Origin of the sequence: Dermabacter sp., from assembly GCF_032550575.1 — a bacterium.
Taxonomy (GTDB): domain Bacteria; phylum Actinomycetota; class Actinomycetes; order Actinomycetales; family Dermabacteraceae; genus Dermabacter; species Dermabacter hominis.
In genome coordinates this window covers 1-57,353 of record NZ_JAWFZC010000002.1, presented here as the reverse complement: position 1 = coordinate 57,353, position 57,353 = coordinate 1, and the positions used below count along the sequence as shown (strand labels likewise).

Below are 57,353 nucleotides of genomic sequence, written 5' to 3'. Positions count from 1 at the left end.
GTGCTCAAGGGTGCAGTCATGGTCGTGGCGGATCTCGCGCGCGCCATCACGCTTGACGTGGACATGGATTGGATGGCCGTGAGTTCTTACGGCAGCGGCACGAAATCTTCGGGTGTCGTGCGTATTCTCAAGGACCTGAGCGCTGATATCACCGATCGCCATGTGCTCATCGTCGAGGACATCATCGACTCCGGCCTGACCCTGAGCTGGCTTCGCACCAACCTCCGCTCGCGCGGGCCAAAGAGCGTCGAAATCTGCACCCTCCTGCGCAAGCCGGAGGCGGTCAAGGTCGATATCGACGTGAAATACGTGGGTTTCGACATCCCGAACGAGTTCGTGATCGGTTACGGCCTCGACTATGCCGAGAAGTACCGCAACCTTCCCTACATTGGGATTCTCAAGCCAAGCGTCTACGCCGATTGAGAACATTGGGGCCTCTGACAGCCCCTGTCCAGCGATTCGGGGTAGATTCGCGCTCATTCACCATACGCGCGCGGGGCGTTTGCTCCGCCCTTAAGAGAACGTAAGAATTAGCACCTCACATGGCAGAAAAAAAGAAATCCCCCGCCCGTAATCTGTGGCTGTGGAGCCTCGCGACTCTCGCGATCGTTCTTCTCGCGCTGAACTTTTTTGGACGCGGCGGTTTCCAGGACATCGACACAGAGCAGGGGCTTGAGCTCCTCAAAGGCAACACCGTTGAGCAAGCCGAGATCATCGACGGCAATCAACAGCGAGTCAACCTCGTGTTGACGAAAGACTTTGAGGATAAAGGGAAGCGGGTAGCGTTTTCGTACGTCACCGACCGCGGCGATGACGTCGTCAAGGCCGTGAGTGACGCGAAGCCGGCGAAGGGCTACACGGATAAGATCGCAACACCGTCGTGGTGGAGCCAGCTTCTGCTCACCTTCTTCCCGCTCCTCGTGATCCTTGGCCTCTTCTGGTTCTGGATGATGAATGCCCAGGGTGGCGGGCGCGCCATGCAGTTCGGCAAGTCGAAGGCGAAGCTCTTCAACAAGGACATGCCGAAAGTGACGTTCGCGGATGTTGCGGGTGCTGACGAAGCGGTCGAGGAACTCGATGAGATTAAGCAGTTCCTCGTGAGCCCCGAGCGCTATCACGCCGTAGGCGCGAAGATTCCGAAGGGCGTCCTCCTCTACGGCCCTCCGGGCACAGGTAAGACCCTCCTCGCGAAGGCCGTTGCCGGTGAGGCAGGGGTCCCGTTCTACTCCATTTCGGGCTCCGACTTCGTGGAGATGTTCGTGGGCGTTGGTGCGAGCCGCGTGCGCGATTTGTTCAATACGGCGAAGGAAAACGCGCCGGCGATCATCTTCATCGACGAGATCGACGCCGTGGGGCGCCACCGCGGAGCCGGCATGGGCGGCGGCCACGACGAGCGCGAGCAGACCCTCAACCAGATGCTCGTCGAGATGGACGGTTTCGAGGAGCATCAAAACGTCATCCTGATCGCCGCGACCAACCGCGTCGACATCCTCGATCCGGCGCTACTTCGCCCGGGTCGTTTCGACCGCCAGATTGCGGTGGAAACTCCGGACCTCAAGGGGCGCCGTAAGATCCTCGAGGTGCACGCGAAAGGCAAGCCTCTCGCTGCCGACGTCGATCTTGATAACATCGCGCGCCGTTCGATCGGCATGAGCGGTGCCGATCTCGCCAACGTTCTCAATGAGGCTGCGCTTCTCACGGCTCGTTCGGGCAATCAGATCATCGACATGCGTGCACTCGACGAGGCGATCGACCGAGTATCGATGGGCCCGCAGCGCTACTCGAAAGTCATGACCGAGCGCGAGCGCCAGATGACGGCCTACCACGAGGGCGGGCACGCACTCGTCGCCGCGGCACTCAACAACTCGGCACCCGTCACGAAGGTGACGATCCTGCCGCGCGGTCGCGCGGGCGGCTACACGATGGTGGTGCCGACGGCCGACCGCAACTATCAAAGCCGCAACGAGCTACTCGACCGCCTCGCCTACGCGATGGGTGGCTACGCGGTCGAAGAGGGCATCTTCCACGACGTGACGACCGGACCGAGCTCCGACCTTAAGAACGCCACGAGCATCGCTCGAGCCATGGTCACCGAGCTTGGCATGAGCGCCACCGTGGGGCAGGTCGCCCTCGGCAAAGGCCAGGACGAGGTTTTCGTCGGCATGCAGCAAGGCCAGGGGCCCGGCTACAGCGAGGACACCGCGCGTCTCATCGATGAGGAGGTGCGCCGCCTTCTCGATAACGCCCTCGATGAAGCGTGGAGCGTTATCAAGACCAACCGTCCTGTACTCGATCATCTCGTCGAGGAACTCCTCGAGAAGGAGACCCTCGGCGAGAAGGAGCTCGCTGAAATCTTCAAGGACGTCAACAAGCGCCCGCCGCGCGAGGTGTGGCAGTCGAGCGAGGACCGCCCCGTGTTCAACGAACCGCTCGCGGGTAGCGACCGTCCCGGCACGATCGGCAGCACCATTCCTGACGGGACCGAGAACCACGAGGCCGGTGAGGAACTTGGCGGCACCCCTCCCGAGCTACCGCAGCCGGGCGATGGTTCACCGCACATCCCCGGTGCCGAGTAGCGCGCCCGGGGAATGAAAGTAGAGATGATGAGCGAGAGTCACAACGCGGTGGGTAGCGTCGACCACGCGCGAATCGAACGCGCCGTGCGTGAGATCCTCGAGGCGATTGGCGAGGACCCAAGCCGCGACGGACTTGTGGATACGCCTAGTCGCGTCGCCCGTATGTACGCGGAGGTTTTTCGCGGCCTCCACGAGGATCCCCGCGTCCACATGCAGACGAAGTTTGAGGTCGAGCACCGCGAGCTCGTTCTTGTCCGCGATATTCGCTTCTACTCCATGTGCGAGCACCACCTCGTGCCGTTCTTCGGCCGCGCCCACGTGGGGTACGTTCCTGGCAAGGATGGAACTGTTGCGGGGCTGTCCAAGTTCGCAAGGCTCGTCGAAGGGTACGCGGCGCGGCCCCAGGTGCAGGAGCGGCTCACCAGCCAGATCGCCGATGCGATCCACGAGGAGCTCCAGGCACACGGCACGATTGTCGTTCTTCAGGCCGAGCACCTGTGCATGGCGATGCGTGGCGTGAAGTCTCCGAATGCGGAGACCGTGACGAGTGCCGTGCGCGGCTCCCTGCAATCGAACGCGGCCACGCGTTCGGAGGCGATGAGCCTCATTCTCACGGGCCTGCACCACTGAAATATGCGACACCGCCCACCGAGGCGAGAAAGGTCATCTCATGAGCGCGACGCGATCGGTTCTGGACTTCTCTAGCGCCCCCGCGTGGCGGCGTGTGGAGGGCCTGCCCTCTTCGCTCACGTGCGAGCGGACGCTCGTCATGGGGGTGCTGAACGTGACCCCGGATTCGTTTTCCGACGGTGGCCGGCACAACGAGCACGAGGATGCGATCGCACATGCCGAGCGCCTGGTGAGCGAGGGCGCCGACATCATCGATGTCGGGGGTGAATCGACGCGTCCGGGCGGAATCCGCGTGAGTGAAGAAGAGGAGCTTCGCCGCACGGTGCGCGTTGTTGAGGCCCTTGCACAGCGCGGCATGTGCGTGAGCATCGATACGATGCGTGCTTCGGTCGCGCGTGCCGCGGTCGACGCCGGTGCGCTCATCGTCAACGACGTGTCGGCTGGACTCGCTGATCCCGCCATGTTCTCCACGGTCGCCGGCCTCACCACCCATCTCGGTACCGCCCCCGTCTATATCGCGATGCATTGGCGCGGCCACTCTGAGGAGGCAATGTCACGCACGGGCTACGAGGCCATCGGCACAGATGTCGCGCGTGAATTAGGCGAGCAAATCGACAAGGCGGTGAGCGCGGGCATTGCCCGTGACAGTATCGTCGCCGATCCCGGCTTCGGGTTTTCCAAGACCGGCGAGGACAACTGGGATCTCTATGACCAGATCGGTGACGTCGAGGCGCTCGAGCTCCCACTCCTCATCGGGGTGAGCCGCAAGCGCTTCGTGAGCGCTCTCGATGTTGATCGGGACGCCGGCACGGCGGCGTTGAGCGGCCTCGCGCAGCTTCGCCGCTCGTGGGCGGTGCGCGTCCACGACGTCGCCTCGAGCGTCGCGAACATCCGCGTCATGCAGCGACTAATGGCAGGTCCTGATGGGCGCGATATGGGGCTCGGCGCAAGCGTCGCGGACCGCAACTATGAAAGCGGTGCTCGAGCATGACGTGGAATGATATTGCCTTTTCTGTACCCGCTCCGCTATCCCACGTCGCTGTCGACGGCGTGCGCGTGCACGGTAAGCACGGCGTTTTCGAGAGTGAAAAAGCGCAGGGACACGACTTTCTCGTTGATGTCGATATGCGCGTGGACACGCGCTCGGCGGGGCGGGATGACGCGCTCGAGCGCAGCGTGAGCTACGCGGACGCCGCGGCCATCGTCGAGGAAGTCGTTGCGGGGCGAAGCGTCGACCTGATCGAAACTCTCGCCGAGCGCATCGCTCAGTGCGTACTTGAGCGGCATGTCCTCGTGCGCGAAGTGAGCGTGAACGTCCACAAGCCCACCGCGCCGATTCCGCAGCCCTTCACCGACGCACGCGTTCGTCTCACGAGGCGCGCGGCACCCGTGAGGGCTTTCATCGCGCTTGGCTCAAATCTTGGCGATAGCGAGGACTTCCTCGCCGGTGCTCTCGCGGCACTTGCGCGGATCCCCGAGACCCGTCTCATCGCCGCGAGCCGCGTTTTTGAAACCGATCCCGTCAGCGATATTGATCAGGACGTGTACCTCAACGCCGCCGCGCTCCTTGAGACGTCGCTCAGCCCGTGGCAGCTTCTCGACTCACTCCATGAGATCGAGAATGCTGCAAGGCGCACCCGCACCCTTCGGTGGGGGCCGCGCACCCTCGACCTCGACCTCATTTCCTGGGGACAGCTCACGTGCGACGATGAGCGACTCACGCTTCCGCATCCGCGAGCTCACGAACGCGCCTTTGTTCTCGCGCCGATGCTTGACATCAACCCCGAGTGGAGCTTCCCCGATGGCCGGCAAGCGTCGGACCTCGTGAAGGTCGCCCCTGACCGTGCGGGGCTGCGCCCCGGTCCCCGCGTTGCAGGTTTCGCAAGCGAGGCTCGCCCACGCAAGGGTGTGAGATGACAAAAACTCCTGCGCTCCGACTTGTAGGAATTGCCCTCGTGGCAGGCCTTGCGGGCCACGGGCTGTCTCTCGCGTTCGCCTCACGAGGTGCCCCGGTCCCCGTTGCCGGCATCATGCCGGGAATTGTGTTCCTGGTTCTTTCCGCCGTCGTTCTTGCCCTTGGGCTCCGCGTGAAGAGATATCTCGACGAATCCCGTGAGCGAGCGCGAACTCACCCGCTCACGCCGCGCAAGCACCAGCTTGACATGGTTGTTGCCTACCGAATTCTCATCGCCGCGCGTGCCGCGGCCTATACGGGAGCAATTGGTGCAGGCTTTTACGCGGGTATGTGCGCGTTTCTCGCGACATCCGGGGGCGGGACGCTTTCCGGCGCGATTCTTCCACTCGGATTCGACGCGCTCTGCGCGCTCATCCTCGCGGTGATCGGGCTTATCGTAGAACGGTGGGGGACTCTGCCGCCTACTGACTCCGGATCTGTGGGGCGCGCGGGTGAGAGCGCAGGCTCCCTTTGAAGCCCCCGCAGTCGCTGTGTTAGAAAGATTCTCATGAGTAACTCAGTAGTCCCGATGCCGACCCTCGAGGCGGCCGACATCGAGCGCAGGATGCTCGACGAGCCCTTTTCCGCGACCGATCCGCGTACGGCGCGCGTGTCGCCGAAGCTCGTGAAGGCGCGCTTTCTCGGCAACCTCGCGTGGTGGACGATATTTCTTCTCGCGTGCATCGCGCTTCACGTTGTCACGGCCGTATTTTCGTGGCCGTGGTGGGTCCACCTGTGCGCGATTCCCGTCTATGTCCTCGTTGCACAATCGATTCTTTTCACTCCTCGGCGTGCCCGCGCACTTGGTTATCTCACGCGTGAGAACGACATTGTGTTCCGCCAAGGAATTCTTTTTCGCTACGTGACAATCGTTCCCTACGGGCGCATTCAGAACATTAACATCAACGAGGGCCCGATCGAGCGCGCGTTTGGGCTTTCGACGATTTCGCTCGACACCGCAGGGGGTTCGCTCTCCGACGTTTCGATCCCGGGGCTAGAACGCACAGAGGCCGAGCGGATACGCGATCTCGTGACCCGCGAAGCCCACGAAAAGATGGCGGCGCTATGACCGAGCAATCCGGGACACTCGAAACCGAACCGCACGAGTCGGCTTATTCGAGATTCCACCCTCTCACGCCGCTCGTCATGGGCTGGAAATTCGTCACGGCGATCGTGGCGATCGTCGGTTTTCAAAACTACGAGGTCATCGAAGACCTCGTGAAACACGGGGTCGTGAGCACCGATAATTTTCTGTTCATCGGGCTCGGCGCCCTTGGCATCATCCTCGTGGCGATTGTTACCGGCGCGCTCCCGTGGTGGATCACGACGTATGCGGTGACGGAACACGGCGTTTTCGTGCGTGAAAGATTCTTGAGCACGAAACGCAGAATTGCCCCGCGTGAGCGCATCGACTCGGTATCTGTTGAACGGCCTTTCATGGCGCGGCTTGTGGGGCTCTCCAAGGTGCGCATCGAGCTTGCAGGCGCGGGCGAGTCCCACGTGGACCTTCAGTACCTTGGCAGGGCGAAGGCCGAAGAAATTCACTCGACGATACTCGAGCTCGCCCGCGGGGATGTGCCGCCTCATGGGCGTGTGGCGGCGAACCCCGCACCCGGTGAGACCGCGCCTGAGGCTTCCGAAAACGCGGTGCCAGGCGAAGTGGACGAAGGCGCACCGAGCATCGTAGAACGCGCCGAGTCTATTGCCTATGACTCGGATTCCGACGGCGAACTGCTGGCGCGGATCCCCACCTCGCGGATCCTGCACTCGCTCGTGCTTGACGTTGGACTCATGATCGGCATGGTCTTCACGATCATCATGACGGCCATCTGGCTCGTCACATCATTCGCGAGTGGCGAGTTCACATTTTCGGCAGCGTCGCTCTTTGCGCTTGTTCCCGCTCTTCTGGCGGGCCCGCGCATGATTTTCTCGCGCGTCGACTCCGGCTGGGGCTTCACCTCACGCGCGACCGAGACGGGTCTGCGTGCGCGGCGAGGACTTTTGAACTCGCGCAGCGATAACCTCACAGCCTCGAAGCTTCAAGAGGTAGAGATTTCGCAGCCGCTCCTGTGGCGTTCACGCGGTTGGTGCGACGTGACCGCGAAAACCGCGGGCATGGAGGAACTCGAGTCCGTGACGGAAGGCTCCGGTCGTATTCTTCCCGTGGGAACCGCCTCCGAACTCGAAGCGACGCTCTCGCATCTCATGCCGCCGACGGGCGATCTCATCGTGCACCCCGCGATGCATGACGGGGCTGAGGCGCCGAGCCCCGCTGTGCTGGGCACGAGCGACACGGCCCTGCTCCAGGGTTTTCTCGCGGCGCCGCAATCGCAGCTGCCCGGCGCGCGGCCCTTCCACTGGTCGAACCCGATCAGCCGGCGCACCCACGTGTACGCGCTCACCCGTCACGCGCTTCTTGGGCGCAAGGGGTGGCTTACTCGCACCGTCGCCGTGATCCCTCGCGACCGCATCCAGGGGGTTGAACTTTCGCAAGGACCAATCTCTCGGCGCATAGGCTGCGCTGATCTGTCAATCGCCTATGCGGGCGGGTCTTTCGAGATTCACGATATCCCCGTTGCTGATGCGGCAGCTCTGTGCGCGACCCTCGGCGCGGACGCAGGACTGTCACGCCGCTTTAGCGCGCGTGAAAGCTGGCTTCAGCCGCGATTGTTGGGCGGAACGGCGTGAGCCCTGCGGAGCCTGCACGCATGGGCGTCGGCATCGTTTCCGCGGGGCGCGTGGGTGCGGTGCTCGGGAACGCGCTTCGTGCAGCGGGACACCAGATCACGGGGGTGGCGGCGAAGTCCGACGCTTCCCGAGAGCGCGCCGATGTTCTGCTGCCCGGCGCCCCCATCCTCAGTCCCGAAGAGATTGTCGAGCGCAGTGAACTCGTGCTGCTCGCCGTTCCCGATGACGAGCTTGCGCCCCTCGCGGCGAGCCTCGCGCAGCGCGGGGTTGTTCCGGGAGCGCAGATCATCGCGCATACCTCCGGCCGCTACGGGATTGACGTGCTTCGGCCGCTCGAGGAGGCGGGGGCGATCACGCTCGCGCTCCATCCGGCGATGACGTTCACGGGAACCTCGCTTGATCTTGGCAGGCTCGTGGGCTGCCCGTGGGCGATTACGGCCCGGCCGATGTTCGCGCCAATTGCGAAAGCGCTTGTGCTTGAACTTGACGGCATAAGCGTCGATATCGCGGAGGGTGATCGCACGGCCTACCACGCGGCACTCGCGCACGGCTCGAATCACCTCGTCGTGCTCGTGAGTCAGGTGCTTGCGATCCTCGATTCGATCGGCGTCGAAGACCCTTCCCAGCTCGTGAGTCCCCTTCTCCAGGCGAGTCTCGAGGAGGTGCTTCGTCGTGGGCCGGGAGCGCTCACGGGGCCTGTGCAGCGCGGTGATGCGGGAACCGTCGGAAACCACCTCGCAGCACTTACTGAGCTGGACCTAGGCTCCACCCTGCCCACGTACCGGGCCCTCGCGCGTGCCGCGCTCGACATCGCGCCGATCGGTGATGCGGATAGAGCGGCATTAGAATTGCTTCTTGCACGCGATAACGAGACGAGGCAGGAGACATGACCACGCTCATCCGCACAGTTAAGGAACTGCAGGCATACCGGGCTGGCATCAAGGGCAAGGGGAGCGTCGCGCTCGTACCCACGATGGGGGCGCTCCACGAGGGACACCTCAGTCTCATTCGCGAGGCACGCTCGCGCGCCGACCACGTGATCGTGTCGAACTTCGTGAACCCTCTTCAGTTCGGCCCCGGCGAGGACTATGAGCGCTACCCGCGTACGCTCGAAGCAGACCTCGAACTCGTCGGCACGCTCGCCGATGCGATGTTCGCCCCCGAGGCTAGCGACATGTACCCGTACCCGGAACCGTTCCAGGTTGATGTGGGGCCGATTGGGCGCATGCTCGAGGGCGAGATTCGCCCCGGCCACTTTAATGGCGTGGCGACCGTCGTACTTAAGCTTTTCCTTCTTGCCCAGCCTCATGTCGCGATCTTTGGCCAAAAGGACGCGCAACAGCTCGCGGTAATCCGTCGGCTCGTCCACGACTTTAATCTGGGCATCGAAATTGTAGGGGTGCCGATCGTGCGCGAAGAATCGGGTCTCGCACGCAGCTCGCGCAATAGCTATTTGAGTGAAAGCGGACGGGCGGATGCCCTCGCGCTTTCGGGTCTCCTTTCTCAGGCGCTTGAGTGCCCGACGGCGGCTGAGCTTCTCGCGCTTCTTCGCACGCATGAGGAATCCTCGCGAGTGACGTGGGATTACCGGCTCGCGGTGAACCCGGCGACTTTCGAGGAGATTGACCAGGCTTTCGTAGGCGAGGCGCTCGTCGTGCTCGCCGCGAGGGTGGAGGGTGTACGTCTGATCGACAATGCACTCGTGAACCTTGCTCCTGCCGAGGCACAGCAAACATCGAAGGAGGCGCACAGTGGGAAATATTGATTGGGCATTCGAGCTTGGAGCACTCGTGCCATCGATCGGGATTGGACTCCTTTTCTGGCTCGTTCTGCGCTCGATTGTACGCGCTGATAAGCATCAGCGTGAGGCAGAAAGGCAAGCCGAGCGCGAGTACATTGCCGCTCATCCCGAGGCGTCGCGCTTTGTAAGAACGGGGCAAACCGCCAACGCGGAAAAACGTAAAGACGCAACGACGTTGAAATAAAATCGCGCTTTCTAATCGCGCTAAAGTGGTTGCCACCTTTGTTGTGAGCGATTATCCTGCTTTTAACCGTTGACGCGCTTTGCCGCTGAATCGGTCGACCAATGTTCTAAAACTTCAAGAGGATGGCCTCGATGGCAACCAAGACTTTTACCGAACTCGTCGATGATCTTGACGGCTCTAAGGCGGATCTCACCGTCTCATTCTCCCTCGAAGGTGTCGACTACGAGATCGACCTCTCGAACGCTCACGTCGAGGAACTTCACGCAGACATGACCAAGTGGATCGTCGCCGCCCGCCGCGTGGGTGGTCGTGCGCGTCGCAGCTCGCGCACGCCTAGCAGCGCGAAGGAAACCGCGAAGATCCGCAAGTGGGCGCTCGAGAACAACTACAACGTTTCGGATCGCGGCCGCATCGCCGCTGAGGTTCGCGAGGCTTACTACGCCGCTCACGAAGGCTGAGCGCTCCCGCACCTAAAAAGCGCCGCGCCGGGAATTACTTCGGGGCGGCGCTTTTTCTCTGCCTTGAGTAGCGACTAATCGAGTGCGGTGCCGCCGATGGTCCACGACGCAGTGTGTGAGGCCCCGGGGGCAAGATGTACAAGGTTCGTGCCTGAGCGGAAAGCATCGGGAGGGCACGTCATGGGTTCGACGGCGAGGCCGGCGCGATTCTTGCTCGGGTCAGGGTGGTCGGCCGTGTGGATTTGCGTCCAGGGGAGTTCCTTCGGATCGAACTGGACCCACACTTCGCCGCTCGCGCTGCGCACGCTAATGCGTCCTTCAGAAAAGCCCGTGTAGGCGTGATCGATGGTGCGCTCGCCGATGGGGGTGCCGTCGAGGTCGAGGTCGGGGTGGTTCTCGACGGGAGAAAGGGCGACGGGAAGGAGGCGGTCGTCGACTTCGAGAACGTGGGAGGCTGGCACGAGCGTGCTCCATTCGGCCATGTCTTCGGGCCCCGGCACAACATAGGGATGCGGGCACACGCCGTACGGGGCGGTGCGCTCACCGAGATTGGTTGCCGTTACTGCAGTCGCGATTGAGCGGTCGTGAAGTGCGTAGCGTACGCGAATCTCGAGCGGGAAGGGATACCCGGGCACGGGGACGATACGGTGTGCGAATTCGACCGAGTTTTCCGTGCGGTTTTCTACGGAGAAATCGCTCCAGCATACGAGCCCGTGAAGCGCGTTTCGCCTTTCGTGTTCGTTAAGCGGAAGTTCGTATTCAAATCCGTCATACGTATAGACGCCGTCGCCGATGCGGTTTGGCCACGGCGCGATGATTCCGCCGCGATAGCCGAATTGCACCTCGTCGAGGGGGCTCGGCACGAGAAACTCCCGGCCGTTGATGCTGAAGCGATTCAGGGAGGCACCGACGCTCGTGAGCTCTGCACGTGCGTCACCGTTTGCGAGGGTAATGATCGTGCCCCTGAAAGGGGAATTGGTGATGCTCATGAGTGTCCTTTCATCGAGGTGGTTGCGTGAGGCCAAGAATGCGGCTCGTGCGGTCGAGATTGTCACGCGGGCTCTCGCCGTCGGGGAACATCACCCTCAGCCGCGGTGCCCACGCGCTGCTGTGCTCGGGGAAAGCGCGTGTAAGCAGGCCGAGCATGATGGAGGTAGCGGTCGAGGCACCGGGGGAGGCGCCAAGAAGTCCGCTCATGGTGCCATCGGCCGACGTGATGAGCTCGGTGCCGAATTGCAGCGTTCCACGCGTGCGCGATGTGGGCGCGATCACCTGCACGCGCTGACCTGCGGTGAGCAGCTCCCAATCCTGAGCTTCGGCGCGCGGCAAGTATTCCTTCAGAGCTGAAAGGCGATCCTCGAAGCTCTGCGTGAGCTGGCTCATGAGGTACGCCAAGAGGTCAAGGTTTCCTGGGGCCACGGATGCCATGGGAAGAGCGTTCGAGGGGCGAACGGAACGGAATAGATCCGTGACGGATCCAGACTTGAGGAACTTGGGACTCCAGCCGGCGTAGGGGCCGAACATGAGCTCGCGAGTCCCATTGATGATGCGCGTATCAAGATGGGGAACGCTCATCGGGGGCGCTCCGACGGCTGCCTTCCCATACACCTTCGCCTCGTGTCGCGCGGCGAGCTCGGGATTCGTGCACCGCAGCCACTGCCCCGAGATGGGAAAACCGCCGTAGCCGCGAATCTCATCGATACCGGAGCGTTGGAGGAGGGGGAGCGCCGCGCCGCCTGCGCCCACGAAAACGAATGGGGCTCGAACGACGTGCGTGCCGCTGCTCGTGCGGGCCATGACGCCCCACTCGCGCCCCATGCGCCGCAGATCCACGACATCGGCGCCGTAGTGAACGCTGGTGTGAACGCTTTCGGCTGCGGCGAGGAGAGAACGGGTGAGCTCACCAAAGTCGACGTCGGTCCCCGCAAGGGAGCGGGTCGCCGTGAGAGTCTCGCGCGTGGATCGGCCCTCCATGACGAGCGGAGCCCACTCAGCGAGCGTAGCTGGGTCTTCGGAGTAGTCGAGCGAGGCAAAGAGCGGATGCGCGGCAAGGGCTTCGTGCCGGGCCTTGAGAAACCGTCGATTCTCCTGCCCGAGGACGAGGCTCATGTGGGGGACGGTTCGGATGAACTCGTGCGGAGCCTCGAGGTGGCCGGCGTCGACGAGATGGGCCCACCACGACCTCGAGATCTGAAATTTCTCGTTGATCGCGACCGCTTTCTCAATCGCGATACGGCCGTGCGCATCCACGGGCGTGTAGTTGAGCTCGCACAGTGCGCTGTGGCCGGTGCCCGCGTTGTTCCACGCGTGCGAGGACTCGAGCGCCGCCCCGTCAAGTCGCTCTAGCACGACAATCGTCCACGACGGTTCAAGCTCGCTTAGGAGCATTGCGAGCGTCGCCGACGCGATGCCCGCGCCGACGAGCACCGCATCGGCGCGCTCGACGGTGAGGGACGCCTGATCGCGCGAAACAGTCGCGAAGTGGCTCATAAGTGGCGTTGCTCCTTCGATGTGTGAGGCGGGCACCGTACGTACGGCTCGCCGGCCGCGTCTCAGCTGTGAATGCGGCACCGGCGATGACTCGTCATTCAATCCTAGGCGCTTGTGCGCGAGCCTTTCACGCCGCTGGCGAACAACCGCCCCTCGAAAGTAGGCAGGCAGTAGGCTCGTAGGCAACGCCGAAACACCAAGGGAGATTCATGTTCGAGAGGTTTACCGATCGCGCCCGCCGAGTCATTGTGCTCGCGCAGGATGAGGCGCGTCTTCTCAACCACAACTACATCGGCACCGAGCACATCCTCCTGGGCCTCATCCACGAGGGTGAGGGCGTGGGAGCCAAGGCCCTCGAATCACTCGGAATCACACTCGAGGGCGTGCGCGAACAGGTGCGTGAAATCATCACTGAGGGCACCCAGGCCCCCACGGGGCACATCCCGTTCACGCCCCGCGCCAAGAAGGTCCTCGAGCTGAGCCTTCGCGAGGCGCTTCAGCTCGGCCACGGCTACATCGGCACCGAGCACATCCTCCTCGGCCTTCTGCGCGAGGGCGATGGCGTGGCCGTCAAGGTCCTCACGCGCATGGACGCCCAGCCCGCTGCCGTGCGCCAGGAGGTCATCGAGCGCCTCTCCGGCTACCAGGGCAAGGAAACCGTGAACGCCGGTGGCGGCAACCAAGAGGGGACACCGTCGGGCTCCCTCGTGCTCGACCAGTTCGGGCGCAACCTCACGCAGGCAGCTCGCGACCAGGAGCTCGACCCCGTCATCGGCCGCGAGCGCGAAGCCGAACGCGTCATGCAGGTGCTCAGCCGCCGCACGAAGAACAACCCCGTTCTGATCGGCGAACCGGGCGTCGGCAAGAGCGCCGTCGTCGAGGGGCTCGCCCAATCGATCGTCGCGGGTGACGTCCCCGAAACGCTCAAGGACAAGCAGCTGTACACGCTGGATCTTGGTTCGCTCGTGGCGGGCTCGCGCTACAGGGGCGATTTCGAGGAACGCCTGAAGAAGGTGCTCAAGGAAATTAAGACTCGCGGCGACATCGTGCTGTTCATCGACGAGATTCACACGCTCGTGGGTGCCGGCGCAGCCGAAGGCGCGATTGATGCGGCGAACATCCTCAAGCCGATGCTTGCCCGCGGTGAGCTCCAGACCATCGGCGCCACCACGCTTGAGGAATACCGCAAGCACATCGAAAAGGATGCCGCGCTTGAGCGCCGCTTCCAACCGATCCAGGTCGAGGAGCCGAGTGTCGAGGAGACGATCGACATTCTGCGGGGCCTTCGTGATCGCTACGAGTCCTTCCACAAGGTGACGATCACGGACGATGCACTCGATGCGGCGGCTCAGCTCGCGGCGCGCTACGTGAATGATCGCTTCCTTCCGGATAAGGCCATCGACCTGATCGACGAGGCTGGTGCGCGCTTGCGCATTCGCCGGCTCTCGGCCCCGCCCGAGCTCAAGGAATACGATCAGAAGATCGAGGAAGCGAAGCGTGCGAAGGAATCCGCAATTGATGCGCAGGACTTCGAAAAGGCCGCGAGTCTCCGTGATGACGAGCAGAAGCTCACGGCCGAGCGCAAGGCCAAGGAAGACGCGTGGCGCAACGGCGAATCCGATTCGATCAGCGTCGTGAACGATGACGTGATCGCCGAGGTGCTCGCTGCTGCGACTGGCATCCCGATCGTCAAGCTCAACGAGGCCGAGTCCACGCGCCTGCTCAATATGGAAAACGAGCTCCACAAGCGAGTCGTTGGCCAGAACGAAGCGATCAAGGCTCTTTCGCAGTCGATCCGCAGGACCCGAGCGGGCCTCAAGGATCCGAAGCGTCCGGGCGGATCGTTCATCTTCGCTGGCCCCACTGGCGTTGGCAAGACCGAGCTCGCGAAGGCACTCGCCGAGTTCCTGTTCGGTGACGAGGACGCGCTCATCACGCTCGATATGTCGGAATTCGGCGAGAAGCACACGGCCTCGCGCCTGTTCGGCTCGCCCCCCGGCTACGTGGGTTACGACGAGGGCGGCCAGCTCACCGAGAAAGTACGTCGCAAGCCGTTCTCCGTCGTGCTGTTCGACGAAATCGAAAAGGCACACGTCGATATCTTCAACTCGCTCTTGCAGATCCTTGAGGACGGCCGCCTGACCGACTCACAGGGGCGCGTCGTGGACTTCAAGAACACGGTCATCATTATGACGACCAACCTCGGCACGCGCGACATCGCGAAGGGCGTCTCGATTGGCTTCCAGGCCGGCGGCGACCTCTCGACGAGCTATGAGCGTATGAAGGCAAAGGTCAATGAGGAGCTCAAGCAGCACTTCCGCCCCGAGTTCCTTAACCGCGTTGACGACATCGTTGTGTTCCCGCAGCTCTCGCGCGAAGAGATCAAGCAGATTGTCGACCTCATGGTTGGCCGCCTCGACGCTCGCCTTTCGGAGCGCGGTATGTCGATCACGCTCACGCCTGAGGCTCGCACGCTTCTGGCGGAGAAGGGCTACGACCCGGTTCTCGGCGCTCGCCCGCTTCGCCGCGCCATTCAGCGCGACATCGAGGATTCGCTCAGTGAGAAGATCCTGTTCGGTCAGGTGAAGGACGGCGACGAGATCGTGATCGACGCCGAGGGCGAGGGCCCGCTCGGGGTCTTCACCTTTGCCACGAAGAAGGAAGACGGCTCGCTCGAGCCGATTTCCGAGGACATCTCGGTTGAGGACATCGCCGGATAAAACCGTGGCGTTAGCTGCGACATGCACGTTGTCGAAGAGATAGTCGTCCACGCGGGAGAAGCGTGGTGGATCCACCTCGTGGTCGCTGCCTTCTCCCTCGTGGACGCGTTCTTTCCCACGGTTCCGAGCGAATCTTTGCTTGTTGCGCTTGGATCCCTGTGGGCGACGTCGGGCAAGCCTTCGCTGCTCCTGCTCATCCTCTCCGGTTGGGGCGGAGCCGCAATTGGTGACCACGTGACGTATCAGATCGGTCGCGTTCTCCCGTGGCGCAAGCTCGCCTTCTTCAATGAGGGGCGCCGCGGCCACCGTGCGATTGAAGCCGCCGAACGTGGCCTTGAGAAGCACGCTTTCACGTATCTCATGACGGCCCGTTTCATTCCGCTCGGGCGCACGGCGGTCAACCTCGTCGCGGGTGGGGTGCGGTATCCGCGTTCCCTTTTCACTCCGAAAATTCTCCTCGCGACCTTTCTGTGGGCCGTGTATTCGTGCCTCGTGGGGGCGGTTGCGGGCCAGTGGTTCGAGGCGCACCCAATCCTCGGGATTCTCGCTGCCCTCGCGTTGGCGTTCGCTGTTTCGCTCCTCGTGGAGCGCCTCGTGCGAAGACTTCACGCGCTCAAGGCGAAGCGAGCGTCGGAAAGCGCTTAGCTCACCGCCCCCCACGTGCGCGCCTTCTTACGCGTTCGTGGCTGTTCCTCCAGCACGAGTTCCTGCACCAAGCGTGATGAGCCCGCCCGCGGTGTGTGAAACGAAGCCCTCCGCGAGGAGGTCCGTGAGGAGCCGCGTGAAGCGCTCCGGTTCGGCCCCGCTTGCGCGCTCGAGAAATCCGACGGTGGCCTCCCCGCCTTCGCGCAGAGTTTTGAGGATCCTGCCCCGAATTTGGCGATCGGTTCCCTCGTAGCCTTGCGGGCGCGTCGTGCGCTCGCCGAGCCCGGGCCGACCTGCTTTGAGCCATGCGCACTGCTCCGCGAGTGGGCAGGCCTCGCACCGAGGATTTCGGGCGCGGCATACGAGCGCGCCGAGTTCCATGATGCCCTCGTTCCAGATTCGGGAGCTTTCGGCGCTCGCTGGCACGAGCGTTTCAAACCGGGCGCGGTCACGTTTCGTGACGTGCGCGGTAGGAGAGGGCTTTGCGTCGAGGACGCGCGTGAGCACGCGTCTGATGTTGGTGTCGAGAACGCATGCCTTCTGCCCCTGCGCGAAATTCGCGACCGCTGCCGCTGTGTAGTCGCCAATACCCGGAAGTTCTCTGAGGGCATCGACACCCACGGGAAGCTCCCCGGAGTGCTCGTGATCAATCGTGCGGGCGCATTCGAGGAGCCGGAGAGCTCTGCGCGGGTAACCGAGGGAACCCCATGCTCGCAGGACCTCTGCCGAGTCAGCGAGCGCGAGTGAGCGCGGGGTCGGCCACCGCGTCATCCACGCGCGCCATGGTTCCACGACGCGGGAAACGGGGGTCTGTTGGCTCATGATTTCGCTGACGAGGACTCCCCACGCACTTGTGCCTTCCTCGCGCCATGGGAGGGGTCGGCGTTGGCTCGCGAACCACGTGGCGAGGGGATCGTAGAGATCGGGGCGAGGGCACATAGCGCCACATGCTACCGGGGATCACGCTCATAGGCGACGGCCCGCACGCGACACCAGGGACGCCGAGAGGGAGAACGGGGCAACGAAACCGGTGCCAGGGCCATTGACGAACGGGGTCAACCCCTCGGGACCAGTGCATGTCCAAAGCAACGAAAACCCCCGGGGATGGGCACGCTGAAGAGGCGTGCGCAATTCCACCGGGGGTGTGGGTGACTCGCGTGTGCGAGCCGAGGCTCACTTGGTGTTCTGCGCCTTGAGAAGGTCGCGAATGTCGGTGAGGAGGTCGATGTCGGTGAGTTCCGTGACCTCTTCGGTGATGCCGCGGCGCTTCTTGTCGAGTGCGCGCGCCTTGTTCACGGGGAGAACGAACACGAAGTACACCACTGCGGCGGTGATGAGGAAGGCGATGACTGCCGAGATGATCGCGCCGAAGTCTAGGGTTGTCGCCTTGTTGTCGGCAATGATGCGGTACGCGAAGCCATCAACGTTTGTGCCGCCAAAAACGGCCACGACCGGATTGATGAGGTGGTCAACGAAAGCCTTGATGAGGGCGGTAAATGCGCCGCCGATGACAACGCCGACCGCGAGGTCGAGAACGTTGCCCTTCATGATGAATTCTTTGAAACCGTTCACGGCCGTGTCCTTTCGGTAAAGGGTGTTCGGAGCAGCCCGGCGCATGCCGAAATAACGCTGCGCAATCAAAACTAGCCGACCACGGCGATGAATGGAGGTGCATTGAGTGTGCAATGCGCAATAGTTGAAACCTGCGCGCGCTCAATTTCGATCGTCGCCATTGGAGTACCGGACGCAGCGAATGGGGCGACGCCACCACTCTTGGGCACACGTGGTTCGCGAAGAACTGCACGCACTTCGCTCAGCTTTGGCGCCTGAGCGAAGCCCTCGGAGTTTGACGGTTGTTCGCAAAACACGCGAAGCTGCGTGCCGGGCTCGGCGCTATCGACGACGCTGGAGGCGGAAATGGGGATCGAGACGAGGGCACGTTCGGTGCCGAGCGCAGATTCGGCTTCCCGCAGGTGCTCCCTGAGAACGAGAGCCCCCTTTTCGATTGATCCCGCAGTGCTTTTACCCGTGACCTCGCGGGGACTCCGAGTAGCACCCTCGGGAACAAGATCGGGTCGTACTTTCGCAGACGTCAGGTCTCCCGCCTCTAATGTTTCGCCAGGCGAAATATCACGGTTCGCGACAACCACGGAGATTCCAGGGAGGACATGTGCGGCAAGTGGCGGAGCTCCGAAACTCACGAGCCCGGCGACGATGACGAGGGCTGCGAGTCCCCGGTTCTTCCGTACGGCACGCCGCACGTGAGGGGCAGCAGTGGCAAGTGCGCGTTGAGCTCGCGCAAGCGATGATTCTTCTCCCATGCGCTCCACGTTAGGAATGAATCGTGCCGCGGGTGCCGCGTGGCTTGCCTGTTGGGGATTCAGTTCGGTTGTGAAGCATGCGCCGTGGCGTGAGCTTAGGCGGGGTTGCCAAGAGCAACAAGGCCTGACTCTGTGAGGACCTCGGGGATGAAAACGTCGTGGGGTTCGCGGGGGAGAGTGCCCGCATCGAAAAGTTCGGTCTCGTGGACGAGGGTGAGTACGCGGGTTTCGGGGCGCACATGGGTGAGAGCTCGATCGTAATACCCCTTGCCGTGCCCGAGACGCGTTCCTGCAAGGTCAACGGCGACGGCGGGCGTGATGATGAGGTCGGCACGGGCCAGCCCTTCGGCCCCAAAAGATTCGCCCGTGGGTTCGGCGCCGAACTTCGCGCCGCTTGAAGGGAGGAGAGTTTCGTGTCCATCCCACACACGCCAACCGAGAAGCTGTCCTTCATAGGTGGGAAGAATGACGGTGTGGCCGTCGCGCGCCTTACGTCGCAGCCACGCAAGAGCGCTTGCCTCGGCAGGCACGGGAACGTAGCCCGCAATGACGAGGGGGCGTCGCGCGGTGCCAATCCACGGGTCGATGCTTTTCTCGAGGTGGGCCCGGATGCGGGTGGCGCTCTCCCGCGCTGCCTCGGCTCCGTAGGTCTCTCGGCGGGACCGAAGAATCTCGCGGCGAAGCGCTCGCTTCATTGCTGGCGTGTTGCTCTCGTTCATGAGGACATCGTGCCACAGCACCATTTTCGGGTCGACCTCCCTTGCTCCGGTGTTCACGCCGTGTCTCGACTAGCGCTAGACTTCCCCTCATGAGACTCCGCGACGCTTCGCTCACCCTGCGCCCATTCGTGCGCCGCGATCGAAAGGCCTATGTTCGCGTGCGCGAAAGCAGCGCCGAGTGGCTCGAACGCTGGGAGGGTCAGGACCCTTCATGGGGCGACGGCGGCTTCCCTTCGTTTGAAGCGCAATTTCGAGCGCTTAGACGCCAAGGTGGCAACATCGCGTGGTCGTCCCTCGGGATCTTTCGCAAGAGAGCGCTCGTGGGGCATATCGGTTTTTCCCCGATTGTGTTTGGTCCGCTTTCGACCGCGCACGTGGGCTACTGGGTGGCACACGAATGGGCAGGGCGCGGAATTGCTCCACGTGCCCTTGCTCTCGCACTCGAGGAAGTGCTCATCGGCCAAGAGCTTCATCGCGTCGAAATTCTCGTGCGTCCCTCTAACGCCGCTTCGCTCAGGGTGGTGGAGAAGTTGGGCCTTCGAGACGAAGGGATTCGCGAGCGTTGCATCTACGTCTCAGGCTCGTGGCGCGACCACAGGGTATTCGCTCTGACCCGTGAGGAGATTCCGGCGAGGGGCCTATTGCTCGACCGGGTTCCGCCTGTGCGGTGAGGTGCGCCCTACGGGTGCGACACGCGGTCGGATGTGCGGGGCTGGAGCGCGTAAAGTCCCTACGATCAAGGGGTGAACAGCTTTAATCTCGGTGCGGTGCTCATCGCCCTTCTCGTGGGCATGTGGCTGCTGTACGCCGTTCCCAGGGCCGCCGATCGGCGGTACACGCTCGGGGAGGCGGCAAAGGTCGCGCAGCAGCGCCACTCCGAGAGTGCCCGAGACGTCACAGACGCCTGCCGCACCTACTCTTCTCTCTCGCACGAGGTGACCGACATGCCCGAGAACCGCAGCCTTCTCCGCCCCGCGGACCCAACTTCGCGCCCGCGTTTCGGCGTAGAGGAGCGCACCGACCTCGTGCACGACCGCGCTCACCGCACGGGGCTCGGGACCGCGCTCAAGGCTCTCCTCGCCATGCTCGTGCTGACGACCCTCGCGAGCGTCGTGACCACCTCGCTTTCCCTCACGAACATCTGGTTCCCGCTCGGGTCCGTGGCCGCGCTTGGCCTCTACCTCGTCGTCCTCCGCGCGACGCGAGCACTGCGTGCGCAAACCGTGATCGGTACCGAACACGTGAATGAAGCCGAGGCTCGCGTTGAGAGCGCCCCCGAAGCCGAAGAGGAAAACGATGCCGACGCTAACCACGCCGAGCTTGAGCAGGCGTCGGAAAAAGAAATCTCGCGCTCGAGCGAGATGAGCCCTGCCGAGCGCCACGAGGCCTTCTTGCGCCAGGTGCTCGAAGCGCGTGAAGAGGGGAGGGGTAAGGCTCTCGCCGACGAGCGCTTTGCCTCCCGCGTGAGCTTCCGCTATGGCTCTCTCTCGACAGGGAGCAGCCTCGAAGCCGCAGACGTCGAGGAACGTGAGGCGGAGGCTGAAGTGGAACAGGGGACGTATCTCGCGTCGAACGCCCAGGTGATCGGCTCAGGTCTCACCGTCGACGACGTCATGCGGCGCCGCCGAGCCTGAACTTCGCTTACCTTCCTACCGTGGTGGCAGTGTCAGCACAAGCGGGACCGGGGGAATTCGAGCGCTATGAACGTGCGCTTGAAGCTGCGGGTCTCGACCGCCGCCCCGTTGCGATACTTGATCTCGCCCGATTCGACGCCAATGCCCGCGCGCTCAAGAAGCGAGCTGGAACGACGCCCATTCGTGTCGCCACAAAGTCTCTGCGCGTTCCCTTCCTTATCGAACGTGCCGAGCGCGAATTCGAAGGGGGCCTGCTGGCTTTCTCCCTGGCGGAGGCGCTCGACCTCGTTGAGGAGAGCTATAAGGACGTCCTCGTCGCCTATCCCACCGCCGACCGCGAGGCGCTTTCTCGACTCGTGACGAACGAGCGGGCCCTGAGGTCCATTACTCTCATGGTTGATTCGCGCGCCCATGCCGACATGATCGTGGAAGCGCGCTGCTCACACTCCAGTTCTGAAGCGCCCGTGCGCGTGTGCATTGAACTCGATTGTTCCTACGCTCCCGTGCGTGGCGTTCACCTTGGGGCGCTTCGCTCACCGCTATTCACACCCGAGGATGTCGAAGACCTTGCACGGGTCCTCACGCGCCAACCGGACATTGCGCTCGTGGGGCTCATGGGCTATGAATCGCAGATTGCGGGAACTCCCAATCGAGGGCATTCCCCAATGCGGCTTTTGACACGCGGAATGCAAGTCCTCAGTGCGCGTGAAGTCGCCGCCAGGCGCGGTGAGGCCGTAAAACGCGTACGAAAGGTGTGCGATCTGGAGTTCGTCAACGGGGGTGGCACGGGGAGTATCGAGTCCACGTGTGCGGATCCTAGCGTCACGGAAGTAGCCGCGGGTTCGGGACTCATTGGTCCGGCGAGCTTCGATCATTTCGTGGGTTTCCGCCCCGAGCCAGCGTTGTTTGTGGGATTCCCCGTCGTACGGCGACCCGCGCGCGGCGTTGCAACAATTCTCGGAGGCGGATGGGTCGCGAGCGGTCCGCCCGGAAAGGACAGGCTACCGCGCGTCGTGTATCCGCGCTCTCTCGGCTATGTGGGACTCGAAGGCGCGGGAGAGGTGCAAACGCCGTTGCGCGGGAGGGCTGCCGAAAGATTGCGTGTGGGGGACACCGTATGGGTGCGACACGCGAAGGCCGGTGAGGTAGCCGAGCATCTTGGCGCCTACGTTGTTGTGCAAGAGGACGAGGTTATTGATGTCGTCTCCACTTATCGTGGCCTAGGGCGCGCGTATATTTAGGTTCCGGATCAACGAGGGAAGGCTGAGGGCATGGCAAAGATCGCTTTGGGCTCGGCGCGCGACATTCGCGCGAACTGGTCGGGAAACGTGGAGTTCTCGCCCACGGAAGTTGTGCACCCCCGAAGCGAACGGGAAATCGTGCACCACATCGCGCGGGCAACGGCACATGGAACGGCCCTTCGAGCTATGGGCGCCGGACACTCCTTTTCGCCAGTTGCGAAGCCGAACGGCGTGACCCTGACCCTCGATCGGTATCGCGGGCTCGTGTGCATCGATAAAGACACGGGCGATGTGACACTGCGCGGCGGCACACGCCTGTGGGAAATCGGGCCGATACTCGCGAGGCACTCGCGCGCGCTTGAAGTCATGGGCGACATCGATCGGCAGTCAATCGCGGGGGCGATCAGTACCGGCACGCATGGAACCGGTGGACGATTCACGGGGGTTTCCGGGTTAGTCACAGGTCTCAAGATCGTGCTCGCGAACGGTGATGCCGTGTGGGCGGACCGCGAGCACAATGTGAAGCTTTTCGAGGCCGCGCGGCTTGGTCTTGGCGCCCTCGGCATCATTGTTGAGGTACGGCTTCGCACGATCCCGCTCTACAAACTCCACAGGAGAGAGTACGCAGCGCCACTCGAAGAGACTGCCGCGAAATTCCTCGAGACGAGTGCTATCCAGGATCATCAGGAGTTCTTCTTTGTGCCGGGCGGGAAGAGAGCCGTCGTGCGCGAACTCAACCATGTCCCCGCGGAGTCATCGAGCAAAGGAATGGGGCGGGTGCGCGACTTTGTCGAGAGCGAAGTCGTGGGGAACGGCGCATTTGCACTCGCGAACCGTCTCGTCCAGGCCGTGCCGGCCACGAAGAGGCCCCTCACTGGTGCGGTTTCAATGCTCATGCCTGCGGGGGAGGCGGTGCACCTGCCTTACCGACTCTTCGTTGCCTCGCGCCGCACGCGTTTTCGCGAGTGCGAAATGGCAATTCCCGCGAGCCGTTTCGAAGAGGCCTTTGACACGCTCACACGCACACTCGAGCGTTCGACGCCCTCGCTCATCTTCCCGCTCGAAGTTCGTCGAGCTGCAGCCGATGACGTGTGGCTTTCGACGGCGAGCGAACGAGACACCGTATACATCGCCGCTCACAACCCTTGTCACGCGAAAAACGACGACTACCTCCGCCTCGTTCACGACACTCTCGCTGAGTTTGAAGGCCGACCGCACTGGGGCAAGACGCACTGGCTGAAGGAAACTGAACTGCGGAGCCTCTACCCACGATGGAACGACTTTGCAGCGGTGAGGAATGAACTCGACCCCGATAGGGTGTTCTCAACGCCGTATCTCGATTCACTTCTTGGAGGATGACACGATGAAGCGCAAGGCAAGCGCTCTAGCCGCAGCAATGCTCGTTGCAGTGTCAATCGTGGGGTGCGGTGGAGGTAAGGACGGTACGGGGTCACAGGCCTCGCCGTCTCGCACGAATCTCACGGTTTTCGCGGATACCTCGCTCAAGAGCTCCTTCGAGGACCTTGAGAAGGATTTTGAAGCGGCCAATCCGGGCGTCGATGTCGTCTTGACGTTTGCCGAGTCCCAGGATCTCGTCACTCAGATGGACGGCGGTGCCCGAGCGGATGTGTTCGCGCCCTCTTCGACCACGTGGATGAACCAGGCGGAGGACAAGGGGCTCGTGCCGAAGTATTCGGCCGAGGTTTTTGCGCTTGACACACTTGAGCTCGCCGTCGCGAAAGGGAATCCGAAGAACATCGAAGACCTCGAGGATCTCGCGGCGCGCCCCGAACTTGTCGCTGTGCGGTGCGCGAGCGCGGTTCCGTGCGGTGAGGCCACGGATAAGCTCGTGAGGAACGCTTTTCTCGACGACCTCCGTTTTGATACAGAGGAGCAATCCTCCAGGGATGCTCTCGGGCTTCTGAAGGCGGGGGAGGCCGATGCCGCCATCGTTTATGAAAGCGACGTCGCTTCCGCTGAAGACACGGTTGACGGAGTTGACCTCGCGGGTGCGCAGCTTCATTCGAACACGTATGAAATTGCGGTGACGAAGGACGCGAAGGAAAGCACTCGAAGCGAGGCCGCGCAGAAGTACGTTGACCTTGTCCTCAGCCACGAGGGGCAAATGACGATCGTTGATGCTGGCTTTCGACCCGTGAAGTGAGTGCTGTGTACCTCGCCTACCGCTCCTTAGAAGATTGTGCAGTCGAGAGTAATGAGCTCGACTCAGATAGCCTGTTCCCTACTCCTATTTTCGATTTCCTTCATGGAGGATGGATTCGATGAAACGAATGGCAGGTGCTGGAGCTGCAGCGATGCTCGCTGCGGCGTCGCTCGCAGGTTGTGGAAGTACCAACGAAGGTGCGACATCCGACGCTTCACCAGGTCGCACGAAGGTCACGGTTTTTGCCGCTGCCTCGCTCAAGAACACCTTCGAGAGCTTCGAGAAGGAGTTCGAGGCTAAGAACCCGGATATCGATGTTGTCTTTACGTTTGCCGGATCGCAGGATCTGGTTACTCAAATGGATGGTGGCGCTCCCGCAGATGTTTTTGCCTCTGCTTCAAAGAAGTGGATGGATACGGCGGAGTCAAAGAATCTAGTGTCCTCGTCTCCTCGCATCTTTGCCCGTAATTCCCTCGAAATCGCTGTCGCGGAGGGTAACCCGAAGAAGGTTACAGGGCTCGATGACCTTGCATCTCGGCCCGAGCTCGTGGTCGTGAGGTGTGCGAGTGAGGTGCCGTGTGGTGCCCTCACGGATAAGGTGCTCATGGCTGCTGGGGACCCCAAGATCGATTTTGATACCGAGCAGAATTCGGTGACCGACACTCTGGGACTCGTGAAGGCTGGCGAAGCCGATGTTGCGTTTGTGTACGAGACAGATGTTGCGTCCGCGCCTGAAAAAGTAGACGGACTTGAAATCCCCGAGGCCGAATCGCTCGCAAATGAATACCCCATCGCTGTGACGGTTGAAGCCCAAAAAGCGAAGCGAAGCGAGGCTGCGCAGAAATTTGTGGACTACGTCCTTGGTGACGATGGCCAAAAGGCACTAGCGGAAGCTGGTTTCCAAAAGGGAGAGTGAGCCCGGTGCGTCGTGAGAGTGCGAGAACCCCGATGCTCGTTGGGCTTCTTGCCGTGATGGCGGGTCTGAGCATTGTTTTTCCGATCGTGGCGCTTGCCCTGGGGACGCCTTGGGGCAGCCTTGCCGATCTCGCTGCAGGTCCCGAAAATCGCTCGGCGGCAGTCCTCTCGCTTGTGACGGCGACGCTCGCGTGCCTCATATCGACAACTTTTGGGCTCGCGCTTGCGCTCAAGCTTGCTCGTTCTTCCGGTCCGCTCACAGTGCTCTTGCGTGCACTTGTGCTCGTGCCTCTTGTTCTGCCTCCCGTGGTATCAGGAATTGCCCTTTTGCTCGCTTACGGGCGCCAGAGTCTTCTCGCTCCGCTTTTAGAGAGTGCCGGCATCCGAGTTGTCTTCACGACGAGCGCCGTCGTCATAGCGCAGGTGTTTGTTTCGCTCCCGTTTGTAGTACTCACCCTCGAAAGTGCGTTTCGCGCTAGTGGGTTTGCTGAGGAGCGTGCAGCGGCGAGCCTAGGTGCTCGGCCGATGCGCGTGTTTCGTACCGTTACCGTTCCGCGCTTCGCACCGTCGATTCTTATCGCTGCGACTTTGGCCCTCGCGCGCTCGCTCGGTGAATTTGGGGCGACGCTAACGTTTGCGGGGTCGCTCGCCGGCTTGACGCGCACGCTCCCGCTGCAGATCTATCTTGCCCGTGAGGGAGACATTGCCGATGCCGTGGGCCTTTCGATAATCCTCGTCATTTTTTCACTCGTGGTCGTTTCAATTGCCTATGCCCGTGGACCGCTTCAACGTGAGGCGGATGCTCGATGAGTCTAGATCTCGCGGTTCGTATTCCCGGCCGCGCTGTTGATGCTTGCATCCGTATCGATGCCGGTGAGCACGTTGCTCTCGTGGGTCCGAATGGGGCGGGAAAGTCCACGATGCTTGAGGCGCTCGCTGGGCATCTTGCCGCTCCGCGCGATGGAGAAATTCGCTTAGCGATTGATGGTGAGGATTTCAGCCGAACACCGCTTCACAAGAGAGGTTTTGCCTATCTCTCTCAAACAGCGCATCTCTTCAATCACATGAGCGTTCTTGACAATATCGCTTACGGTCTTGTGAGTGCAGGGATGAAACGGCGCGAGGCCCGCGAAGTAGCCGGTGAACTTGCGGTGAAGGTGGGTCTTGAGGGGTTTGAGGATCGGCGACCTCGCACGCTTTCGGGAGGTCAAGCGCAAAAATGTGCGCTCGCGCGGGCTCTTGCGGTTGAACCACGTGTGCTGCTCCTGGATGAGCCGCTCGCGGCTCTCGACGTTCGCGCCGCAAGGGAAATGAGAGGTCTCGTGGCTGACCTCGCGCAAACGCGGACTCTTGTGTGCGTGACCCATGATGTTCTTGATCTTCTCGCGTGGGCGGATCGAGTGTGTGTGCTCGAGGATGGCCACGTAACCGAAGAGTGCAGTGCCGACGATGCCCTTTCATTTCCGAGATCCGAGTTTCTCGCGGAACTCGCGGGACTCAAATGGGTTGACGGCGAGATGCGAGAGCGCGGAGTTTTCGTAACGAGCGGCGGAGTTCCGCTTGCAACGATGGGGGAGTGTGGGCTGGGCCCCGGGCGTGCCTTGATCGACCCTCGCGCGCTGCGCTTACGTGTGGGAGACCACGCCGACGGTATCGGAGCAGGACGCATTCGCGGTATTTCTCGAATCGGCCCCTGCCCCGTGGCGTATTTCGAAGATGTCCCCGTCGAGCTGAGTATGTTGAGCAGCGCGCGCGGCACAGTCGCGGAGGGGCGTGTCGCAACGATTGAACAAACGGGGCTCGTCAAGGTTGAGCGTCGACGCTGAGATCGTTGGTAGGGCCTGGTCATTGATGCCCGCTTCCAGGTTGACGATTGTCTTCGTGATGGAATGGAGGCGTGATCACGAATTCTTTCGCCACTGCAAGGAATGTAACTGAGCTCGCGGGGCTTATTGCATTTGCGCGTGAGGCTGCCGCAGCAGCCGCGAGCTACCTCGCTGAGGTTGGCGGAGGTCCCGTGGAGCGCGAATACAAGGCGAATGCTCACGATATTGTGACCGCTCACGATCGCGCGTGCGAGGACCGCATTCGCGAGGTACTCCTCGCGAACTGCCCGGATGCCCGAATCGTGGGTGAAGAGGGCGGAACCCGCGAGGGCACGAGTGCCGTGACGTTTTACGTTGACCCTATTGACGGCACCTCGAACTTTGCGACCGGCAATCCGCTATACGCGATCTCGATTGGCGTGGCGGTTGAGGATGTGCTCGTGGGCGGTGTCGTGAATGCTCCTGCCCTCGGCATGGAGTTTTGGGCCGATGACACTGCCGCCTATCTGGGAACGAAGAGACTTGGTCCCAATCCCGAACGAGCACTCGCGGATGCACTTGTTCTCACGGGATTCCCGGGACTTCGCGATCTTTGCGAGGATCGATCGTTCGCCGAACGCGAGAGGCTCGCCTTGCTCGAAAGCGCGGGGGCAGTGCGAAACCTTGGCTCGGCGGCGCTCGAACTGTGCTTCGTGGCCGCGGGGTGGGCGGATGCCACGACCCTCACGAGCATTAATCCGTGGGATATCGCTGCTGGCTTCCATATCATTGAGAAAGCTGGCGGGAGTATTCGCACGTGGACGTGCAGCCCGAGTGACGTCGACGGAGCGGAGGCGATCCCACCTCAGGAATGCCCGGCGTATGTCGCCTGTACGAGTGCGAAGCGCTACGAGGAGCTCGATTCCCTGCTTGAGCGCGTCCACGCTTCTCGATGTGAACGATCCCTACGTAATGAAGGAGCCCACCATGAGTGACCAACCATCGAATCCATACGGCTTTAGCAATCCCACGTCCGGCAGCCAGGGCACCGGTGCACCCGGCTTTAGCGGCCCTGCCGGCCCCGGTGGCGTGACAAGCGATGAACGCACCTGGGCCATCCTCGCTCACCTCAGCACGCTCGTTGCGACCCTGGTCTCGGCCGGCTGGCTCGGGTGGGTCGGGCCGCTCGTTATCTACCTGATCTATCGTGACAAGAGCCCCTTCGTCCGCAACGCTTCCGCGGGTGCGCTGAACTTCGCGATCAACCTTTTCGTTTACAGCCTCATCGCGTGGTTCTTCTTCTTTCTGGGGACCTTCCTCTCGTTCCTTCTCGTCCCGCTCGTCTTCATCCTGATCGCTGCGATCATTGGCCTGGCGATTCTGGTAGCGACGATCGTGATACCGATTATTGCCGCGTTGAAGGCGAACAACGGCGAGGCATACACGTATCCCTTTACGGTTGCGATCATCAAGTGAAGCTCGCTGAAAGCGCGCCGCGTGCTGCGGGCGGCGCGCTTCGCGTGGGGTTTATTCCCGGGGTCGAGCCCGACGTCTTCGCGCGGCGCTGGCACAGCGATCCCAAGCGACCAGAATTGCAGCTGGTCCCGCTCGATGACCGCGCCCCAGAGGAAGCGCTCGCATGCGGGGCTGTCGACATGGTATTCGCGCGGCTTCCGTGGAACAGCGCCCCGCGCTCGGAAGGGCCCGTGCTCAAGCGCGAGGAAATTCATGCAGTGCCGCTCTGGGAAGAACGGCCCGTCGCGGTAGTCGCGAAAGACAATCCGCTGAGCCTCAGCGAGGAACTCACCGAGAGCGACCTTGAGGGGGAGCATCAGTTCAGCCTCGAAGAATGCGGGGGGCCAAAAGGTGCGGTCGCGACCGTCGCCGCAGGTAATGGCTATGCCATCATGCCCATGTCCCTTGCTCGGTTGCATGCCCGCAAGGACGTCACCCACAGGCCTCTCGCCGAGCGTGAGGGAACCCGAATCGTGCTCGCGTGGCCAAAAAGTGCCGACGATAACGTGCGCCAGGAGTTTCAGGGCGTGGTACGGGGTCGCACCGCCCGCAGTTCTCGTCGTTAGGATGACACGGAAGACTTCGACCTCCGAAAGGAAAACGCGATGAACGAGCGTATGAACGTTGAAAGCTTTAATCTTGACCACCGCACCGTCGCGGCACCGTATATCCGCGTCGCAGATCGCAAAGATCTCGGCGGGGTCACGCTCACGAAGTTCGATATTCGTTTCACCCAGCCGAACGTTGACGCCCTCGAAACTGAGACTGTCCATTCGCTCGAGCACATGATGGCGGAGTTCTCTCGCAACCACAGCGACGACATCCTCGATATTTCGCCCATGGGCTGCCGCACCGGCTTCTACTTGCTCATGCGCGGCGACCACACGCCCGAAGAGGTGGCACCGCTCGTCGAGGCCACGTTGAACGACCTTCTAGAGGCACATGCTGTTCCCGCGGCGAACGAGATCCAGTGCGGGTGGGGCGCCCACCATAGCCTCGAGGGCGCGAAGAGCGCGGCACAGAGGTTCCTCGAGAAGAAGAGCGAGTGGCTCCAGGTCGAAGCGGAAGCCTAAAGAGCCCGGGCTAGATCCAGGAATCAAACCACATGTGGGCGCGCCACAGGTCGTAAGGAATGACCTGGGCCGTCCACAGTGGCCACCAGAACGCCGAGGCGAGCGTCATGGTCACGACGAGTGAGGCGATCGCGAAGATCGCGATGCGGCGCCTCGTACGCGAAGCCGTGCGCGTCCCGAGCATGAGAGCGAACACGAAAACGATCGCCATGATGAGCCACGGCTCGAACACGACCGAATAGAACTGGAAGATCGTGCGGTCGAGGTACAGGAACCACGGGAGGTAGCCCGCGATAATCCCCGAGAGGATCGCCCCGGCCGTACCGCTTCGCCGTACGATCGCGACCACGAGCGTAACGAGAAGCGCCAGTGCCCCGAACCACCAAATGAACGGGTTGCCGAGATTCGTAATGGCTGCCGAGCATTTTTCGACCTCGCAGCCCGCCTCGCCGTACGTGTAGGACTCGTAGTAGAAGCTCGTCGGGCGGAGTTGGAGGAGCCAGAGCCAAGGTTTGGCGGCATACGTGTGCGTAGAGTCGAGCCCAACGTGGAACGAGTAAGCCTCCTGGTGGTAGTGCCACAGTGACGCAAGGGCCTCGGTCACCGGGTTCGACGCGTGTCCGTTCTCCGCCGCCCAGTTGCGGAAGTACCCGTCCTTGGAGGCAAACCACCCGGTCCACGAGAGCACATATGTTGCGAGTGCACTGCCGACGATCGCGAAGAAGGCGGGAATAGCATCGAGCGCGAAGCCGCGAAGTTTCCAGCGAGGATCGCCGAAGCGTCGACGCGCCGCCCAGTCCCACAGCACCGTCATGATGCCGAACACCGCGACGAAATAGAGCCCCGACCACTTCACGCCGCATGCGAGGCCGAGCGAAATTCCCGCGGCGATACGCCACCAGCGCACCCCTGTGACGTGCCCGAAGCCTTCCGCAGCCCCCTCGATCCTCCCGAGCGCATCGCGAAATTGATCGCGATCCCGGAGGAGAAAGTAAAACGCGAGGAGACAGAAGAACCCAAGAATCAGGTCGAGCAAACTCGTCCGGGAGTGAGTGAGGTGGACTCCGTCAATGGAGAGCAGGTAGGCCGCGAGAAACGCGAGAGCAGTGTTGCCGAGCAGGCGTCGGACCGTCAAAAACAGCATGAGGACGCCTAGCGTTCCTACGAGCGCTACGGAGATGCGCCAGCCCCACGGGTTGTCCGCACCGAGGGCCCACTCTCCGAGCGCGATCACCCATTTGCCGACGGGCGGGTGCACCACGTACTGGGGATCGGGCAGGTAGGAGTCGATGTCGCCGCGCTCGAACGCAGCCTTCGAGACGTCCTTCGCCCACGCGCGCTCGTTGCCCTCGCGAAGGAGCGTATAGGCGTCGCGCACGTAATAGACCTCATCGAAGATGAGGGTCTTGACGTGGCCGAGCTTATAGAGGCGCAGAGCCCCAGACCATACGACAAGGACGAGCGCGAGGATCCACGTCGTGGTGCGCTCGGTAAGTCCGAATGGCCCGCGGGCTTTCTCCGTTGATGGGCGCGCCGCTCGCTTGCCCGTCATCGGGGACACCGAAGACCCGCCGCTTCCACTCGCACGTGTATCACTCACGAGCCCATCCTAAAGGGCCGCGCGGTAGGATCGCACGGTGGAAACCGAGAACAAAACCGTGCTCACACCGGGAACTATCGCCCTTGCCGCAACCCCCATCGGAAATCCCCTCGATGCGTCGTTCAGACTCGTCGGTGCGTTGCGAGAAGCTGATCTGATCGCTGCCGAGGATACGCGCCGCGTAAAGCGGCTGGCGAGCGAACTCGGCATCAGGCTAACGGCGCGCACACTCGCGTATCACGAACACAACGAAGTCGAGCGCACCGAGACCCTTCTTGAGGCGGCGAGAAGCGGGCAAAAGGTTTTGCTCGTCACCGATGCGGGGATGCCGGTGGTCTCCGATCCAGGTTTTCGCGCGGTCGAATCCGCTACCCGCGAAGGCATCGCCGTCGACGTGTTCCCGGGTCCTTCCGCGCCTCTCACCGCGCTTGTGCACTCGGGGATTGCTCCCGATCGCTTTGCCTTTGAAGGTTTCCTTCCGCGCACGTCGAGCAAGCGTCTGTCTGCGCTCGAGAGCCTTTCACGCGAGGCACGCACACTAATCTTCTTCGAATCTCCGCGACGCACGCGCGAATGCCTCGAGGCAATGGTCGACGTTTTCGGAGCCGAACGAGAGGCGTGCGTTGCACGCGAGCTCACGAAGACCCACGAAGAGATTATGCGGGGACCCCTTGCCGAGCTCGCCGCGTGGGCCCGTGAAACAGAGGTGCTTGGCGAGATCGCGATCGTGGTGGCGCCGGCCCCGCCTCGCGAGGAGGACCCGGCTGATCTGGCGGCACTTGTGCTCGCGCGCGCCGAGGCGGGGGAGCGGCTCAAGGACGCCGCGAAGGCCGTTGCGCGGGAACACGAGCGGGTATCTGCTCGAGAGCTCTACGACGCAGCTCTCGCGCACAAGAACAGGGCATAACCCTCTTATAGCTGAAAGGGCGCCCCACCGTGAGGTGGGGCGCCCTTTCGCGAAGTGCTGAAATCAGCCGTCGATCTCGATGAGGCCGCGCTGGTACGCCTTTGCGAGGCGGCGCGGAACCGACGCGGTACGACCGCGAACGGTAACCTTGACGAGATCGGTGGTCTCGGCCTTCCAGTTCGCGCGGCGCGAACGGGTGCGGGCCCGGGACATCTTAAACTTAGGCACTGCCATGATGCGCTCCTTGCTCGAACTGCGTGAAAAATCTGGGTGGCGCACGGGCTAGATTCCCCGGCTGGGTCCTACGGGATCGCCAAAGGGGAGTGCTCGCGCACAACAGGAATCAATCTAAGCATATTTTTGGCTTTTCCGCGCGCGCGGAGGCTTCGCGTGTGTTGGGCTTCACGGACGCGGGGTCCGACGCTTGCCCCGCACTAGGATGGCCCCATGAGCAACGCAGTGAACTCTCGTTCCGCAACCGCCGAAAGTGGCCACACTCGCGATCTGACGTGGCCGGAGGCCCCCGAGCCTCTCCCCGGCCCCGTGATTGATAACCACGCACACCTCGACTTTTCCGACGGTGAGGGTTCACACGGCATCGAAGAACACGTCGCGTGGGCAGAGCGTGCCGGGGTGCGCGGCATCATCACGATTGGCTGCGACCTCGTCTCAGCCCGGTGGACGGCCGACGTTCTGCGCGGCGAGCACATTCCCCCCGAGCACCGAGCGTTCGTCGCAGAGCGCTTGCGAGGGGGCGTGTCGATCCACCCGAATGATGCGGTCAATCATGTCGTAACCGGCAAGGGACGCAACGGCGAGAAACTCTGCTCTCTTGACGAGGCAATCGCGGAGATTTCCGATCTCCTCGACACTCCCGGCATGGTGACGATTGGCGAGACCGGGCTCGACTGGTTCCGCACCTCCCGCAAGAAGCCCGAACGGCGTGAGGCGCAGATCCAAAGCTTTCGCATGCATATCGCGCTCGCGAAAGAAAAGGGCCTTCCCATGCAAATCCACGATCGCGACGCGCATCGCGACGTTCTCGACGTTCTCGATGCCGAGGGCACCCCGGAGCGCACGGTGTTTCATTGCTTTAGCGGCGACGCGCAGTTTGCGCGCGAGGCCCTCGATCGTGGCGCGTACCTGTCCTTCTCTGGTACCTCGACCTTCAATAACGCCGCCTATCTTCGCGAGGCGCTTGCCATTACGCCTCTCAACCGCATCATGGTGGAAACGGATGCCCCGTTCCTCACGCCCGAGCCTTTCCGCGGTCGCCCCAACTCGAGCTACCTCATTCCGCACACGATGCGCGTGATCGCTGAGGCGAAGGGCCTGAGCCTCGAGGAAACGTGTGCGGGAGTCCTCGCGACCGAGCGAGAGATCTACGGATTCGCGGGGGCAGAGGGGTGAGCGACACTTCGCGCGCGCTCGATAGCGGTACGCGTCTTCTGACCCCGCGCGATATTCGTGCGCTTGCCGAAGAGCGTGGGATTACCCCCACGAAGAAGCGTGGGCAAAACTTCCTGCTTGATGCCAACACCGTGCGCGCGATTGTCGAACGCGCGGGCGTGAAGCGCGACGACGTCGTGCTCGAGGTCGGGCCCGGGCTCGGTTCACTCACGCTCGGTCTTCTCGATGCGGGTGCATTTGTCGGGGCAGTTGAGCTCGATGAGGCTCTTGCCGCGCTCCTGCCGTCTACCGTCGCGGCGAAGCAGCTGGAGAGCTCGCGCCTCGCGCTCGTACATGCGGATGCGCTCGCACTCACCGTGCTTCCGGTTCCGGAGGGTGCGCCCAGCGCTCCCACACGGCTCGTCGCGAACCTTCCCTACAACGTTGCTACCCCGATCCTCCTGACCATCCTTGAGCGCTTCGAGGTCATCACCGAGGCGCTCGTCATGGTCCAGCTCGAAGTCGCCGAGCGGATCGCCGCAAAACCCGGCTCAAAAATCTATGGCGCGCCGAGCGCGAAGGCTGCGTGGTACGGCAGTAGCGAACTTGCAGGCCGTATCTCAAGGCGCGTGTTCTGGCCTGAGCCAAACGTCGACAGTGCACTCGTGCGAGTGCGCCGCGACCGCGTGCAGGCCGAGGGGGAGGCCCCGCGCGAAGTGGTGTTCGACGTCATCGACCACGCTTTTCTCCAGCGTCGCAAAACTCTGCGGGCCGCGCTCAAGTCGTGGGCGGGAAGCGGCGAGCGTGCCGGGGCGATCCTCGAGCGCGCCGGCATCGATCCTCAGCGCCGCGGTGAAACACTTGCGATCGAGGAGTTCATCGCCATCGCCAATAGCGCGCGCGCCGAAGAGGGCTAGAGCGTCACATCAGCGGCCCCGCCGTTTCGTCGGTCGGGCGGCAGGGACGTAGGCTCGTGGCGTGAGTCTTCTTCTTGTCGGCGCCGAACAGCTGCATCTTCAGTACCCTAATCGAGTCGTGCTCGATTCTGTCACCCTCGGTCTTTTCGAGGGCGATCGCATTGGGATCGTGGGGCGCAATGGCGATGGCAAGAGTTCTCTCATTCGACTCCTGTTTGGCGAACTCGAACCGTACAGCGGTCGCGTGACGCCGAGGAACGGCGTGCGCATGGGGCTTTTGTCCCAGTCCGACAACTTGGACGAGACCTCGACAGTCGGGCAGGAAATCGTCGGAGATGCCCCCGAGCACGAGTGGGCCTCAGACCCGAAGATCCGCGACATTATTGCGGGGCTGCTGAGCGACATCCCGTTCGAGCGCAGCATCGGCGCGCTTTCCGGTGGCCAGCGCCGCCGCGTTGCGCTTGCCAAGCTGCTCGTGGGCGATTGGGACGTGATCGGTCTCGACGAGCCCACAAACCACCTCGACCTCGAGGGCATTCACTGGCTTGCACGCCACATCAAAGGGCGTTGGGGAGCTGGGCAAGGCGCCTTTATCGTCATCACCCACGATCGTTGGTTCCTCGATGAAGTCTGCACGTCGACGTGGGAAGTTCACGACGGCATCGTCGAGCCGTTCGAAGGTGGCTATGCTGCCTATGTTCTTCAGCGCGTCGAACGCGACCGTATTGCCGCGGCGACCGAGCAAAAGCGGCAGAACCTGGCCCGGAAGGAGCTCGCCTGGCTTCGCCGTGGCGCTCCGGCGCGAACGTCGAAGCCCCGCTTCCGTATCGAGGCAGCGAACGCTCTGATCGCGGACGTCCCGGAAGTGCGGAACCCATTGGAGCTCAAGCGCCTCGCGACTGCCCGGCTCGGCAAGGACGTCGTGGACCTCCTTGACGTGGGCGTGAGCTACGGCGATCACGTGATCTTTTCTGACGTCACGTGGCGCATCGCTCCGGGCGAGCGTACCGGCATCCTCGGCGCCAACGGCGCCGGCAAGTCGACGCTCCTCAGTCTGATTGCGGGCACGCTCGAGCCTACGCAGGGCCGAGTTAAGCGCGGCAAGACCGTTGAGATTGCCGTCCTCGATCAGCAGTTCCGCGAGCTTCAGGACATCGCTGGTGAGCGTGTGCGCGACGTGCTCGCGCGCACGAAGACGACCTTCACGATCGATGGCAAAGACTTCACTCCCGCGAAATTGCTCGAGCGCCTCGGTTTTGCCAAGGATCACCTCTCCACACGCGTCGAGGATCTCTCGGGTGGCCAGCGTCGGCGCCTCCAGCTCCTCCTCGTGCTCTTGAGCGAACCGAATGTTCTCATTCTGGACGAACCCACGAACGACGTCGACACCGACATGCTCACGGCTCTCGAGGACATGCTCGATTCGTGGCCCGGAACTCTCATTGTCGTCTCGCACGATCGCTACCTCCTTGAGCGCGTGAGCGATCAGCAGTATGCGGTCATGGGAGGGACTCTCCGTCATCTTCCCGGCGGGGTGGACGAATATCTGTCGCTGCGCGCACAGGAAGAACGCGAACGCACGGGTGGGGGCGAAGGCAGTGCAAAATCCGACGCCACCTCGGCCCCGGCCAGCGGCCTTTCTGGCGCGGAGCGCAGGGCCGCCGAGAAGGAAGCCAGTGCGATTGAGCGACGCATCGATAAGCTCCGCTCACAGATCGAGAACATCCACGCGGAGCTCACCGAGCACGACCCCACGGATTTCGAAGGCTTGACTGCGCTCGGCCAAAAAGTGCGCGAGCGCGAGGGGGAGATCGCCGAGATCGAGGAGCGTTGGCTCGAGATCCTCGAGCAGATCGAAGAAGGCTGAAACGCGGCGCTAGGGGGAGATGCGGCGCACCCGCTCACGGGTATTGCCATTATTGCGCCCCGCCATGACCGTGCTCTTGACGCCGTTGCGACGCCTGCCGGGAGTATCGAACGCCTGGACATTCGACACGCCGATACGGGTCTCGCTTTCGAATCGATATTTCTTATCGGTGTTGCGGTAGCGCAGGAAGAAGAACGAGTAGATCGACGTGAAGACGATGAACGCGAGAACGAAGGGCGCGGCGATGACCGCAACGCTCCCGCCCTCGCCGCTACTCGAGCTAGATTCCGCGAGGATCTGGCCGGCGACGAGGATCGAACCGCTGGCCGTGAGAATGGGGCTCATAGGACGACCGCTCCAATCGCGAGGGGGAATGTGATGGCGAAGGTGGCGATCGCGGCGAGCGCGGCACAGCCGAACAGCTTGATCTTGTCGACCGGAACCGAGCCCATCGTGCGGCCGTTTCGGCCGTTCACCGCGATGTAGTGGATCATGCCGGTGCGATCGTCCTGGTAGCTGTACAGCCAGATCGGAAGGTAGAGCGCAACCCAGCGCGTGCCGTGGATCTCGAGCCCTTCGCTTTCCCAGCGAACGCCGCGGTCGTAGTCGCGGATCATGAGGTCTGCACGTGAGCGAGCGATCGAGAGGAAGTTGCTTTCGACCGTGTCGTCGATGTCGTCGATATCGAGGTCGCGGCGCTCTGAGGTGAAGCCCGCAAGGTAGTTCGAGTTGTAGGCGACGGCGTTTTTCGTATCGAACGGGAGGATCGCGTTGAGCACATTGTTGGTGTTGATGCTCGTGTTCATGTTCGCGCGCGAACTGTTCGTTTCCGCAATGAGGTCGTCGACCGTGAAATCGAACTTGCGCCCGAGCGTGTATTCGCGAATATCCGAGACTCGTTCGTCCTGGTCGTTGCCGATGTGGCGCGTGTAGCGGCGGAGCGTGACCTCGCCTCGCCCCTCGATGGTTGCGGTGAGGTTGCCGTCGACTGTCATGTACGGCACGTACACGCCTACGACGTTCTCGGGCGTGAAGTTTGCCTTGAATTGGCTCGTGGCGAAGAATCGACGATCTCCGGCGAATTCGCGTACCTTTTCGACACCTTGTTCATGCGTGAGGGCGAAGGGTAACACGGCATCGGGAACGGCGCCATTCGGGATCTGCTGGTTAATCGATAGCACCTGGCGGCACCAGTGGCAGCGCGCCTGGAGCGATTCGTTCGCTTTGATAACGACCTCGGCACCGCAGCCCTGGCACTTGAGGGTAACGACAGTGGTGTCGACGGCGATGTCATGCGTACCCGAGCCGCGAACAACGCCCCGTAGCTGTTCGATGGGGGAGTCGAGACCGAAGGCCGTTTCCACGACCTTTTCGTTGAATTCGAAACGGCAATACCGGCACACGAGCGCCTGGTGCTGGAGCGAGTAGCCGATGTCGGTCGAGCCGCACCTGGGGCATTTATCGAAGCCGTCAGCCTTCCCACTTGCCGTGTTGACGACGTGCTCGGGGGTGGGGTCAACGAGCGCATCAACAACGTCTTGCGACGCGGTCCGGCCCCTGACGACATTCGCATCACTCATGTCGGGGCCACTCACGTTCGGCGCTCCCTCGGGCGTGGGGCGCATCGAACCGGCCCCCGGGCCTTCGGAAGGCATGGGGGCCGGTTGCGGGCCGGGTGCGTAGGTCAAAGGCCGAGCGCCTTCTTCTTTGCCGCCTCGTAGTCAGCCTCGGTGATGAGACCCTGGTCGAGCATTTGCTTGAACTGGGCGAGTTTCTCCGCGGGGTTCGGCTCGGCGCCGCCTTGGTTGGACTGCGCCTGCGGGCTCTGGCCCTGGCCGGCGAACGGACCCGACGCTTGCGCAGGCTGCACGAGGCCTCCAACGGCACCGGCTCCCATGCCCATCATCGCGAGGCCCGTGCCGCCTCCGTTCTCACCGGCGGACTGCACGCCGCGCGCGACAGCCTGGTTGACGAAGCTCTGGTTGCGGTTGCCCGAAAGCGCATCGGCAGCCTGAACATCCTTGAGGAGCTTTCGCGTGTTCTCGTCGTACTCGATCGACGCGATCGCGACTTTTTCGATGACGAGGCCGCGATCGGTCGTCCAGCGGTAGTTTTCTTCGACCACGCTCGAGAGGGAGGCCGCGAGCCCGAACGAATCCGACTGGATTTTTGTGATGCGGTTGTTCTTATCCGGGTCATTCGTGTAGCGCGAGAACGCCGGTGCGAGCGAGGAGACGACTTCCTGGAAGAGCTGGTTCGCCGCGTCGTTTTCGGTATCGGTGAAGTCGAAGATTGGCGCATTCGCCGAGATATATACGGCGGGAACCCAGTTGTGGATGAACAGGAGCGGATCCACGATGCGGATCGTGTAAGTGCCGCGTGCGACAGCACCCACCTGGGCGTTCATGTACTGATCGTCCCAGTAGATTTCGGATTGAGTGCCGAAGCGGTTGTTCGGGAGCTCCTTGAGGCTCACAAAGAACGCGAGCTGCTGCGAGCCTGGTTGGCCGCCAAACTTGAAACGCTCCCACGACGTCTCGAGCGTTGACGCAAGAATGCCGTTGTTCGCGAACACGGTGCGGGAATTCGGGTCTCCCGAATGCCACTCGTAGCCGCCCGCCTCGGTAATGAGGCCGGTGACGCGGCCGTCCTGGAGCGTGACGAGAGCGTAGCCTGCCGGCACGACAATCCGCGAACCGTTGCTAATGATGTTTTCGCTGCCGCGAGTGTTCGAGCCGCGCCCCGCGTTGGTTCCTCGCGGAACCGCGGGGAAAAGCGCCGCGGTGGGCGGGAGGTTGGAGGGGACGGTCAGAAAGTCCTTCCACTGATCGGCAAAAGTACCGCCCAGCGCGTCCTTGAAAGCCTGGATGAAACCCACGAAATCTCCTCTGTTAGAGCCGACGGACCGAGTATAGAGGATCTAGGTCACAGACAAACGGCGTTATCTGTGGGGTTATTTCTTCTTCGAGTGTCGGTTGGTCGTGAGGAGCCTCGGTTCAGATTCGAGGCCGCGAAGCCCGTTCCACGCGAGGTTCACAATATGGCTCGCGACAACCTCTTTCGAAGGGCGACTCGTCTCAAGCCACCACTGGCCGGTGTAAGAAACGATTCCGACGAGCATCTGCGCGTACATCGCCGCGTGCAGCGACGTGTACTTCTGTGCACGCATGTGCCTCACGAGAAGGTCTTCGACCTGGCTCGCGACGTCCACGAGAAGCGCCGAATACGTTCCCGACGTTTGTGAAGCCGGGGAGTCGCGCACGAGAATTTGGAAACCGTCCTCGTTTTCCTCGATATAGGTCAAGAACGCGAGCGCGGCCTTCTCCACGAGTACGCGGGGGTGCTGGTGGACATCGTGGAGCGCATCTTCAAGGACGCGCAGGAGGTGATCCGTTTCGCGATCGACGATCACGGCATAAAGACCCTCCTTGCCTCCAAAGTGCTCATAGACGATCGGCTTCGACACTCCTGCCTTCGCCGCAACTTCCTCGACACTCGTCGCGTTGTAACCCTTCTGCGCAAAAAGTGAGCGGCCGACGACGACAAGCTGCTCGCGTCGCTGGCGGCCCGTCATGCGGGGAGAGCGAGCGCGAGGGGGGCGTGAATCAGACATGTGCAACATTTTCGCACGCCTAGGCGCGTACCGTTTTCGCTCTCGCGGCTTGAGGGGCTAGGCTTGTCCCCGGCGCCCTTGGGCCCATCCGCGATGGTGTAATCGGCAACACCCCAGTTTTTGGTTCTGGTATTCCAGGTTCGAGTCCTGGTCGCGGAACGATCCAGCACCGGATTCATCGCACCGGACACAAGGAGCACCTTTCCGTGGCACATTATTCGCCCGCAGCTGTCGTCGTCCTCGCAGCCGGCGCAGGCACTCGCATGAAATCTGCTCTTCCCAAGGTTCTCCACCCTGTCTGTGGCACCTCGATGCTCATGCACGCGATCAACGCGGCGCGCGGAACGGGCGCCGGCGAGATCGTCGCGGTCGTCCGCCACGAACGTGAACAGGTTCTCTCTCACCTCGCGCAGAACGCTCCCGAGGTCGTCACCGCCGATCAGGATGACATCCCCGGCACTGGACGCGCTGTTCAATGCGGTCTCGACAAGGTTGAGGCGACCGTCGGAACCGTACTCGTGACCTACGGCGACGTGCCCTTGCTCCAGTCAGAAACGCTCCGCGCCTTCGTTCAGGCCCACGAGGAGTCCGAATCGTGCGTGTCGATCCTCACCGCTCGCCTCGACGACCCGACCGGATACGGCCGCATCGTGCGCAGCGCCGACGGCTCCCAGGTCGAAGCGATCGTCGAGCATAAGGACGCGAACGACGAGCAGCGTTCGATCACCGAAATCAACTCGGGAATCTGCGCATTCGACCTCGCATTCTTGCGCGAAGCCCTCACGAAAGTCGGCACCGATAACGCCCAAGGCGAGATGTACCTCACCGACGTTCCCGGCATCGCCCGTGCCGAGGGGCAAAAAGTCACCGCGTACGTCATTGATGACGCAATCCAGGTGGAAGGCGCCAACGATCGGGTCCAACTCAGCGAGCTCGGTGCCGAAATGAACCGTCGGACCCTCGTGCGCCACATGCGCGCCGGCGTGAGCATCATCGATCCCTCCTCGACGTTCATCGACCCCGAAGTCGAGATTGGGCAGGACACGACAATCCTCCCCGGCGTGCAGTTGCACGGGCACTGTGTCATTGGCGGCGACGTAACCGTCGGGCCGGACACGACCCTGACCGACGTCACCATTCACGACCGAGCCGAGGTTGTGCGCACTCACGGCTTCGGCGCGGTCATCGGGGAAGGGGCGACCGTGGGGCCCTTCACCTACCTGCGGCCGGGGACCGTTCTCGGCGCCCGCGGCAAGATCGGTGGCTTCTGCGAAACCAAGAATGCGGAGATCGGCGATGGCGCAAAGGTTCCCCACCTTTCCTACGTGGGTGACGCCGAGATCGGCGAGGGGACGAACATTGGTGCGGCAACGATCTTTGCGAACTACGATGGGGTGAACAAGCACAGGAGTGTCGTCGGCAAACACGTGCGCGTTGGAAGCGACAGCGTCCTCGTCGCGCCTGTGACAATCGGCGACGGTGCGGCAACGGGAGCTGGAACGATCGTCCTTAAAGACGTCCCGCCCGGCGCCCTTGCCGTCAATGCTACGAAGCCTCGCATTACCGAGGGGTGGACGCTCACCAAGCGCACGGGCACCGCCGCGGCCGAAGCCGCCGAAAAAGCGCTTGACCACGACTCTCGAACCGCAACCACCGAGGAGAAGTAAAACGATGAGCGGCATCATCACCAGCGGAGAAAAGCACCTCGTTCTCGTTTCGGGGCGCGCCCACCCCGTGCTCGCCGAGGAAGTCGCCAAGGAACTCGGTGTTGACCTTCTCCCGACGGACGCGTGGGATTTCGCCAACGGCGAGATCTACGTGCGCTACGGCGAGAGTGTGCGCGGGGCGGACGTCTTCGTTCTCCAGTCGCACCCGGCTCCCATCAATAACTGGCTCATGGAGCACCTCATCATGGTGGACGCCCTCAAGCGCGCGTCCGCGAAGCGCATCACGGCGATCGCCCCGAGCTACCCGTACGCCCGCCAGGATAAAAAGCACCGTGGTCGCGAGCCGATCTCGGCCCGACTGGTCGCCGATCTGTATAAGACCGCCGGAATTGACCGCCTCATCTCGGTGGACCTGCATGCGCCGCAGGTTCAGGGCTACTTCGACGGTCCCGTCGATCACCTCATGGCCATGCCCATCCTCGCGAAGTACGTCGAGTCGACTTACGGCGACGAGGATCTGTGCGTTGTCTCGCCAGACGCCGGCCGCATCGGCGTAGCCGAGAAGTGGGCGAAGCGCCTTGGTGGCGTGAACCTTGCCTTCGTGCACAAATCGCGCGACCCGCGTCGCCCCAACCAGGCCGTTGCGAAGCGCATCATCGGCGACGTGCAAGGAAAGACCTGCATCCTCGTCGACGACATGATCGACACCGCGGGAACGATCGTCCAGGCCGTCGAAGCCCTCACGAAGAACGGCGCGAGCTCCGTGGTGGTAGCCACGACGCACCCGATCTTCTCGGACCCGGCCGTTGAGCGCCTCAAGAATTCGGCGGTGCGCGAGGTCATCGCGACCAACACGCTGCCCATCCCCGAGGAAAAGCAGTTCGAGAAGCTCACGATCCTCTCGATCGCGCCGCTTCTCGCACGTGCGATCCGTGCCGTCTTCGATGACGGCTCTGTGACCTCGCTGTTCGACGGCGACGCCTAATCTCCTCGTCTGTCACCGGTCGCGCAGTCTGCTCGGCGTGACGTGCCTCGCTTCACGTCGCACTTTGTCGAGTGACTGCGCGGCCGTGCCGTATGATTGGACGGTACTTCGGCGAGGGAGAGGCTTCGGCCTACTCCGTTATCGACGCGGTTGAATCCTTGGGCTCGTGCTCCCACGTGCTCGGGGCGCGCCGTCTCGCCCCGCTTCACACCCAAGGAGTTTCACATGGCCGAGAACATCAAGGTCGACATCCGTTCCGACTTCGGCAAGGGCTTTGCGCGCCGCATGCGCGCCGAAAGCAAGATCCCCGCGGTCCTGTACGGCCACGGCACCGAGCCGGTTCACCTCGCGCTCCCGTATCACGCGACGGCTCTTGCCGCGCGTCACTCGAACGCTCTTCTCGAGCTTGAGATCCCGAACGCTGAAAACGAGCTCGCGATCATCAAGGACATTCAGCGCCACCCGCTCTCGCGCGACATTCTCCACATCGACCTCCTCATCGTGAAGCGCGGCGAGAAGGTTGAGGTTGACATCCCCGTGACCGTCGAAGGCGAGCCCCAGTCGCCCGCCGTTGCCGTGGTTGACATTCAGGAGATCACCCTCCTCGCCGATGCACTCAGCCTTCCCGAACACATCGTCGTCAACGTTGAGGGCAAGGTCGAAGGCGATGCGATCTACGCCGGGGACCTCGACCTTGGAGACGCCGAGCTCGTTACCGATCCCGAGTTCCTCGTGGTGTCGATCCAGGTCCCGCAGGTCGACGAGGCCGACCTCGAGACGCCTGGCTCCGAGGACGACGAGGAAGCGGCAGAGGATGCTGCCGAGGAGTCGTCGGAGGGCGACGACGAGTGAGTTCTGATCCGCGACTTCGCGGATCGTGAAATCTAATGCAGGGGCGTCGCACACAGGTGCGGCGCCCCTGTAGCCTTTTCGGGGGGGCGACGGTCGCCGGCCAGCCGGCGGTGACCAGGTTTTCCCCTGGATTAGTGCGGAAAGTAGAGTTGTGAGCGAGACGATGCTGATTGTGGGCCTCGGGAACCCTGGTCCCAAGTATGAAGCGACGAGACACAATGTCGGGCACATGGTGCTCGATCGACTTGCCGAGTGGGTCGGCGCCTCGTTCAAACGGCACAAGAAGGCCAATGCTTCAGTTATTGAGGGGCACATGGGGGCGCCGGGTACCGGCCGCCGAGTGATTCTGGCGAAACTTGGGTGCTACATGAACACTTCGGGTGGGCCCGTGTCTGCGCTCGCGCAGTACTACGGGATCGAGCCCGAGAATCTCATCGTCGTGCACGATGAGATCGATACGCAGTTCGGTGCGATTAAAGCGAAGATCGGCGGGGGAGAAGGCGGTCATAACGGCCTTCGTGATATCTCGCGTGCGCTCGGCACCAAAGACTATTTGCGCGTGCGCGTCGGCGTGGGGCGTCCCCCGCAGGGGCGCGATACCGCGGATTTCGTCCTGGCTCCTTTTTCCTCGTCGGAGCGCAAGGTACTTGATGACCTCGTGACCTCGGCCGGGCAGTGCGTGGAGATGCTCGTGGAGCAGGGCCTCGTGGCGGCGCAGCAGGAGTTTCATTCGCGCGAGGCGATCCGCCCGTGAGCATCGCCCCCGTTCTCGCCGCCGCGGCGCACTCTGCTGATCTCGCGCGCTTCGTCGAAGCGCGTTCCACCGCCGAGGGCGTATCGATCATCGCCCCGAGCGGCATGCACCCGCTTTATCTTGCCGAGGCCGCTTCGCGCAGGGGACCGTCGGACCCGCTCGTCGTGGTGACCGCAACGACGCGTGAAGCAGAAGATCTTGCCGCCCAGATCGAAGCTCTCGTCCCGGCCGCGAAGGTCGCGCTGTTCCCCGCCTGGGAGACCCTTCCGCACGAGAGGCTTTCGCCGCGTAGCGACACGGTCGCGCGCAGGCTTTCCACGCTCTATTCACTGGCGCATCCGGACGAAACGGGTGGGGTCGAGGTACTTATGGTGCCTGTGCGTGCACTCGTGCAGCCGATGGCACGCGGACTTGAGAATCTAGCGCCGGTTCATCTCGAGCGCGGTGACTTCATTGCGATCGACGAGCTTGTGAAGAAGCTCGTCGGTGCGGCGTACTCGCGCGTGGACATGGTCTCCTCGCGCGGTGAGTTTGCGGTGCGTGGCGGCATTGTGGACGTGTTCCCGCCGACGCTCTCGCATCCCGTCCGCCTCGATTTTTTCGGCGACGAGCTTGAAGAGATCCGTTTCTTTTCCGTCGCGGATCAGCGCTCGATGGAGGATACTCTCGAAGCGTTCGATGCACCCGCGTGCCGTGAGATTCTTCTGACGGAGGACGTGCGCGCGAGAGCACGCGCCGCGATCGCGCAGCTGCCCGGCGCCGCTGACATCCTCTCGCGGCTTGCGGAGGGCATTGCCGTCGAGGGCATGGAGTCGCTGACTCCGCTTCTGGTGGGGGAGATGGTGAGCCTCGCGGACCTACTTCCCGAGCATTCGAGCCTTGTGTTCGTCGAGCCCGAACGCATTCGCACGCGTGTCGATGAGCTCGTGCGCACAACGGAAGAGTTCCTTGAGGCGGCGTGGTCGAGTGCAGCGCAGGGCGGTGCCGTGCCGATCGATGTATCGCAGGCAAGCTTCTCGTCGCTCGAGGACACACTCGGCGAGCTTGAGGCCCGACACCTCCCGGTCTCCACGCTTGCCCCGTTCGGGCTCGATGCCGACCTCACGTCCCAGGCGAAGCCGCACCCTGGATACGGCGGCTCGATCGCGAATGCGGCGCGCGACCTCGCACAGCACGTCAGTGACGGATGGCGAATCGTCCTCACGACCGCTGGAGCGGGTACCGGGCGCCACATCGCCGAGTCGCTCACTGAGGCGGGTGTCACGGCGCGGTTCAGCGCTGATCTCGACGAGGAGCTTTCCCGCTCGCACGTGAGCATCACGACCGGGCCGATCACCGAGGGAATCCTCCTCGAGGACATCAAACTCATGCTCTTGTGTGAGCGAGACATGACGGGGAAATCGGCCGCTCGCCGATCTGGTGGCAAGAAACTTGCCGCACGCCGCCGCGCGATGGTCGATCCGCTCCAGCTGTCGCCCGGGGACTATGTCGTTCACAACCACCACGGAGTCGGGCGGTTCGTGGAGATGACGAGCCGCACCGTAGGCACGGGCGATAAGCGCGCGACCCGCGAATACCTCGTCATCGAGTACGCGAGCTCGAAGAAGGGCCAGCCTGGTGATCGCCTCTACGTCCCGAGCGACCAGCTCGACCAGGTGACGAAGTACGTCGGAGGCGAGGCCCCGAGCGTGAACAAGATGGGCGGAAGCGACTGGTCGAAGACCAAGTCGCGTGCGCGCAAGGCCATCCGGGAGATCGCCGATGAACTCGTGAGGCTCTATAGCGAGCGCCAGCGCAGTTCGGGCTTTGCCTTCTCGCCCGATACCCCGTGGCAGCACGAGCTCGAGGACGCCTTCGAGTACACGGAAACTCCCGATCAGCTTTCGACGATCGACGACATCAAGCGGGATATGGAAAAGCCGCTTCCCATGGATCGCCTCGTGTGCGGTGACGTCGGCTACGGCAAGACCGAAGTTGCGGTACGCGCGGCCTTCAAGGCTGTGCAGGATGGCAAACAGGTGGCGGTCCTATGCCCGACGACTCTTCTCGCTCAGCAGCACGTCGACACCTTCACAGAGCGATACGCGGGCTTTCCCGTCAACGTGCGTGGGCTTTCGCGCTTCCAAACCAAGGCTGAATCGGATGCGGTGATCGAGGGGCTCAAGGACGGTTCGGTCGACGTAGTGATCGGGACGCATCGCTTGCTCACGGGGCAGGTGCGTTTCAAGGACCTGGGGCTCATCATCGTGGACGAGGAGCAACGCTTTGGTGTTGAGCACAAGGAGACTCTCAAAGCATTGCGCACCAACGTCGATGTGCTGTCGATGTCGGCAACTCCGATTCCCAGGACCCTCGAGATGGCCGTCACGGGCATTCGTGAGCTTTCCACTCTCGCGACTGCGCCAGAGGAGCGCCATCCCGTGCTCACCTACGTTGGCGCGCACGAGGATGCTCAGGTCAAGGCCGCGATCCGCCGCGAACTCTTGCGTGAAGGGCAGGTGTTCTACATCCACAACCGCGTCGAGGATATTGAGCGCACCGCCGCGCACTTGCGTGAGCTCGTGCCCGATGCACGAGTGGAGGTCGCCCACGGCAAGCTTAACGAGGCCCAACTCGAGCGAGTCATCCTCGATTTTTGGGAGAAGCGCTTCGACGTACTCGTGTGCACGACGATTGTGGAAACGGGCCTCGACATTTCGAACGCAAATACCCTGATCGTGGAGAATGCGGACAGATTTGGTCTCTCGCAGCTTCACCAGCTTCGCGGAAGGGTGGGGCGCTCGCGCGATCGCGCCTACGCGTACTTCCTGTATCCGGCGACGAAACCGCTCACGGAAACAGCGCACGATCGCCTCACGACGCTTGCGACGCACTCGGAGCTCGGTGCAGGCATGCAGGTCGCGATGAAGGACCTCGAGATCCGCGGCGCAGGGAACTTGCTCGGCGGCGAGCAGTCCGGGCACATTGCCGGTGTGGGCTTTGACTTGTACGTACGCATGGTCGGCGAGGCTGTCGCAGCGTTCAAGGGCGAATTCGACCATACGGCGAAGGACACGAAGGTCGAATTGCCCCTGAACGCGCACATTCCCGTCGAGTACATCGATTCCGAGCGCCTACGCCTCGAGGCATACTCGAAGATTTCGGCGTCGAAGAGTGCCGACGAGCTCGAGAGCGTGCACTCCGAGCTCGAGGACCGTTACGGCGCGCCACCAGCGGAGGTCGAGCGTCTCTTTCACGTCGCGCGCTTCCGCCTGGATGCCTCCGAAGCTGGGATCGACGAGGTGCAGGTACAGGGCAAGATGATCCGCTTCGCGCACGTGGACGTCACGGACAGCGTGCAGCTCAAACTCCGCAGGTTGTATCCGGGAACGGTGCTCAAGCCTGCCCTTCGCCAGGTTCTCGTCCCGCATCCGCGCACTCAGCGTGTCGGTGGTATTCCCCTCACCGACGAGGCCCTGCTCGAGTTCTGCCGCGGCGTGATTGCACAGCTGAAGCCCGCATGGGCGAAAGAACGGGGTATCGAGCTTGCCGAGCAGCCGTCGGAACCCTCCCGCGCGCGTTCGCTCGGTTCGCGATCACCGCGCGCAAGTAGGCTCGAAAACTCACGTCGTGACGCGCCGCAAGGGACGCGCCAGGCGGGTCTTGGACGAAAGGGGCATGCGTGATGAACGGGTCTTTTTCGGGTGAGCTCAAGGTTGTTCCCGTTTCGCCCCTGAATGCGCCAGGGCTTATGACGGCGCGCGGCTGGGACGCACTCAGGGGCGCCGCGAGCGTTGCCCTGTCGTGCGCGCACCCGGCGTGGGAGGCACACGTGCGCGAGGCCGGGATCGAGTGCGTGCGGCTTGAAAGCGCAAGTGCACACGAGCTTGCGCGCTCGGTCGGCGCGTGGCTCGAGGATTCCGACGGCTGCCCGGGCGGGTATCTCGCCTGGCTCTGCGATTCCGAGCACCCCCACCTTCCGTCGCCTATCGAGACGATTGGCGCGCTCGAAGAGGCCTCCGGTGGGCCCATCGATGCGGATTATGTTTTCGCGTCCCCCGTCGCTCCCGGCGCTGCGGTCGTCGAGTCGGTGAGGATCATGCACGAGTTGCGAAGCCCAGGGGGTGATCCGTGGAGCGCTGCCCAGACACACGGTTCTCTTTCGCGATACTTGCTCGAGGAAACCCACGAAGTTCTTGCTGAACTTGAGCGCGAGCCGATTCGTACGTCGGAGCTCGTTGACGAGTTCGGGGACCTGCTGTTTCAGCTCGTGTTTCATGCCCGAATCGGCATGGAGGAAGCTGAGCCGTGGACGCTGGATTCGGTTGCCCGGTCTCTCAACGCGAAAATGTATCGCCGAAACCCGCATGTGTTTGGACCCGAGCGCGAGGATTTGAGCATTGAGGAGATTACGGCGCGGTGGGACCGCATCAAGTCGCAGGAGAAGCCGCGCCGTGCACTCGCCGAGGGGATTCCACTCGCCCTTCCCGCACTCCAGCGGGCGTTCAAGATCGCCGCGCGTGCGCAAGCTGCGGGGCGGGAGGAAGAGCTCAGGGCTGTCGTTGAGAACAGCGCGTCGAATGGGAGTATCGCCTCTCGAATAATGGCGATCGTGCTCGAGGCTGCAGCGCGTGATGAGGATCCCGAATCGGCTCTTCGCGCACTCGTGGCGAGGGTCGAGGCGCAATTGGCTCGCGACTGAGGTCCCACTCCGTGACCTGGGTCGCATTCGCCGCGCCGGGGGTGCGCAAAACCCTTCAGGTAGATCACACGATCCGCACTAGACTTGAGGGCGAAGGTCAAAGGCGACCCGCCACTTGAAAATCCTGACTAAGGAGGCCATCTCATGGCATTCATCTTCGACGTTCGCGGTCGCGAGATTCTTGATTCGCGCGGCAACCCCACCGTTGAGGTCGTTCTTACGACCGACGAGGGCTACCAGTTCCTCGGCCAGGTTCCTTCGGGCGCCTCGACCGGTGCATTTGAGGCCGTTGAGCGCCGTGATGGTGACAAGGGCCGTTACCTCGGCAAGGGCGTTTCGCAGGCTGCCGCCGCGGTTGCCGAAGAGCTCTCCGAAAAGATCGAGGGCATGGACGTGACCGACCAGCGCGCGATCGACCTCGCGATGATTGACGCGGACGGCACCGACAACAAGGGCAAGATCGGCGCGAACGCCATTCTCGGCGTGTCGATCGCTGTCGCGAAGGCTGCCGCTGCGGAAGCAGAGCTGCCCCTCTACCGCTACGTGGGCGGTCCGAACGCACACGTGCTTCCCGTCCCCATGATGAACATCCTCAACGGTGGCTCGCACGCGGATTCGAACGTGGACATCCAGGAGTTCATGATCGCCCCGATCGGTGCCCCGACCTTCGTCGAGGCCGTCCGTATGGGTGCCGAGGTTTACCACAACCTCAAGAAGGTTCTCCACGACCGTGGTCTCGCGACGGGTCTCGGTGACGAGGGTGGCTTCGCGCCGAACCTCGAGTCGAACCGCGCCGCTCTCGACCTCATCATCGAGGCCATCGAGAAGGCTGGCTACACCCCGGGCAAGGACGTCGCACTCGCTCTCGACGTTGCTGCGTCGGAGTTCTTCGAGGACGGCTCCTACCTCTTCGAAGGTGAAAAGAAGTCTGCCGAGGACATGATCGCCTACTACGGCGAGCTCGTTGAGTCCTACCCGCTCGTCTCGATTGAGGACCCGCTCGACGAGGAAGACTGGGACGGCTGGGTTGCCATCACCGAGAAGCTCGGCGAGAAGGTTCAGCTCGTTGGCGACGACCTCTTCGTGACGAACCCCGTGCGTCTCGGCCGCGGCATTGAGAATGGCGCTGCCAACGCTCTTCTCGTGAAGGTGAACCAGATTGGCACCCTCACCGAGACCTTTGACGCTGTGGATCTTGCCACCCGCAATGGTTTCTCGTCGATGATGTCGCACCGCTCCGGCGAGACCGAGGACACCACGATCGCCGACCTCGCTGTTGCGCTCGGTACGGGCCAGATCAAGACCGGTGCTCCTGCTCGCGGTGAGCGCGTCAACAAGTACAACCAGCTCATCCGTATCGAGGATGAGCTCGGCGACTCGGCCGTCTACGCGGGCGCTTCGGCATTCCCGCGCTTCAAGGCCTGAGCGGTTTACGATAGGGCTCATGCCTGATTCGCTAAAGCACCGAAGGGGCGCCCCGTCGAGACCGGCGGGGCGCTCCTCGGCGTCGCGGCGGCGTACTTCCGCAGCCGCTCCCTTCACGCCTACGATTCGCGCGAGTCGTCGCGGCACGAAGGCTGGTCACACCGCATCGGCGCGCACGGCAACTTCGGTAAGTGTGGATGCGCGCAAGGTGCTGGCCCCTATCGCGGGGCTCACGGGGCGCTCGCTCGTGCTGCTGGCGATTACGCTTCTCGCGCTCGTGGCGCTCGTTCCTACCGTGAACGGATACGTCATGCAGCAACAGCGCCTCAGCACCCTTCGTGCGCAGGTTGCCGAGCAAGAACGCGAGGTCAAAGGGCTCGAGGCTCAAGTCGCGCGGTGGGAAGATCCGACGTTTGTCTCCGCGCAAGCGCGCGAACGTTTGCTCTTTGCCTACCCCGGGGAAACGCAGTATCGCCTGACAGATTCGAGTGGCGCCGAGGTTCCCCAAACCACCCAGGCCGCGCAGGAGGAGCAGCGCGCGAAAACTGCGTGGTTTGGCACGATGTGGGATTCGCTCGTGGCCGCAAGTCAGGCCGCTCCTCCCGAGGACCCCGCCGATAAGCAAGGCCCCTGAGGCCGATAGTTGCCCGAAAGGTTGTAGTGCTCTATGCCAACACCGCTTGATCCACTTCCGTTCGAGAGCGAGGCAACCGAGGCGGATCTCGCCCTCATGGCTCGCCAGCTTGGTCGAACGATGCGTGGCGTGCATTCGATCGCACGTCGCTGCGCGTGCGGGGCTCCCGCCGTTGTGCGCACGGTGCCGCGTCTGAGCGATGGATCGCCGTTCCCCACGAGCCTTTACCTCACGCTTCCGTCGATGGTCGAGGCCTGCTCGCGACTCGAGGCGCGAGGGTTGCTTGCTGAGTGGACCGCCGAGCTGGAAGAGAACAGTGAGCTTCAGCAGAGCTATGCGCGCGCCCACGAGCGGTACCTGGAGCGGCGCTCCGAGCTCGGTAGTGCCGAAGAGATCGATGGGATCAGTGCAGGCGGGATGCCGCACCGCGTGAAGTGCCTCCATGCCGTGGTTGGCCAGGCCCTTGCCGAGGGGCCGGGCGTGAACCCGTTTGGTGACCGCGCCCTCGAACTGGCCTCTGATGACACGACGATCGATCGATGCCGATGCGACCTCACCCCCGCAATGCTTGAGGAGGAAGGCGCATGAGCCGCAGGGTCGCCGCGATCGACTGCGGCACTAATTCGATTCGTCTTCTCGTCGCGGAAGAAGCGCCCGACGGCTCCTTGCGCGATATCGCGCGGGAGATGAAAATTGTGCGTCTCGGTCACGGGGTGGACCGCACAGGGCGCCTCGACCCGGAAGCGATCGAGCGCACTCTTGAGGCCACTCGGCAGTATGCACGCGTGATCGAGCAGAAAGCTGTCGAAGGCGTGCGCTTTGCAGCGACGAGTGCAAGCCGCGACGCTGAAGACCGAGCGGAGTTCATCGACGGGGTTCGGGAGATTCTCGGTATTGAACCCGAGGTCATCGAAGGAACCGAAGAGGCGGTGCTGAGCTATCGCGGTGCCGTGGCGACTCTTCCCGATCCCGGACCCTCGCCTCGCCTGATCGTTGATATCGGTGGCGGTTCAACCGAACTGGTCTACGGCGAGGATGCGCCGCGAGCCGAGATCAGCCTCGACATGGGGTCTGTTCGCCTCACGGAGCGCCACTTGAGCGCCGACCGCGTGAGTGAGAGCGACATTGAGGCCGCTGTCCGCGATATCGACGCGCTTATTGATGAGGCTTCTCAGACGATCGATTTTTCCGCAGTTCGCGGCATCGTGGGAGTCGCGGGAACCGTCACGACTTTGACCGCCGTTGCCCTCGGCCTCGAGGAATACACGCCCGAGTTGAGCCACGGTGCAAGCATTGATGCCGAGGAATTCACGGCCCTTAGCTATCGAATTCTTCGATCGAGCGCGGCGGAGCTCTCGGCGCTCCCGGCGATCCACCCGGGACGGATAGACGTGATCGGCGCGGGCGCGCTTATTTGGGCGCGAATCCTCGAACGGGTTGCGAACGAAGGCACACTCGAGCGCGTCACGACGAGCGAACACGACATTCTCGATGGACTCGCGATGAGCGTGCTCGATTCACTCAGTTTGGAAGCGCCTCATCGTGGTTGAATTGCATCGTTAGCGATGTGGAAAGGCAAGTTCACACACATGAACATCAATTCAGGAAACAAGCCGCACGTTCTCGTTCTCGGCGGCGGAAGCGTTGGTATGAACGTCGCAGCTGAGCTGCGCAAGAAGGCCGGCAACAACGTTGCCATCACGGTCGTCGACACTCGTCCCTACCTCACCTATCAGCCATTCCTCCCGGAAGTTGGCGCCGGTGCGATTGACCCGCGCAACGTGCTCGCGCCGTTGCGCAAGGTCCTGCAGGGCACCAAGGTCGTCACCGGATCGGTCGAGACCATCTCGCACGCGGATCGCGTCGTGACGGTCGCTCTCGAGGGCGATGAAACGATCGAGATCAGCTACGACTACCTCGTCGTGGGGCTCGGTTCCGTACCGCGCACGCTCCCGATCCCGGGCCTTGCTGAAAACGCTATTGGGTTCAAGTGGGTCGAGGAAGCCGTGGCCGTGCGCGACCGCATCCTCAGCAACCTCGCCGAGGCAGCTTCGACCAAGGATCCCGAAACCCGCAAGCGCCTGCTGACCTTCACCTTCGTCGGCGGTGGCTTCGCTGGCTCGGAAGCCATTGCCGAAGCTGAAGATATGGTCTCCGCAGCTCTGCGTTACTACCCCGATCTTCACCCCTCGGATGTCCGCTTCGTCATGATCGAAGCGATGGGTCGAATTCTTCCCGAGGTTGGCGAAGAGCTCGGAAAGTATGCTCTCAAGCAGTTCCGTGAGCGCGGCATCGAGGTCAAGCTCGAGACCTTCCTCAATTCGTGCGAGGACGGCATCGTCAAGACCTCCGACGGTGACGAGTTCGCCTCGGACCTCATCGTGTGGTGTGCCGGCATCAAGCCGAATCCCGTCCTCGAGAACTCGGATCTGCCGCTCAACCAGACCGGCCGCCTTGACTGCCTCGCCGACCTTCGCGTCAAGGGCGAGGACGGCCCCCTCGAGGGTGTCTTTGCTGCCGGCGATTGCACGACCGTTCCGGATCTCGCCTCGGGCGAGGGCAAGGTTTGCCCGCCGAATGCTCAGCACGCCGTGCGCCAGGCGAAGTGCCTCGCTGACAACGTTGCGCGCGCGATCGACTCGCGCCCGCTCGTGGACTACTACCACAAGAACCTCGGCACGATGGCAACCCTCGGCATGTTCAAGGGCGTCGGAACGCTGTTCATCGGCGACAAGAAGGTCGAGCTCAAGGGCATTCCCGCATGGCTCGGCGCTCGCGCCTACCACGTCTATGCCATGCCTACGCTTGGCCGTAAGGCCGGTGTCGTCGCGGGTTGGGTGAGCTCGCTGCTCGGCAACCGCGAGATTCTCGGTATCGCCCAGGCGACAGAACCCCGCAAGGCCTTTGAGCTTGCGGCGGCGTCGACGCCGAAGAAGAAGTAAGCCCCGTTTGGGGAAGCGGCGCGGAGCTTTCGCGCCAAAACGCAAGGCCCGGCACCTCGAGGTGCCGGGCCTTGCTGGTCTCTTCTCGAAGTACGTATGCTTGCAGGAGCATATGAGCGAGCCCACCATGGGCGTAAGCGGAGACCGGCCAGCGTCGGCCCTCCCGCGCCCCAGAACGAAGCCGGAGATGCCATGGAAATCTACATTCGCCCCACCGCCGACGACGCGAGCGTGGTCGTTGCCGATCACATCGAGGCTGCTATTCGCGAAGCAGATGGTGGCCCCGTCACTCTCGGCCTCGCGACGGGATCTTCGCCGATCGCGGCTTATGACGAACTCGCGCGGCGCCACCGTGACGAGGGCCTGAGCTTTGCGAATGTCACTGTCTTCATGCTCGACGAGTACGTGGGGCTTTCGCCCGAGCACCCCCAAAGCTACGCGCGTTTTATTCGCGAGCACCTTGTTGAAAAGGTGGATCTCGACACTGCGAAGGTGTTTTGCCCTCGCGGTGACACGGGGGATCCGGTTGCCGAAGCAGCCCGGTATGACGCCGCGATCAAGGATGCAGGCGGCGTTGATCTCCAGCTCCTCGGGGTCGGGGCGACCGGTCACATCGGCTTTAACGAACCGGGCACGTCGCTCGCTTCGCGCACGCACCTGGTGACGCTCACCCCCAAGACGATCGCTGACAACTCGCGTTTCTTCGATTCGAAAGATGACGTTCCCATCCACGCCATCAGCCAGGGAGTCGGCACAATCCGCGAGGCCAGGAAACTTCTCCTCATCGCAACGGGGGAGAACAAGGCTGAAGCCGTTCGCCAGACAATCGAGGGAGGGGTGAGTGCCCGCTGGACATCGACCGCGCTCCAGCTTCACGAGGACGCCACCATCGTTGTGGATAGCTCCGCGGCCTCGAAGCTCGACTACCTCGACTACTACCGCTTTATCGACGCTAATCGCCCCGAAAAGAAGTAAAACTCGAGTTCTTCGTCTCGCTGGCCCGGCCCAAAGCGTCGCTTTGGCCGGGCCTTTTCCTACAATGGGAGCCATGTCCCAAACCCACAGTGCTCCCTCAAAGGGTGCGGCTTTCTCGCGCCTCGATTCGTTTTTCTCGATCTCTAAACGCGGCTCGACGGTCGGCCGTGAAGTGCGTGGCGGCATGGTCACGTTCTTTGCGATGTGTTACATCGTTGTACTGAACCCGCTCATTATCGGCACCGTGCCGGATTCGACCGGCATGTACCTCGGCGGTGGAACCGAGCCGAATATGCCCGCTGTTGCTGCGGGAACGGCGCTGATTGCTGCCGTGTGTTCGATCTTCATGGGAGCGTGGGCGAATTTCCCGCTCGCGATGGCGGCGGGTCTCGGGCTCAACGCGTACCTCGCCTACGGCGTCGTATCACTGCCCGGCATGACCTGGGCCGGTGCGATGGGGCTCGTGCTCGTGGAAGGCATCATTATTCTTTTGCTCGTTCTCACGGGCTTTCGCAAGGCGGTATTCCTCGCGGTCCCGCAGTTCCTCAAGACCGCCATCGCTGTGGGCATGGGCTTGTTCATTGCGTTTATTGGGCTCATCAACGCCCGCTTCGTGACCACCGGTGGTGGCACCCCCGTGCAGCTCGGTAACTCAGGCTCGCTCATTGGCTGGCCTACAGCCGTGTTCGTCTTCGGGCTCATCCTCATGATCGTGCTGTGGGTGAGGAAGGTCCCCGGCGCGATTCTCATCGCGATTATTGCTGCGACAGTACTCGCCATTGTCATCGAGAACACCGTCGGAATCGGTCAGTTTGCTCCCGCAACCGACGCTGATGCGGGTAACCCTTACGGCTGGTCTATGAACGTGCCCGCCCTGAGCGGAAGCGCGTTCGCGCTGCCCGATTTCAGCACCCTGTTCCAGGTCGATCCGGTCGGTGGCCTGCGCGCCATCGGTATCGTCGGCGCCATCATCGTCGTGTTCTCCCTCCTCCTCGCAGACTTCTTCGACACAATGGGCACCATGGTTGCGGTTGGAACTGAGGCAGGGCTCGTCGACGACAACAGCGATGTCGAGAACAGCCAGCGGATCCTCATCGCCGACTCTGTCGGGGCGATCATGGGTGGCGTTGGTGGTGTCTCCTCCAACACGAGCTTCGTTGAAAGCGCGACCGGCGTCGGTGAAGGCGCCCGGACGGGCCTCGCGACCGTCGTCACTGGCCTGTGTTTTGTCGTCGCGATGTTCCTATCGCCGATCGTCGCTCTCGTGCCGTACGAGGCTGCGACCCCGGCCCTCGTCCTCGTCGGATTCCTCATGATGAGCCAGGTCGTGGACATTGACTTCAGCGACCTCACGAAGGCTATTCCCGCATTCCTCACGATCATCCTCATGCCGTTCGCGTACTCGATCACCGTGGGCATGGGGGCGGGCTTCATCCTGTACGTGGTCATCCAAATTGTCGTGGGCAACGCGAAAAAGGTGCATTGGCTCATGTATGTCGTGAGCGCACTGTTCGTGATGTACTTCCTCCGTGATGCACTCACGGGGCTCATCGGGCTCTGACGCGCCCATACCCCGCGTTGCGCGCACCGCGGCCTCGATCAGGCACAATAGACCCCATGACGCGAGCTGATCTCACCAAGAACCCCGCCGACGTCTCGACTATGTTTGACGGCGTCGCGGGGCGCTACGACCTCCTCAACACAGTCCTTGCCTTCGGTCAGGATCGAGGGTGGCGATCGGCGATGGTGGAAGCGCTCGATCTGCCGAAGGGGAGCGGAGCTCGCGTACTTGATGTGGCGGCCGGGACCGGTACCTCGAGCGCGGCGATCGCGCGTGCGGGTCACCGGGTTCTTGCGTCTGATTTTTCGGCTGGCATGATGGCGGAGGGGCGCAAGAGGCAGCCGCACATCCCCTTTGTGGGGGCCGACGCTACCAACCTCCCGTTCACGTCAGATTCATTCGATGCAGCCGTCATTAGCTTCGGTCTGCGCAATGTCGTTGAACCACGAAAAGCTCTCTCCGAAATGGCGCGCGTGGTGAAGCCGGGCGGGACCGTCGTCGTGTGCGAGTTTTCGACCCCGAACAATCGCGCGTTCCGCCACGTCTACTCGCGCTACATCATGGGGATGCTGCCGCACGTGGCATCGCAGGTATCGGCGAATGGTGCTGCTTACAGCTACCTCGCCGAGTCAATTCTTGCCTGGCCCGATCAGGAGGGCCTACGCGAGTGGTTCCTTGAGCTCGGGCTCGAACGAGCGCAGTATCGCAACCTCAGCGGCGGCATTGTCGCGCTCCACAGGGGCTACGTCCCGGGCGCCTAGGTCGGCCCGCGAGGTCGCGGTGACTTCGCGTCTTTGAATTGTCTCTGTCTGCAGTACGCAGCCAGGAACCCCTTACCGACGTCTCGCGCAAATACCTCGTCTCTTTCCGTGCAGGAGCGGAAAGAGACGGCAGCTTTTTTGGGTTGTTTTATGGTGTGGGCCACGAGTTGGGGTGTGTGGTTTGCGCAGGCGTGGTGTGGGGCGTAGTGTTTTTCCTCGTTGCCCCGGAGGAATGTGGCGGGTGCTTGCTGGTTGTTGCTGGTGGGTGCGTGTGGTGTTTCTTGGTTGTT

General features: G+C 62.7%; 56 protein-coding genes and 1 tRNA gene (1 of these 57 running past the window's edge). 45 read left to right on the top strand and 12 right to left on the bottom strand.

Annotation, left to right across the window (positions count from 1 at the left end; genetic code table 11):
• The 12 genes from hpt to E6X30_RS03425 form a co-directional block, all read left to right on the top strand.
• Window positions 1-423, top strand: partial view of a hypoxanthine phosphoribosyltransferase gene (gene hpt, locus E6X30_RS03480; RefSeq protein ID WP_396334963.1) — the 3' portion only. Its footprint begins 123 nt before the window's first position; the window shows 423 of its 546 coding nt (coding positions 124-546); its start codon lies off the left edge, out of view; its stop codon occupies window positions 421-423.
• A 119-nt stretch (window positions 424-542) separates the two neighbouring features.
• Window positions 543-2,576, top strand: coding sequence for an ATP-dependent zinc metalloprotease FtsH (gene ftsH / locus E6X30_RS03475; RefSeq protein ID WP_316335744.1), 2,034 nt, complete (start codon window positions 543-545; stop codon window positions 2,574-2,576).
• A gap of 27 nt (window positions 2,577-2,603) precedes the next feature.
• Window positions 2,604-3,206, top strand: a complete 603-nt coding sequence (gene folE / locus E6X30_RS03470; RefSeq protein WP_034374759.1) for a GTP cyclohydrolase I FolE — start codon at window positions 2,604-2,606, stop codon at window positions 3,204-3,206.
• A 40-nt stretch (window positions 3,207-3,246) separates the two neighbouring features.
• Entirely contained in the window at window positions 3,247-4,197 is a 951-nt protein-coding gene (gene folP / locus E6X30_RS03465; RefSeq protein ID WP_070459709.1) for a dihydropteroate synthase, read from the top strand.
• The gene (gene folK, locus E6X30_RS03460) at window positions 4,194-5,123 is read left to right on the top strand and encodes a 2-amino-4-hydroxy-6-hydroxymethyldihydropteridine diphosphokinase (protein ID WP_316335743.1); all 930 of its coding nucleotides are present in this window, start codon (window positions 4,194-4,196) and stop codon (window positions 5,121-5,123) included. The genes folP and folK overlap by 4 nt, the downstream gene beginning before the upstream one ends.
• Window positions 5,120-5,635, top strand: coding sequence for a DUF3180 domain-containing protein (locus E6X30_RS03455; protein WP_040386516.1), 516 nt, complete (start codon window positions 5,120-5,122; stop codon window positions 5,633-5,635). The genes folK and E6X30_RS03455 overlap by 4 nt, the downstream gene beginning before the upstream one ends.
• Before the next feature lie 33 nt (window positions 5,636-5,668).
• Entirely contained in the window at window positions 5,669-6,229 is a 561-nt protein-coding gene (locus E6X30_RS03450) for a PH domain-containing protein (RefSeq protein ID WP_084813940.1), read from the top strand.
• Window positions 6,226-7,848: a PH domain-containing protein gene (locus E6X30_RS03445; protein WP_316335742.1), complete on the top strand. Its 1,623-nt coding sequence runs from the start codon at window positions 6,226-6,228 to the stop codon at window positions 7,846-7,848. The genes E6X30_RS03450 and E6X30_RS03445 overlap by 4 nt, the downstream gene beginning before the upstream one ends.
• Window positions 7,845-8,738 carry a Rossmann-like and DUF2520 domain-containing protein gene (locus E6X30_RS03440; RefSeq protein ID WP_256365770.1) on the top strand — a complete coding sequence of 298 codons (894 nt, stop codon included), beginning with the start codon at window positions 7,845-7,847 and terminating at the stop codon, window positions 8,736-8,738. Before E6X30_RS03445 ends, E6X30_RS03440 begins: the two co-directional genes overlap by 4 nt.
• Window positions 8,735-9,613 (top strand): pantoate--beta-alanine ligase, encoded by an 879-nt coding sequence (panC, locus tag E6X30_RS03435; RefSeq protein WP_070435338.1) that lies wholly within the window; start codon window positions 8,735-8,737, stop codon window positions 9,611-9,613. The genes E6X30_RS03440 and panC overlap by 4 nt, the downstream gene beginning before the upstream one ends.
• Window positions 9,600-9,833: a hypothetical protein gene (locus E6X30_RS03430; protein ID WP_070435339.1), complete on the top strand. Its 234-nt coding sequence runs from the start codon at window positions 9,600-9,602 to the stop codon at window positions 9,831-9,833. The genes panC and E6X30_RS03430 overlap by 14 nt, the downstream gene beginning before the upstream one ends.
• Window positions 9,834-9,964: 131 nt before the next feature.
• Window positions 9,965-10,291, top strand: a complete 327-nt coding sequence (locus E6X30_RS03425; protein WP_016664336.1) for an Lsr2 family protein — start codon at window positions 9,965-9,967, stop codon at window positions 10,289-10,291.
• 74 nt (window positions 10,292-10,365) lie between these two features.
• Here E6X30_RS03425 and E6X30_RS03420 read toward each other — a convergent pair whose 3' ends face one another.
• Window positions 10,366-11,280, bottom strand: coding sequence for an aldose 1-epimerase family protein (locus E6X30_RS03420; RefSeq protein ID WP_070435341.1), 915 nt, complete (start codon window positions 11,278-11,280; stop codon window positions 10,366-10,368).
• 10 nt (window positions 11,281-11,290) lie between these two features.
• Window positions 11,291-12,781 carry a malate dehydrogenase (quinone) gene (mqo, locus tag E6X30_RS03415; RefSeq protein WP_070435342.1) on the bottom strand — a complete coding sequence of 497 codons (1,491 nt, stop codon included), beginning with the start codon at window positions 12,779-12,781 and terminating at the stop codon, window positions 11,291-11,293.
• A 209-nt stretch (window positions 12,782-12,990) separates the two neighbouring features.
• Between mqo and E6X30_RS03410 the strand changes: the two genes are divergently transcribed.
• On the top strand, window positions 12,991-15,501 hold the full coding sequence (locus E6X30_RS03410) for an ATP-dependent Clp protease ATP-binding subunit (RefSeq protein WP_316335741.1): 2,511 nt from the start codon (window positions 12,991-12,993) through the stop codon (window positions 15,499-15,501).
• A gap of 21 nt (window positions 15,502-15,522) precedes the next feature.
• Complete coding sequence (locus E6X30_RS03405) at window positions 15,523-16,146, top strand: VTT domain-containing protein (protein WP_316335740.1); 624 nt, start codon at window positions 15,523-15,525, stop codon at window positions 16,144-16,146.
• A 27-nt stretch (window positions 16,147-16,173) separates the two neighbouring features.
• Here the strand turns inward: E6X30_RS03405 and E6X30_RS03400 are convergent, their stop codons facing one another.
• The 4 genes from E6X30_RS03400 to E6X30_RS03385 form a co-directional block, all read right to left on the bottom strand.
• On the bottom strand, window positions 16,174-17,085 hold the full coding sequence (locus E6X30_RS03400; protein ID WP_316335739.1) for an A/G-specific adenine glycosylase: 912 nt from the start codon (window positions 17,083-17,085) through the stop codon (window positions 16,174-16,176).
• A 234-nt stretch (window positions 17,086-17,319) separates the two neighbouring features.
• On the bottom strand, window positions 17,320-17,718 hold the full coding sequence (gene mscL, locus E6X30_RS03395; protein ID WP_316335738.1) for a large conductance mechanosensitive channel protein MscL: 399 nt from the start codon (window positions 17,716-17,718) through the stop codon (window positions 17,320-17,322).
• A 71-nt stretch (window positions 17,719-17,789) separates the two neighbouring features.
• On the bottom strand, window positions 17,790-18,467 hold the full coding sequence (locus E6X30_RS03390; RefSeq protein WP_316335737.1) for an SAF domain-containing protein: 678 nt from the start codon (window positions 18,465-18,467) through the stop codon (window positions 17,790-17,792).
• 95 nt (window positions 18,468-18,562) lie between these two features.
• Entirely contained in the window at window positions 18,563-19,243 is a 681-nt protein-coding gene (locus E6X30_RS03385) for a 5-formyltetrahydrofolate cyclo-ligase (RefSeq protein WP_316335736.1), read from the bottom strand.
• 32 nt (window positions 19,244-19,275) lie between these two features.
• On the opposite strand from E6X30_RS03385, the gene E6X30_RS03380 reads away from it, so the two are divergent.
• From E6X30_RS03380 to E6X30_RS03325, 12 genes are all read left to right on the top strand, one after another.
• Window positions 19,276-19,857, top strand: a complete 582-nt coding sequence (locus E6X30_RS03380) for a GNAT family protein (RefSeq protein ID WP_316335735.1) — start codon at window positions 19,276-19,278, stop codon at window positions 19,855-19,857.
• A gap of 72 nt (window positions 19,858-19,929) precedes the next feature.
• Window positions 19,930-20,820 carry a hypothetical protein gene (locus tag E6X30_RS03375; protein WP_316335734.1) on the top strand — a complete coding sequence of 297 codons (891 nt, stop codon included), beginning with the start codon at window positions 19,930-19,932 and terminating at the stop codon, window positions 20,818-20,820.
• A 29-nt stretch (window positions 20,821-20,849) separates the two neighbouring features.
• A complete protein-coding gene (locus E6X30_RS03370) occupies window positions 20,850-22,061 on the top strand; it encodes an alanine racemase (protein WP_316335733.1) in 1,212 nt (403 codons plus the stop codon).
• A 30-nt stretch (window positions 22,062-22,091) separates the two neighbouring features.
• Window positions 22,092-23,420 carry a D-arabinono-1,4-lactone oxidase gene (locus E6X30_RS03365; protein ID WP_316335732.1) on the top strand — a complete coding sequence of 443 codons (1,329 nt, stop codon included), beginning with the start codon at window positions 22,092-22,094 and terminating at the stop codon, window positions 23,418-23,420.
• Between the two features lie 4 nt (window positions 23,421-23,424).
• Window positions 23,425-24,225: a molybdate ABC transporter substrate-binding protein gene (modA, locus tag E6X30_RS03360; protein ID WP_316335731.1), complete on the top strand. Its 801-nt coding sequence runs from the start codon at window positions 23,425-23,427 to the stop codon at window positions 24,223-24,225.
• A 118-nt stretch (window positions 24,226-24,343) separates the two neighbouring features.
• On the top strand, window positions 24,344-25,141 hold the full coding sequence (gene modA, locus E6X30_RS03355; protein WP_052127014.1) for a molybdate ABC transporter substrate-binding protein: 798 nt from the start codon (window positions 24,344-24,346) through the stop codon (window positions 25,139-25,141).
• Window positions 25,138-25,950, top strand: coding sequence for a molybdate ABC transporter permease subunit (modB, locus tag E6X30_RS03350; RefSeq protein WP_316335729.1), 813 nt, complete (start codon window positions 25,138-25,140; stop codon window positions 25,948-25,950). The genes modA (E6X30_RS03355) and modB overlap by 4 nt, the downstream gene beginning before the upstream one ends.
• Entirely contained in the window at window positions 25,947-26,966 is a 1,020-nt protein-coding gene (locus E6X30_RS03345) for a sulfate/molybdate ABC transporter ATP-binding protein (protein ID WP_070435347.1), read from the top strand. Before modB ends, E6X30_RS03345 begins: the two co-directional genes overlap by 4 nt.
• A gap of 71 nt (window positions 26,967-27,037) precedes the next feature.
• Window positions 27,038-27,940 carry an inositol monophosphatase gene (locus tag E6X30_RS03340; RefSeq protein WP_070435348.1) on the top strand — a complete coding sequence of 301 codons (903 nt, stop codon included), beginning with the start codon at window positions 27,038-27,040 and terminating at the stop codon, window positions 27,938-27,940.
• A complete protein-coding gene (locus E6X30_RS03335) occupies window positions 27,933-28,421 on the top strand; it encodes a DUF4870 domain-containing protein (RefSeq protein WP_070435349.1) in 489 nt (162 codons plus the stop codon). The genes E6X30_RS03340 and E6X30_RS03335 overlap by 8 nt, the downstream gene beginning before the upstream one ends.
• Window positions 28,418-29,026, top strand: a complete 609-nt coding sequence (locus E6X30_RS03330) for a LysR family transcriptional regulator substrate-binding protein (RefSeq protein WP_070435350.1) — start codon at window positions 28,418-28,420, stop codon at window positions 29,024-29,026. Before E6X30_RS03335 ends, E6X30_RS03330 begins: the two co-directional genes overlap by 4 nt.
• Window positions 29,027-29,065: 39 nt before the next feature.
• Window positions 29,066-29,533, top strand: a complete 468-nt coding sequence (locus E6X30_RS03325) for an S-ribosylhomocysteine lyase (RefSeq protein ID WP_316335728.1) — start codon at window positions 29,066-29,068, stop codon at window positions 29,531-29,533.
• 10 nt (window positions 29,534-29,543) lie between these two features.
• Here E6X30_RS03325 and E6X30_RS03320 read toward each other — a convergent pair whose 3' ends face one another.
• A complete protein-coding gene (locus E6X30_RS03320; RefSeq protein ID WP_316335727.1) occupies window positions 29,544-31,133 on the bottom strand; it encodes a phospholipid carrier-dependent glycosyltransferase in 1,590 nt (529 codons plus the stop codon).
• Window positions 31,134-31,170: 37 nt separating this feature from the next.
• On the opposite strand from E6X30_RS03320, the gene rsmI reads away from it, so the two are divergent.
• The gene (gene rsmI, locus E6X30_RS03315; protein WP_083286135.1) at window positions 31,171-32,040 is read left to right on the top strand and encodes a 16S rRNA (cytidine(1402)-2'-O)-methyltransferase; all 870 of its coding nucleotides are present in this window, start codon (window positions 31,171-31,173) and stop codon (window positions 32,038-32,040) included.
• Window positions 32,041-32,103: 63 nt separating this feature from the next.
• Here the strand turns inward: rsmI and rpmF are convergent, their stop codons facing one another.
• Entirely contained in the window at window positions 32,104-32,274 is a 171-nt protein-coding gene (gene rpmF, locus E6X30_RS03310; RefSeq protein ID WP_016664359.1) for a 50S ribosomal protein L32, read from the bottom strand.
• Between the two features lie 213 nt (window positions 32,275-32,487).
• On the opposite strand from rpmF, the gene E6X30_RS03305 reads away from it, so the two are divergent.
• From E6X30_RS03305 to E6X30_RS03295, 3 genes are all read left to right on the top strand, one after another.
• Complete coding sequence (locus tag E6X30_RS03305) at window positions 32,488-33,450, top strand: TatD family hydrolase (RefSeq protein WP_316335724.1); 963 nt, start codon at window positions 32,488-32,490, stop codon at window positions 33,448-33,450.
• Window positions 33,447-34,346, top strand: a complete 900-nt coding sequence (gene rsmA / locus E6X30_RS03300; RefSeq protein ID WP_316335723.1) for a 16S rRNA (adenine(1518)-N(6)/adenine(1519)-N(6))-dimethyltransferase RsmA — start codon at window positions 33,447-33,449, stop codon at window positions 34,344-34,346. Before E6X30_RS03305 ends, rsmA begins: the two co-directional genes overlap by 4 nt.
• 61 nt (window positions 34,347-34,407) lie before the next feature.
• A complete protein-coding gene (locus tag E6X30_RS03295) occupies window positions 34,408-36,213 on the top strand; it encodes an ABC-F family ATP-binding cassette domain-containing protein (protein ID WP_316335722.1) in 1,806 nt (601 codons plus the stop codon).
• Window positions 36,214-36,222: 9 nt separating this feature from the next.
• Here E6X30_RS03295 and E6X30_RS03290 read toward each other — a convergent pair whose 3' ends face one another.
• The 4 genes from E6X30_RS03290 to E6X30_RS03275 all read right to left on the bottom strand — a co-directional run bounded on the left by E6X30_RS03290 (window position 36,223) and on the right by E6X30_RS03275 (window position 39,826).
• Window positions 36,223-36,558: a hypothetical protein gene (locus E6X30_RS03290; RefSeq protein ID WP_316335721.1), complete on the bottom strand. Its 336-nt coding sequence runs from the start codon at window positions 36,556-36,558 to the stop codon at window positions 36,223-36,225.
• The gene (locus E6X30_RS03285; RefSeq protein WP_034372830.1) at window positions 36,555-37,901 is read right to left on the bottom strand and encodes a hypothetical protein; all 1,347 of its coding nucleotides are present in this window, start codon (window positions 37,899-37,901) and stop codon (window positions 36,555-36,557) included. Before E6X30_RS03285 ends, E6X30_RS03290 begins: the two co-directional genes overlap by 4 nt.
• Window positions 37,898-39,091: an SPFH domain-containing protein gene (locus tag E6X30_RS03280; RefSeq protein ID WP_316335719.1), complete on the bottom strand. Its 1,194-nt coding sequence runs from the start codon at window positions 39,089-39,091 to the stop codon at window positions 37,898-37,900. Before E6X30_RS03280 ends, E6X30_RS03285 begins: the two co-directional genes overlap by 4 nt.
• A 75-nt stretch (window positions 39,092-39,166) precedes the next feature.
• Window positions 39,167-39,826, bottom strand: a complete 660-nt coding sequence (locus tag E6X30_RS03275; protein ID WP_082738661.1) for a TetR/AcrR family transcriptional regulator — start codon at window positions 39,824-39,826, stop codon at window positions 39,167-39,169.
• Between the two features lie 87 nt (window positions 39,827-39,913).
• Here E6X30_RS03275 and E6X30_RS03270 point away from each other — a divergent pair.
• The 15 genes from E6X30_RS03270 to E6X30_RS03200 all read left to right on the top strand — a co-directional run bounded on the left by E6X30_RS03270 (window position 39,914) and on the right by E6X30_RS03200 (window position 57,063).
• Window positions 39,914-39,985 (top strand) — tRNA-Gln (locus E6X30_RS03270).
• Between the two features lie 47 nt (window positions 39,986-40,032).
• Entirely contained in the window at window positions 40,033-41,493 is a 1,461-nt protein-coding gene (glmU, locus tag E6X30_RS03265) for a bifunctional UDP-N-acetylglucosamine diphosphorylase/glucosamine-1-phosphate N-acetyltransferase GlmU (protein WP_083286134.1), read from the top strand.
• A 4-nt stretch (window positions 41,494-41,497) separates the two neighbouring features.
• Window positions 41,498-42,478, top strand: coding sequence for a ribose-phosphate diphosphokinase (locus E6X30_RS03260; RefSeq protein WP_061211347.1), 981 nt, complete (start codon window positions 41,498-41,500; stop codon window positions 42,476-42,478).
• Between the two features lie 225 nt (window positions 42,479-42,703).
• Entirely contained in the window at window positions 42,704-43,330 is a 627-nt protein-coding gene (locus E6X30_RS03255) for a 50S ribosomal protein L25/general stress protein Ctc (RefSeq protein ID WP_070435358.1), read from the top strand.
• A gap of 151 nt (window positions 43,331-43,481) precedes the next feature.
• Complete coding sequence (gene pth, locus E6X30_RS03250) at window positions 43,482-44,084, top strand: aminoacyl-tRNA hydrolase (protein WP_316335716.1); 603 nt, start codon at window positions 43,482-43,484, stop codon at window positions 44,082-44,084.
• On the top strand, window positions 44,081-47,749 hold the full coding sequence (gene mfd, locus E6X30_RS03245; RefSeq protein WP_316335715.1) for a transcription-repair coupling factor: 3,669 nt from the start codon (window positions 44,081-44,083) through the stop codon (window positions 47,747-47,749). The genes pth and mfd overlap by 4 nt, the downstream gene beginning before the upstream one ends.
• The gene (locus tag E6X30_RS03240) at window positions 47,749-48,765 is read left to right on the top strand and encodes a MazG nucleotide pyrophosphohydrolase domain-containing protein (RefSeq protein ID WP_316335786.1); all 1,017 of its coding nucleotides are present in this window, start codon (window positions 47,749-47,751) and stop codon (window positions 48,763-48,765) included. The genes mfd and E6X30_RS03240 overlap by 1 nt, the downstream gene beginning before the upstream one ends.
• Before the next feature lie 144 nt (window positions 48,766-48,909).
• Entirely contained in the window at window positions 48,910-50,190 is a 1,281-nt protein-coding gene (gene eno, locus E6X30_RS03235; RefSeq protein WP_034372854.1) for a phosphopyruvate hydratase, read from the top strand.
• Window positions 50,191-50,209: 19 nt separating this feature from the next.
• Entirely contained in the window at window positions 50,210-50,824 is a 615-nt protein-coding gene (locus E6X30_RS03230) for a septum formation initiator family protein (RefSeq protein ID WP_316335714.1), read from the top strand.
• Window positions 50,825-50,857: 33 nt separating this feature from the next.
• Entirely contained in the window at window positions 50,858-51,412 is a 555-nt protein-coding gene (locus E6X30_RS03225; RefSeq protein ID WP_259894067.1) for a DUF501 domain-containing protein, read from the top strand.
• On the top strand, window positions 51,409-52,374 hold the full coding sequence (locus E6X30_RS03220; protein ID WP_316335713.1) for a Ppx/GppA phosphatase family protein: 966 nt from the start codon (window positions 51,409-51,411) through the stop codon (window positions 52,372-52,374). The genes E6X30_RS03225 and E6X30_RS03220 overlap by 4 nt, the downstream gene beginning before the upstream one ends.
• A gap of 39 nt (window positions 52,375-52,413) precedes the next feature.
• Window positions 52,414-53,766: an NAD(P)/FAD-dependent oxidoreductase gene (locus E6X30_RS03215; protein WP_034374785.1), complete on the top strand. Its 1,353-nt coding sequence runs from the start codon at window positions 52,414-52,416 to the stop codon at window positions 53,764-53,766.
• A gap of 192 nt (window positions 53,767-53,958) precedes the next feature.
• A complete protein-coding gene (gene nagB, locus E6X30_RS03210) occupies window positions 53,959-54,741 on the top strand; it encodes a glucosamine-6-phosphate deaminase (RefSeq protein WP_040386929.1) in 783 nt (260 codons plus the stop codon).
• 64 nt (window positions 54,742-54,805) lie between these two features.
• Window positions 54,806-56,302 carry an NCS2 family permease gene (locus E6X30_RS03205; RefSeq protein ID WP_316335711.1) on the top strand — a complete coding sequence of 499 codons (1,497 nt, stop codon included), beginning with the start codon at window positions 54,806-54,808 and terminating at the stop codon, window positions 56,300-56,302.
• A gap of 56 nt (window positions 56,303-56,358) precedes the next feature.
• Complete coding sequence (locus tag E6X30_RS03200) at window positions 56,359-57,063, top strand: class I SAM-dependent methyltransferase (protein ID WP_259899683.1); 705 nt, start codon at window positions 56,359-56,361, stop codon at window positions 57,061-57,063.
• Window positions 57,064-57,353: the final 290 nt, after the last annotated feature.

Coding starts and splice junctions, on each gene's coding strand:
- ftsH (WP_316335744.1), top strand. CDS start 543: ATGGCAGAAAAAAAGAAATCCCCCGCCCGTAATCTGTGGCTGTGGAGC.
- folE (WP_034374759.1), top strand. CDS start 2,604: ATGAGCGAGAGTCACAACGCGGTGGGTAGCGTCGACCACGCGCGAATC.
- folP (WP_070459709.1), top strand. CDS start 3,247: ATGAGCGCGACGCGATCGGTTCTGGACTTCTCTAGCGCCCCCGCGTGG.
- folK (WP_316335743.1), top strand. CDS start 4,194: ATGACGTGGAATGATATTGCCTTTTCTGTACCCGCTCCGCTATCCCAC.
- E6X30_RS03455 (WP_040386516.1), top strand. CDS start 5,120: ATGACAAAAACTCCTGCGCTCCGACTTGTAGGAATTGCCCTCGTGGCA.
- E6X30_RS03450 (WP_084813940.1), top strand. CDS start 5,669: ATGAGTAACTCAGTAGTCCCGATGCCGACCCTCGAGGCGGCCGACATC.
- E6X30_RS03445 (WP_316335742.1), top strand. CDS start 6,226: ATGACCGAGCAATCCGGGACACTCGAAACCGAACCGCACGAGTCGGCT.
- panC (WP_070435338.1), top strand. CDS start 8,735: ATGACCACGCTCATCCGCACAGTTAAGGAACTGCAGGCATACCGGGCT.
- E6X30_RS03425 (WP_016664336.1), top strand. CDS start 9,965: ATGGCAACCAAGACTTTTACCGAACTCGTCGATGATCTTGACGGCTCT.
- E6X30_RS03420 (WP_070435341.1), bottom strand. CDS start 11,280: ATGAGCATCACCAATTCCCCTTTCAGGGGCACGATCATTACCCTCGCA.
- mqo (WP_070435342.1), bottom strand. CDS start 12,781: ATGAGCCACTTCGCGACTGTTTCGCGCGATCAGGCGTCCCTCACCGTC.
- E6X30_RS03410 (WP_316335741.1), top strand. CDS start 12,991: ATGTTCGAGAGGTTTACCGATCGCGCCCGCCGAGTCATTGTGCTCGCG.
- E6X30_RS03405 (WP_316335740.1), top strand. CDS start 15,523: ATGCACGTTGTCGAAGAGATAGTCGTCCACGCGGGAGAAGCGTGGTGG.
- E6X30_RS03400 (WP_316335739.1), bottom strand. CDS start 17,085: ATGTGCCCTCGCCCCGATCTCTACGATCCCCTCGCCACGTGGTTCGCG.
- E6X30_RS03390 (WP_316335737.1), bottom strand. CDS start 18,467: ATGGGAGAAGAATCATCGCTTGCGCGAGCTCAACGCGCACTTGCCACT.
- E6X30_RS03380 (WP_316335735.1), top strand. CDS start 19,276: ATGAGACTCCGCGACGCTTCGCTCACCCTGCGCCCATTCGTGCGCCGC.
- E6X30_RS03365 (WP_316335732.1), top strand. CDS start 22,092: ATGGCAAAGATCGCTTTGGGCTCGGCGCGCGACATTCGCGCGAACTGG.
- modA (WP_316335731.1), top strand. CDS start 23,425: ATGAAGCGCAAGGCAAGCGCTCTAGCCGCAGCAATGCTCGTTGCAGTG.
- modA (WP_052127014.1), top strand. CDS start 24,344: ATGAAACGAATGGCAGGTGCTGGAGCTGCAGCGATGCTCGCTGCGGCG.
- E6X30_RS03345 (WP_070435347.1), top strand. CDS start 25,947: ATGAGTCTAGATCTCGCGGTTCGTATTCCCGGCCGCGCTGTTGATGCT.
- E6X30_RS03335 (WP_070435349.1), top strand. CDS start 27,933: ATGAGTGACCAACCATCGAATCCATACGGCTTTAGCAATCCCACGTCC.
- E6X30_RS03325 (WP_316335728.1), top strand. CDS start 29,066: ATGAACGAGCGTATGAACGTTGAAAGCTTTAATCTTGACCACCGCACC.
- rpmF (WP_016664359.1), bottom strand. CDS start 32,274: ATGGCAGTGCCTAAGTTTAAGATGTCCCGGGCCCGCACCCGTTCGCGC.
- E6X30_RS03305 (WP_316335724.1), top strand. CDS start 32,488: ATGAGCAACGCAGTGAACTCTCGTTCCGCAACCGCCGAAAGTGGCCAC.
- E6X30_RS03290 (WP_316335721.1), bottom strand. CDS start 36,558: ATGAGCCCCATTCTCACGGCCAGCGGTTCGATCCTCGTCGCCGGCCAG.
- E6X30_RS03275 (WP_082738661.1), bottom strand. CDS start 39,826: ATGTCTGATTCACGCCCCCCTCGCGCTCGCTCTCCCCGCATGACGGGC.
- E6X30_RS03260 (WP_061211347.1), top strand. CDS start 41,498: ATGAGCGGCATCATCACCAGCGGAGAAAAGCACCTCGTTCTCGTTTCG.
- E6X30_RS03255 (WP_070435358.1), top strand. CDS start 42,704: ATGGCCGAGAACATCAAGGTCGACATCCGTTCCGACTTCGGCAAGGGC.
- E6X30_RS03240 (WP_316335786.1), top strand. CDS start 47,749: ATGAACGGGTCTTTTTCGGGTGAGCTCAAGGTTGTTCCCGTTTCGCCC.
- eno (WP_034372854.1), top strand. CDS start 48,910: ATGGCATTCATCTTCGACGTTCGCGGTCGCGAGATTCTTGATTCGCGC.
- E6X30_RS03230 (WP_316335714.1), top strand. CDS start 50,210: ATGCCTGATTCGCTAAAGCACCGAAGGGGCGCCCCGTCGAGACCGGCG.
- E6X30_RS03225 (WP_259894067.1), top strand. CDS start 50,858: ATGCCAACACCGCTTGATCCACTTCCGTTCGAGAGCGAGGCAACCGAG.
- E6X30_RS03220 (WP_316335713.1), top strand. CDS start 51,409: ATGAGCCGCAGGGTCGCCGCGATCGACTGCGGCACTAATTCGATTCGT.
- E6X30_RS03215 (WP_034374785.1), top strand. CDS start 52,414: ATGAACATCAATTCAGGAAACAAGCCGCACGTTCTCGTTCTCGGCGGC.
- nagB (WP_040386929.1), top strand. CDS start 53,959: ATGGAAATCTACATTCGCCCCACCGCCGACGACGCGAGCGTGGTCGTT.
- E6X30_RS03205 (WP_316335711.1), top strand. CDS start 54,806: ATGGGAGCCATGTCCCAAACCCACAGTGCTCCCTCAAAGGGTGCGGCT.
- E6X30_RS03200 (WP_259899683.1), top strand. CDS start 56,359: ATGACGCGAGCTGATCTCACCAAGAACCCCGCCGACGTCTCGACTATG.